The 57,671-nt window shown below is 35.1% G+C and carries 60 protein-coding genes (1 of these 60 cut by a window edge); 33 read left to right on the top strand and 27 right to left on the bottom strand.

Annotation, left to right across the window (positions count from 1 at the left end; all coding sequences use genetic code 11):
• From M2265_RS21310 to M2265_RS21290, 5 genes are all read left to right on the top strand, one after another.
• Window positions 1-1,356: the 3' portion of a SusD/RagB family nutrient-binding outer membrane lipoprotein gene (locus M2265_RS21310; RefSeq protein ID WP_132770852.1), read on the top strand. It extends 192 nt beyond the left edge of the window; only the last 1,356 of its 1,548 coding nucleotides appear in the window; its start codon lies off the left edge, out of view; the stop codon is at window positions 1,354-1,356.
• Window positions 1,357-1,650: 294 nt separating this feature from the next.
• Window positions 1,651-2,250, top strand: coding sequence for a TetR/AcrR family transcriptional regulator (locus M2265_RS21305; RefSeq protein WP_132771065.1), 600 nt, complete (start codon window positions 1,651-1,653; stop codon window positions 2,248-2,250).
• A gap of 78 nt (window positions 2,251-2,328) precedes the next feature.
• Entirely contained in the window at window positions 2,329-3,525 is a 1,197-nt protein-coding gene (locus M2265_RS21300; RefSeq protein WP_132770853.1) for an efflux RND transporter periplasmic adaptor subunit, read from the top strand.
• A gap of 20 nt (window positions 3,526-3,545) precedes the next feature.
• The gene (locus tag M2265_RS21295; RefSeq protein ID WP_132770854.1) at window positions 3,546-6,734 is read left to right on the top strand and encodes an efflux RND transporter permease subunit; all 3,189 of its coding nucleotides are present in this window, start codon (window positions 3,546-3,548) and stop codon (window positions 6,732-6,734) included.
• A gap of 25 nt (window positions 6,735-6,759) precedes the next feature.
• Window positions 6,760-8,184, top strand: coding sequence for an efflux transporter outer membrane subunit (locus M2265_RS21290; RefSeq protein ID WP_132770855.1), 1,425 nt, complete (start codon window positions 6,760-6,762; stop codon window positions 8,182-8,184).
• 95 nt (window positions 8,185-8,279) lie between these two features.
• Here the strand turns inward: M2265_RS21290 and M2265_RS21285 are convergent, their stop codons facing one another.
• On the bottom strand, window positions 8,280-8,858 hold the full coding sequence (locus M2265_RS21285) for an NAD(P)H-dependent oxidoreductase (protein ID WP_132770856.1): 579 nt from the start codon (window positions 8,856-8,858) through the stop codon (window positions 8,280-8,282).
• Window positions 8,859-8,901: 43 nt separating this feature from the next.
• Window positions 8,902-9,927, bottom strand: coding sequence for a saccharopine dehydrogenase (locus M2265_RS21280; RefSeq protein ID WP_132770857.1), 1,026 nt, complete (start codon window positions 9,925-9,927; stop codon window positions 8,902-8,904).
• 283 nt (window positions 9,928-10,210) lie between these two features.
• On the opposite strand from M2265_RS21280, the gene M2265_RS21275 reads away from it, so the two are divergent.
• Both M2265_RS21275 and M2265_RS21270 read left to right on the top strand, forming a co-directional pair.
• Window positions 10,211-10,960 (top strand): lysophospholipid acyltransferase family protein, encoded by a 750-nt coding sequence (locus M2265_RS21275; protein WP_132770858.1) that lies wholly within the window; start codon window positions 10,211-10,213, stop codon window positions 10,958-10,960.
• Between the two features lie 53 nt (window positions 10,961-11,013).
• Window positions 11,014-11,943 (top strand): DUF6268 family outer membrane beta-barrel protein, encoded by a 930-nt coding sequence (locus M2265_RS21270; protein ID WP_410528503.1) that lies wholly within the window; start codon window positions 11,014-11,016, stop codon window positions 11,941-11,943.
• 196 nt (window positions 11,944-12,139) lie between these two features.
• Here the strand turns inward: M2265_RS21270 and M2265_RS21265 are convergent, their stop codons facing one another.
• Window positions 12,140-12,706 (bottom strand): Crp/Fnr family transcriptional regulator, encoded by a 567-nt coding sequence (locus M2265_RS21265; protein WP_132770859.1) that lies wholly within the window; start codon window positions 12,704-12,706, stop codon window positions 12,140-12,142.
• A gap of 180 nt (window positions 12,707-12,886) precedes the next feature.
• On the opposite strand from M2265_RS21265, the gene M2265_RS21260 reads away from it, so the two are divergent.
• On the top strand, window positions 12,887-13,666 hold the full coding sequence (locus M2265_RS21260) for an alpha/beta fold hydrolase (RefSeq protein ID WP_132770860.1): 780 nt from the start codon (window positions 12,887-12,889) through the stop codon (window positions 13,664-13,666).
• Window positions 13,667-14,076: 410 nt separating this feature from the next.
• Here the strand turns inward: M2265_RS21260 and M2265_RS21255 are convergent, their stop codons facing one another.
• From M2265_RS21255 to M2265_RS21240, 4 genes are all read right to left on the bottom strand, one after another.
• Window positions 14,077-15,039 carry a helix-turn-helix transcriptional regulator gene (locus M2265_RS21255; RefSeq protein ID WP_132770861.1) on the bottom strand — a complete coding sequence of 321 codons (963 nt, stop codon included), beginning with the start codon at window positions 15,037-15,039 and terminating at the stop codon, window positions 14,077-14,079.
• A 66-nt stretch (window positions 15,040-15,105) separates the two neighbouring features.
• Window positions 15,106-15,915: a heme ABC transporter ATP-binding protein gene (locus tag M2265_RS21250; protein ID WP_132770862.1), complete on the bottom strand. Its 810-nt coding sequence runs from the start codon at window positions 15,913-15,915 to the stop codon at window positions 15,106-15,108.
• A gap of 23 nt (window positions 15,916-15,938) precedes the next feature.
• A complete protein-coding gene (locus M2265_RS21245) occupies window positions 15,939-16,916 on the bottom strand; it encodes a FecCD family ABC transporter permease (RefSeq protein WP_264599377.1) in 978 nt (325 codons plus the stop codon).
• A 59-nt stretch (window positions 16,917-16,975) separates the two neighbouring features.
• Window positions 16,976-17,797: a heme/hemin ABC transporter substrate-binding protein gene (locus M2265_RS21240; protein WP_237682782.1), complete on the bottom strand. Its 822-nt coding sequence runs from the start codon at window positions 17,795-17,797 to the stop codon at window positions 16,976-16,978.
• Window positions 17,798-18,134: 337 nt separating this feature from the next.
• Here M2265_RS21240 and M2265_RS21235 point away from each other — a divergent pair, with 337 nt between their 5' ends.
• The 10 genes from M2265_RS21235 to M2265_RS21190 all read left to right on the top strand — a co-directional run bounded on the left by M2265_RS21235 (window position 18,135) and on the right by M2265_RS21190 (window position 29,255).
• A complete protein-coding gene (locus tag M2265_RS21235) occupies window positions 18,135-20,513 on the top strand; it encodes a TonB-dependent receptor (RefSeq protein ID WP_243655432.1) in 2,379 nt (792 codons plus the stop codon).
• A gap of 105 nt (window positions 20,514-20,618) precedes the next feature.
• Window positions 20,619-21,374 carry an HmuY family protein gene (locus M2265_RS21230; protein WP_132770865.1) on the top strand — a complete coding sequence of 252 codons (756 nt, stop codon included), beginning with the start codon at window positions 20,619-20,621 and terminating at the stop codon, window positions 21,372-21,374.
• 449 nt (window positions 21,375-21,823) lie between these two features.
• Entirely contained in the window at window positions 21,824-22,561 is a 738-nt protein-coding gene (locus tag M2265_RS21225) for an HmuY family protein (RefSeq protein ID WP_132770866.1), read from the top strand.
• A 43-nt stretch (window positions 22,562-22,604) separates the two neighbouring features.
• Window positions 22,605-23,591 (top strand): hypothetical protein, encoded by a 987-nt coding sequence (locus M2265_RS21220; RefSeq protein ID WP_206368412.1) that lies wholly within the window; start codon window positions 22,605-22,607, stop codon window positions 23,589-23,591.
• 99 nt (window positions 23,592-23,690) lie between these two features.
• Entirely contained in the window at window positions 23,691-24,224 is a 534-nt protein-coding gene (locus M2265_RS21215) for a hypothetical protein (RefSeq protein WP_132770868.1), read from the top strand.
• 117 nt (window positions 24,225-24,341) lie between these two features.
• Entirely contained in the window at window positions 24,342-24,911 is a 570-nt protein-coding gene (locus M2265_RS21210; RefSeq protein WP_132770869.1) for a hypothetical protein, read from the top strand.
• A 70-nt stretch (window positions 24,912-24,981) separates the two neighbouring features.
• Window positions 24,982-25,950, top strand: coding sequence for a hypothetical protein (locus M2265_RS21205; RefSeq protein WP_132770870.1), 969 nt, complete (start codon window positions 24,982-24,984; stop codon window positions 25,948-25,950).
• Between the two features lie 32 nt (window positions 25,951-25,982).
• On the top strand, window positions 25,983-27,101 hold the full coding sequence (locus tag M2265_RS21200; protein WP_132770871.1) for a cytochrome-c peroxidase: 1,119 nt from the start codon (window positions 25,983-25,985) through the stop codon (window positions 27,099-27,101).
• A gap of 272 nt (window positions 27,102-27,373) precedes the next feature.
• Window positions 27,374-28,570, top strand: a complete 1,197-nt coding sequence (locus tag M2265_RS21195; protein ID WP_165905921.1) for a S41 family peptidase — start codon at window positions 27,374-27,376, stop codon at window positions 28,568-28,570.
• Between the two features lie 121 nt (window positions 28,571-28,691).
• The gene (locus M2265_RS21190) at window positions 28,692-29,255 is read left to right on the top strand and encodes a biliverdin-producing heme oxygenase (RefSeq protein ID WP_132770873.1); all 564 of its coding nucleotides are present in this window, start codon (window positions 28,692-28,694) and stop codon (window positions 29,253-29,255) included.
• A 272-nt stretch (window positions 29,256-29,527) separates the two neighbouring features.
• On the opposite strand, the gene M2265_RS21185 is transcribed toward M2265_RS21190, so the two are convergent.
• The 6 genes from M2265_RS21185 to M2265_RS21160 form a co-directional block, all read right to left on the bottom strand.
• On the bottom strand, window positions 29,528-31,051 hold the full coding sequence (locus M2265_RS21185) for a polysaccharide biosynthesis C-terminal domain-containing protein (RefSeq protein WP_206368410.1): 1,524 nt from the start codon (window positions 31,049-31,051) through the stop codon (window positions 29,528-29,530).
• 138 nt (window positions 31,052-31,189) lie between these two features.
• A complete protein-coding gene (locus M2265_RS21180; protein ID WP_132770874.1) occupies window positions 31,190-31,630 on the bottom strand; it encodes a hypothetical protein in 441 nt (146 codons plus the stop codon).
• Window positions 31,631-31,716: 86 nt separating this feature from the next.
• Window positions 31,717-32,625 carry an NAD(P)/FAD-dependent oxidoreductase gene (locus M2265_RS21175; RefSeq protein WP_132770875.1) on the bottom strand — a complete coding sequence of 303 codons (909 nt, stop codon included), beginning with the start codon at window positions 32,623-32,625 and terminating at the stop codon, window positions 31,717-31,719.
• Between the two features lie 291 nt (window positions 32,626-32,916).
• Entirely contained in the window at window positions 32,917-33,318 is a 402-nt protein-coding gene (locus M2265_RS21170; RefSeq protein WP_132770876.1) for a glyoxalase, read from the bottom strand.
• Between the two features lie 11 nt (window positions 33,319-33,329).
• Entirely contained in the window at window positions 33,330-33,779 is a 450-nt protein-coding gene (locus M2265_RS21165; protein WP_021187851.1) for an SRPBCC family protein, read from the bottom strand.
• Between the two features lie 18 nt (window positions 33,780-33,797).
• Entirely contained in the window at window positions 33,798-34,223 is a 426-nt protein-coding gene (locus M2265_RS21160; protein WP_132770877.1) for an SRPBCC domain-containing protein, read from the bottom strand.
• Window positions 34,224-34,360: 137 nt separating this feature from the next.
• Here M2265_RS21160 and M2265_RS21155 point away from each other — a divergent pair, with 137 nt between their 5' ends.
• Entirely contained in the window at window positions 34,361-35,338 is a 978-nt protein-coding gene (locus M2265_RS21155) for a GlxA family transcriptional regulator (protein ID WP_132770878.1), read from the top strand.
• Window positions 35,339-35,396: 58 nt separating this feature from the next.
• Here the strand turns inward: M2265_RS21155 and M2265_RS21150 are convergent, their stop codons facing one another.
• On the bottom strand, window positions 35,397-35,903 hold the full coding sequence (locus M2265_RS21150; RefSeq protein ID WP_132770879.1) for a GNAT family N-acetyltransferase: 507 nt from the start codon (window positions 35,901-35,903) through the stop codon (window positions 35,397-35,399).
• 353 nt (window positions 35,904-36,256) lie between these two features.
• Here M2265_RS21150 and M2265_RS21145 point away from each other — a divergent pair, with 353 nt between their 5' ends.
• Both M2265_RS21145 and M2265_RS21140 read left to right on the top strand, forming a co-directional pair.
• Window positions 36,257-36,664 (top strand): helix-turn-helix domain-containing protein, encoded by a 408-nt coding sequence (locus tag M2265_RS21145; RefSeq protein WP_132770880.1) that lies wholly within the window; start codon window positions 36,257-36,259, stop codon window positions 36,662-36,664.
• Between the two features lie 67 nt (window positions 36,665-36,731).
• Complete coding sequence (locus M2265_RS21140; protein WP_132770881.1) at window positions 36,732-37,496, top strand: SDR family NAD(P)-dependent oxidoreductase; 765 nt, start codon at window positions 36,732-36,734, stop codon at window positions 37,494-37,496.
• 117 nt (window positions 37,497-37,613) lie between these two features.
• Here the strand turns inward: M2265_RS21140 and M2265_RS21135 are convergent, their stop codons facing one another.
• The 3 genes from M2265_RS21135 to M2265_RS21125 form a co-directional block, all read right to left on the bottom strand.
• Window positions 37,614-37,877 carry a hypothetical protein gene (locus M2265_RS21135; RefSeq protein WP_021187855.1) on the bottom strand — a complete coding sequence of 88 codons (264 nt, stop codon included), beginning with the start codon at window positions 37,875-37,877 and terminating at the stop codon, window positions 37,614-37,616.
• A gap of 461 nt (window positions 37,878-38,338) precedes the next feature.
• Window positions 38,339-39,172, bottom strand: a complete 834-nt coding sequence (locus M2265_RS21130) for a ferritin-like domain-containing protein (protein ID WP_132770882.1) — start codon at window positions 39,170-39,172, stop codon at window positions 38,339-38,341.
• Between the two features lie 19 nt (window positions 39,173-39,191).
• The gene (locus M2265_RS21125; protein ID WP_021187857.1) at window positions 39,192-39,911 is read right to left on the bottom strand and encodes a ferritin-like domain-containing protein; all 720 of its coding nucleotides are present in this window, start codon (window positions 39,909-39,911) and stop codon (window positions 39,192-39,194) included.
• 436 nt (window positions 39,912-40,347) lie between these two features.
• On the opposite strand from M2265_RS21125, the gene M2265_RS21120 reads away from it, so the two are divergent.
• Both M2265_RS21120 and M2265_RS21115 read left to right on the top strand, forming a co-directional pair.
• Window positions 40,348-40,566, top strand: a complete 219-nt coding sequence (locus tag M2265_RS21120) for a DUF4287 domain-containing protein (RefSeq protein WP_021187858.1) — start codon at window positions 40,348-40,350, stop codon at window positions 40,564-40,566.
• A 47-nt stretch (window positions 40,567-40,613) separates the two neighbouring features.
• Complete coding sequence (locus tag M2265_RS21115) at window positions 40,614-41,339, top strand: AAA family ATPase (RefSeq protein WP_132770883.1); 726 nt, start codon at window positions 40,614-40,616, stop codon at window positions 41,337-41,339.
• Between the two features lie 43 nt (window positions 41,340-41,382).
• Here the strand turns inward: M2265_RS21115 and M2265_RS21110 are convergent, their stop codons facing one another.
• The 3 genes from M2265_RS21110 to M2265_RS21100 form a co-directional block, all read right to left on the bottom strand.
• The gene (locus M2265_RS21110) at window positions 41,383-41,880 is read right to left on the bottom strand and encodes a YdcF family protein (protein WP_132770884.1); all 498 of its coding nucleotides are present in this window, start codon (window positions 41,878-41,880) and stop codon (window positions 41,383-41,385) included.
• A 116-nt stretch (window positions 41,881-41,996) separates the two neighbouring features.
• Window positions 41,997-42,602 carry a hypothetical protein gene (locus M2265_RS21105; protein WP_021187861.1) on the bottom strand — a complete coding sequence of 202 codons (606 nt, stop codon included), beginning with the start codon at window positions 42,600-42,602 and terminating at the stop codon, window positions 41,997-41,999.
• Window positions 42,583-43,404, bottom strand: coding sequence for a metallophosphoesterase family protein (locus M2265_RS21100; protein ID WP_132770885.1), 822 nt, complete (start codon window positions 43,402-43,404; stop codon window positions 42,583-42,585). The genes M2265_RS21105 and M2265_RS21100 overlap by 20 nt, the downstream gene beginning before the upstream one ends.
• Window positions 43,405-44,220: 816 nt before the next feature.
• On the opposite strand from M2265_RS21100, the gene M2265_RS21095 reads away from it, so the two are divergent.
• Together M2265_RS21095 and M2265_RS21090 are read left to right on the top strand one after the other, a co-directional pair.
• Window positions 44,221-44,505 carry a hypothetical protein gene (locus M2265_RS21095; protein ID WP_243655433.1) on the top strand — a complete coding sequence of 95 codons (285 nt, stop codon included), beginning with the start codon at window positions 44,221-44,223 and terminating at the stop codon, window positions 44,503-44,505.
• Window positions 44,502-45,095 carry an SIR2 family protein gene (locus M2265_RS21090; RefSeq protein WP_243655434.1) on the top strand — a complete coding sequence of 198 codons (594 nt, stop codon included), beginning with the start codon at window positions 44,502-44,504 and terminating at the stop codon, window positions 45,093-45,095. Before M2265_RS21095 ends, M2265_RS21090 begins: the two co-directional genes overlap by 4 nt.
• A 72-nt stretch (window positions 45,096-45,167) precedes the next feature.
• Here the strand turns inward: M2265_RS21090 and M2265_RS21085 are convergent, their stop codons facing one another.
• Together M2265_RS21085 and M2265_RS21080 are read right to left on the bottom strand one after the other, a co-directional pair.
• Entirely contained in the window at window positions 45,168-47,225 is a 2,058-nt protein-coding gene (locus M2265_RS21085) for a heavy metal translocating P-type ATPase (RefSeq protein ID WP_132770886.1), read from the bottom strand.
• Window positions 47,226-47,285: 60 nt separating this feature from the next.
• Complete coding sequence (locus M2265_RS21080) at window positions 47,286-47,708, bottom strand: Fur family transcriptional regulator (protein ID WP_132770887.1); 423 nt, start codon at window positions 47,706-47,708, stop codon at window positions 47,286-47,288.
• Between the two features lie 509 nt (window positions 47,709-48,217).
• On the opposite strand from M2265_RS21080, the gene M2265_RS21075 reads away from it, so the two are divergent.
• On the top strand, window positions 48,218-49,564 hold the full coding sequence (locus M2265_RS21075) for a MutS-related protein (RefSeq protein ID WP_132770888.1): 1,347 nt from the start codon (window positions 48,218-48,220) through the stop codon (window positions 49,562-49,564).
• A gap of 82 nt (window positions 49,565-49,646) precedes the next feature.
• Here the strand turns inward: M2265_RS21075 and M2265_RS21070 are convergent, their stop codons facing one another.
• A complete protein-coding gene (locus M2265_RS21070) occupies window positions 49,647-50,039 on the bottom strand; it encodes a group III truncated hemoglobin (RefSeq protein WP_132770889.1) in 393 nt (130 codons plus the stop codon).
• A gap of 129 nt (window positions 50,040-50,168) precedes the next feature.
• On the opposite strand from M2265_RS21070, the gene M2265_RS21065 reads away from it, so the two are divergent.
• Complete coding sequence (locus tag M2265_RS21065) at window positions 50,169-50,525, top strand: hypothetical protein (protein ID WP_037524391.1); 357 nt, start codon at window positions 50,169-50,171, stop codon at window positions 50,523-50,525.
• Window positions 50,526-50,577: 52 nt separating this feature from the next.
• On the top strand, window positions 50,578-51,015 hold the full coding sequence (locus M2265_RS21060; RefSeq protein WP_021187868.1) for an RrF2 family transcriptional regulator: 438 nt from the start codon (window positions 50,578-50,580) through the stop codon (window positions 51,013-51,015).
• Between the two features lie 139 nt (window positions 51,016-51,154).
• Here the strand turns inward: M2265_RS21060 and M2265_RS21055 are convergent, their stop codons facing one another.
• Window positions 51,155-51,586 carry a nuclear transport factor 2 family protein gene (locus tag M2265_RS21055; protein ID WP_132770890.1) on the bottom strand — a complete coding sequence of 144 codons (432 nt, stop codon included), beginning with the start codon at window positions 51,584-51,586 and terminating at the stop codon, window positions 51,155-51,157.
• A gap of 185 nt (window positions 51,587-51,771) precedes the next feature.
• Window positions 51,772-52,194 (bottom strand): NUDIX hydrolase, encoded by a 423-nt coding sequence (locus M2265_RS21050; RefSeq protein WP_021187871.1) that lies wholly within the window; start codon window positions 52,192-52,194, stop codon window positions 51,772-51,774.
• A 147-nt stretch (window positions 52,195-52,341) separates the two neighbouring features.
• On the opposite strand from M2265_RS21050, the gene M2265_RS21045 reads away from it, so the two are divergent.
• Window positions 52,342-52,716 carry a winged helix-turn-helix transcriptional regulator gene (locus M2265_RS21045; protein ID WP_206368408.1) on the top strand — a complete coding sequence of 125 codons (375 nt, stop codon included), beginning with the start codon at window positions 52,342-52,344 and terminating at the stop codon, window positions 52,714-52,716.
• On the opposite strand, the gene M2265_RS21040 is transcribed toward M2265_RS21045, so the two are convergent.
• Window positions 52,713-53,168 (bottom strand): VOC family protein, encoded by a 456-nt coding sequence (locus tag M2265_RS21040; protein WP_021187873.1) that lies wholly within the window; start codon window positions 53,166-53,168, stop codon window positions 52,713-52,715. The two genes, M2265_RS21045 and M2265_RS21040, sit on opposite strands and share 4 nt — an antisense overlap.
• Window positions 53,169-53,348: 180 nt before the next feature.
• Here M2265_RS21040 and M2265_RS21035 point away from each other — a divergent pair, with 180 nt between their 5' ends.
• Window positions 53,349-54,689 carry a DUF389 domain-containing protein gene (locus M2265_RS21035; RefSeq protein WP_132770891.1) on the top strand — a complete coding sequence of 447 codons (1,341 nt, stop codon included), beginning with the start codon at window positions 53,349-53,351 and terminating at the stop codon, window positions 54,687-54,689.
• 99 nt (window positions 54,690-54,788) lie between these two features.
• Here the strand turns inward: M2265_RS21035 and M2265_RS21030 are convergent, their stop codons facing one another.
• Window positions 54,789-55,133, bottom strand: a complete 345-nt coding sequence (locus M2265_RS21030) for a winged helix-turn-helix transcriptional regulator (RefSeq protein ID WP_132770892.1) — start codon at window positions 55,131-55,133, stop codon at window positions 54,789-54,791.
• Between the two features lie 92 nt (window positions 55,134-55,225).
• On the opposite strand from M2265_RS21030, the gene M2265_RS21025 reads away from it, so the two are divergent.
• The 3 genes from M2265_RS21025 (at window position 55,226) to M2265_RS21015 (ending at window position 57,171) form a co-directional block, all read left to right on the top strand.
• Window positions 55,226-55,864: a peroxiredoxin-like family protein gene (locus M2265_RS21025; protein WP_132770893.1), complete on the top strand. Its 639-nt coding sequence runs from the start codon at window positions 55,226-55,228 to the stop codon at window positions 55,862-55,864.
• Window positions 55,861-56,664: a DNA alkylation repair protein gene (locus M2265_RS21020; RefSeq protein WP_132770894.1), complete on the top strand. Its 804-nt coding sequence runs from the start codon at window positions 55,861-55,863 to the stop codon at window positions 56,662-56,664. Before M2265_RS21025 ends, M2265_RS21020 begins: the two co-directional genes overlap by 4 nt.
• A 114-nt stretch (window positions 56,665-56,778) precedes the next feature.
• Complete coding sequence (locus M2265_RS21015) at window positions 56,779-57,171, top strand: DUF1801 domain-containing protein (RefSeq protein WP_132770895.1); 393 nt, start codon at window positions 56,779-56,781, stop codon at window positions 57,169-57,171.
• Window positions 57,172-57,671: the final 500 nt, after the last annotated feature.

Here is a 57,671-nt window from a genome sequence, read left to right as displayed (position 1 = left end):
GGGGCACAATTATTTTCGCAATACTTTGCACAAAATATTTACACCGATCAGTCTCGCTATCAAATACCAACAAATTACTCAGATAATTATTGGACAGCAACTTATAAATCACTAAATAACCTGAATGAAATTATTAACCTCAATTCAGATGAAAAAACGAAAGCAACTGCTTCAGCAGGAACAGCAGGTAGCAATGTCAATCAAATTGCCATTGCGCGCATTTTAAAATCTTATGCTTTCCACTCATTAACTGATGTGTTTGGTAATATTCCGTATCAATCCTTTGGTAACGCTGATCCAGATTTTCAGGCTTTGCAACAGAATCCGGATAACTTGACTCCAAAATATGCTAGTCAAGAAAAGATTTACAAGGATATCCTCACTGAATTGCAACAGGCTGCAGATACTTTAATCAAATACCAAGGGGATAAAACTTTTGGTACGTCTGATGTTATTTATAAAGGTGATAATGGAAAATGGGCTAAATTTGCGAATTCTCTTCGTTTACGTTTAGCGACACGCATCAAAACAAAAGATGCCAACTTAGCAAGCATTCATATTAATGATGCTATAAAAAAAGGCGTATTCACTTCCAATAGTGACAATGCGACATTTAAGTATTCAAAAACTTCACCAAATGAAGCACCATTATACCGCGCCACAGTTACGGCAAATAGAAAAGATTTTGCGCTTTCTAATGTCATCGTAGAAGCTTTACAAGGGAAAAGAGGTCCATTTACAATCGTAGATCCTAGACTAACTAAATATGCAAAACCAACGACTGAAAATGGTAGCTATTTTGGCCAGCCATATGGATTACCTTTAGCTGCCGGCAATTTATTTCCCCTAGACAAGATTTCTTTACCTGGAGATATTATCAATGCAGCAGATTATGCTGAGGTATTATTGGAGTATGCAGAAGTTGCCTTCTTATTATCCGAGAACAACAATTGGGATCAAACTCAATATATCAATGGTACACGTGCATCCTTAGAGAAATGGGGGGTGGCTGCATCCGACATTACTGCTTACTTAGACAAGCTGCCTGCAGCTAATAAAGAACGCGTACTATCACAAAAATATTTAGCTTTATTCAATCAAAGCGTTGAATCATGGTCTGAAGTAAGACGTACCGGTTATCCTTTATTCTTAATTAAAAAGGGAGATGTGGTATGGAGTGGTACTGTAGATGGAAAGCCTGTTATCTACACTTTCAATCCTGAAATCGGAGATGCTATCCCTAGTCGTTTGGTTTACCCGATTAAAGAGCAAAGCACCAATAAAGTCAACTATCAGGCTTCGCTTGCACAACAGGGCGATGATGTGATTACGAAGAAATTATGGTGGAACAAATAAGTGATTCCTAATTTTCTTAAAACAAAGCCAATCTGAAAAGGTATGGCTTTGTTTTATTTAAGCATATTTTCTAAACATCTATCTATCAGATCTATGAATTTTAAAAAATATATTTTTCACTAGTTTATATGATCTTTCTCATAAAATCAATAAAAATGATAACAAAAGCAGGTTTATCTTAAATGAACAATGGTTTATTACTCTTTTTTATTTAATGACTTTGATATGTCACAAATAAAAAGTAAAAATCAGAATTTTGTCTTAACACTGTTAAATCATTTATGCTTATCAGGCATGGCTAGTAAAGATCGCATACAACGTCTTAAAGACGAAAATAGAAGCAATATTCTTGACGCCTCTCTTCAGATTGTAAAAGAAGAGGGATGGCAAGCATTGAGCATGCGTAAGATCGCCGATATCATCGAATATACGGCACCCATGATTTATGAATATTTTGCAAACAAAGATGCTATCTTAACAGAACTTGCTAACCAAGGTTACAGGCTCCTTGCCCAAAAAGTAAAAGAAGCAAAATCTACAGAAACAAATCTGGAAAAACAATTGGAAACTATGTGGTTTAGCTATTGGGATTTTGCCTTCGAGGAACGTGAACTTTATCAATTAATGTTTGGTGTCGGAACTGCCTGCTGTGGTTTTGAAAAAACATATAAATGTGCTGAATCACACGGGAAGATGATCAGTGATGTTATCCGAGAAATTATGAAAGAAAAAAATCCTTCGGAAGAACTGATCTGCAGAAAGTACTTTACATACTGGTCTATTATACATGGATTAATATCGATCAATCTGGTGAATCAAGGTAATGGAGATATTACCAACCAACAAGTTTTAAAAGACGCGATTTACGGAATTACACGTTCGCTTACTGATTAGTTTTTTTTACCTTAAATAATACAACGTTAAAGGATTTAACAGCGTTAAATATACCATACCTCAATTTTTTAATATAACATGAAAACACATCTATTACTGGATTTTAAGAGAATTTACGTCTTATCACTTAACAGTGTTAAACAACTTAATGTAGTAAAGGCGCTTTATTTTTTACCTGCAATTTTCCTGTACAGCTGTACCACAGGAACAAGCAAACCAGCACCTCCTCCCCCTGCTAACTTACCGGTAATGACCATATCAAACGGTGAGGAAACAGTCTATCAGGAATATCCTGCTAGCATCGAAGCATCGGCCAACATTGAAATCAGACCTCAGGTAGAAGGTATTTTGGACCGTATTTTTGTCGATGAAGGAGCAAAAGTTAAGAAAGGTCAGGCACTCTTCAAAATTAATGATCGTCCTTATCAAGAGCAACTTAATCAAGCGAAAGCTAATTTACTATCTGCCCGTGCAGCATTAGAAAATGCGTCTTTAGAAGTAGAGAAAAAGACACGGTTAGTCAATAATAAGGTATTGACAGATTTCCAACTCAAAACAGCAATCAGCGCCCGAAATGCAGCAGAAGCAAATGTTCAACTTGCGATTTCAGCAATTGAATCCGCTAAAATAAATGTTGGATATACGTTGATCCGTGCCACATCTGATGGCTTTATCGGAAGATTGCAAAAAAAGCAAGGAAGTTTGGTTAGCCCATCTGATGCACAACCATTAACGGCTCTGTCTGATGTACAGGATCTACATGTATATTTTTCTCTAGGCGAGAATGATTTCATTGCATTCAAAAACAACACAGCAGGAAGCAATTTACAACAAAAATTAAACAATCTTCCTCCGATTAACTTAGTGCTATCTGATCAAAGTATATATGATCAAACTGGTAAGATCGATATGGTGGACGGTCAATTTGACAAAAACACCGGAGCCATTACTTTACGTGCTACTTTCAAGAATCCCGAAGGTGTTTTAAGAAATGGAAATACGGGACGTGTACGATTGCAGAAAAAATATGACAATACGCTATTGGTACCACAAATGGCAACCCTCGAGATGCAGGATAAAATTTTCGTTTATACTGTTAACAAAGAAAACAAAGTAGTGCAACAGCCTATCACAGTCATCGGCAAAAGCGGATCCAATTACCTCGTTAGTAACGGCCTTAAAGAAGGAGACCGTATCGTATATAAGGGAATTGATTTGCTTCAAGATGGTCAAGTGATCACCCCACAAGCACTACCTAAAGACAGCATCAACTAAAACATAATACGATAAACAAAATGTTTAAAAAATTTATAGAAAGACCCGTACTTGCTACAGTTATCTCCATTCTGCTCGTCATATTGGGGATCATCGGGATCCTAAAACTTCCTTTGCAACAGTTTCCCGATATTGCTCCACCAGCGGTGCAAGTTACGGCACTTTATCCCGGAGCAAATGCCGAAACGGTACTCCGTGCTGTAGCCCCCTCTCTTGAAGAGTCCATCAATGGAGTGGAAAATATGAGTTACATGAGTTCCACAGCCAGTAATGATGGTTCTCTCATGATTACCGTTTATTTCAAATTAGGAACTGATCCGGACCAGGCTGCAGTCAATGTCCAAAATCGTGTTTCACAAGCCACCAGCCAACTTCCAAGCGAAGTTGTACAGGCGGGGATCACAACCGCCAAGCAGCAAAACAGTCTGATCATGGTATTAGATCTTTATACGGAAGATGAAAGCAAATATGATCAAACTTTTATTACCAACTATGCGCAGATCAATATTATTCCTGAACTTAAACGTATCCCCGGAGTAGGACAAGCTTTGCCCTTTGGCGGAAGTAAAGATTATTCGATGCGTGTATGGCTCAAGCCTAATCAGATGGCGACTTACAAACTGACACCAGAGGAAGTCATGGCGGCCATTCAGGATAAAAACGTTGAAGCAGCTCCCGGAAAATTCGGAGAAAGCAGTAAAGAGGCTTTCGAATTTGTTATCAAATACAAAGGAAAACTTAACCAGCCAAGCGATTACGAAAACATTATTATTCGCTCTAATACAGATGGTTCGGTTTTAAGACTTAAGGATGTTGCCCGTGTTGAATTGGGTTCTTATACCTATGCCAGCCACACTCGAATCAATGGTAAACCTGGACTTAATATCGGTGTAATGCAATTGGCAGGTTCCAATGCCAATGAAATTCAGATTGCGATCCAGGAGTTTATGGAAAAAGCATCATTAAGTTTTCCAAAAGGGGTCAAATACTTAGTGCTTTATAATACGAAAGATGCTTTGGATCAATCCATAGACCAAGTTAAACATACTTTAATAGAAGCTTTTATACTGGTATTTTTAGTCGTATTCCTATTCTTACAAGATTTTAGATCAACACTGATTCCTGCCATCGCAGTTCCTGTAGCGATCGTCGGAACCTTCTTCTTCATGCAGTTATTCGGCTTCTCGATCAACTTGCTGACACTATTTGCACTTGTCCTCGCCATCGGTATTGTGGTCGATGATGCTATTGTCGTCGTCGAAGCTGTACATGCTAAGATGGAGAATGAACATCTGTCTCCAAAACTGGCCACAACATCGGCCATGAGTGAAATCACAGGAGCCATTATTTCCATTACATTAGTTATGTCGGCGGTATTCCTTCCAATCGGATTTATGGAGGGATCAACAGGCGTATTTTATCGGCAGTTTGCTTTTACTTTGGCCATTGCTATTGTTATTTCAGCTATCAATGCGTTGACTTTGAGCCCGGCACTCTGTGCACTTTTTTTAAAGCCTACGCATCATAACCAATCTGATAAAAAGCAACTCAACTTTAAAGAACGCTTTTTTGCTGGATTTAATGTCGGTTTTGATCGATTAACTAAAAACTATATCGGTAGTCTGCGTTTCTTAATTCGTTACAAATGGATTGCATTTAGTGCTTTGGGCGTGATATTACTGCTTACTGTTGTCATGATTCGCAAGACTCCAACTGGTTTTATTCCTTCGGAAGACCAGGGTTTTATTGCAATATCTCTTTCAATGCCAGCAGGAGCATCTTTAGACCGTACATCAAGCGCATTAGCCGAAGCAGAACAACAGTTGCAACATGCCGATTTTACAAAAACATTGAATGTTTTAGCCGGCTTCAATATTTTGACACAGTCAACTAGCCCATCTGCTGGTGTGGCTTTTATCTTACTTAAATCACATAAAGAACGGGGAGCTATAAAAGATATCAATGCTATTATGGCTGATGTTAACCAGAAATTATCTAAAATTAAAGGTGCTAATTTTTTCGTCTTTACTTTCCCAACTGTTCCTGGATTTAGTAATGTTGATGGACTTGATATGGTTTTACAAGATCGAACTGGTGGCCAACTGGGTAAATTTAGTACTGTAGGACAACAGTTTATTGGAGAACTGATGCAACGTCCTGAAATTATGATGGCCTTTACCACATTCAAAGCCGACTATCCGCAGTTCGAACTGCAGGTTGATGACATAAAGGCTGAACAGCTCGGTGTAAGTACCAAAAGTATTTTGCAGACCATGCAGGCATACTTCGGAAGCTCGCAGGCTTCAGACTTTAACCGATTCGGTAAGTATTACCGCGTCATGGTTCAGGCTGACGTACAAGACCGTACCGAGCCCTCTTCTATGGACGGGATTTTCGTTAAAAATCGTCAGGGAGATATGGTTCCTATCAATACGCTGGTTACCATGACACGTGTATATGGTCCGGAGACAGCATCACGCTATAACCTATTCAATTCTATTGGTATCAATGCGATTCCAAAACCTGGATACAGTTCAGGAGATGCTATTCGTGCGGTAGAAGAGGTAGCAAAACAGCACCTCCCTACAGGATATACTTATGAATTCTCGGGTATGACAAAAGAGGAAATTGTTTCGGGTGGACAGTCTACTCTTATTTTCATCTTGTGTTTGATATTTGTTTACTTCCTGCTTGCTGCACAATATGAAAGTTATATCATTCCATTAGCAGTTATCCTATCTATTCCAACAGGAATCTTCGGCGTATTTGCTGCGATTAGTCTAACAGATATATCCAATAATATTTATGTTCAGGTTGCCTTGGTTATGCTGATCGGCTTATTAGCCAAAAACGCCATTCTTATCGTTGAATTTGCTATTCAGGGACGTAAACGAGGACTTTCGATTGCAAGTGCTGCTCTAAAAGCTGCAAAACTACGTCTGAGGCCTATCATTATGACCTCTCTCGCTTTTATCGTAGGAATGATCCCAATGATGACGGCAGTTGGTCCTTCAGCGCAAGGAAATCACTCTATTAGTATTGCCGCTGCAGGCGGTATGCTCAGTGGAGTTGTACTTGGCCTATTTATCATTCCGGTACTTTTTATTTTCTTCCAATATATACAAGAGAAAGTAAGTCCAAATCCTACGGAAAAACAAGAATTGGACCAACCAGAAGTGGTTAGGGTACCCGCACATACTAATGTTTAGTGAAACAATGACAAAATTGAAATACATGAATATAAAAGTAAACATACTGATGGCTTTCATATTACCCCTTGTTGTATGGTCTTGTAAAACCGATAAACTGATCAGCAACAAGGATCTTGCTCCTGCCCTTCCTACACAGTTTCGTGATCAAGAAGAAGGAGTAAAAGAAACGAGCATCGGTTCCATTCCATGGAGAGACTTCTTTCAAGACCCTATTTTACAAGTTCTGATTGATAGTGCCATCCATCAAAATGTAGACATGCAACTCGCCATCAAAAACATCGAGTCATCGCAGCTGATGTTAAAACAAGCTAAGGCTAACTATTTGCCAAATTTGCAATTGCAGATAAAAGCAAACAGTACTAATCCATCCAATAATAGTATGAATGGGTTGAGTCTAGGACAATTTCTAGGTCAAAATCATGTTGAAGATTATACAGCATCGTTAGGACTATCGTGGGAAGCCGATCTATGGGGAAAGATCAAGAGTCAAAATACCGTAGCATTAGCTTCTTATTTACAGACCGAAGAAGCAAAAAAAGCTGTACAGACACAACTGATTTCTCAAGTAGCACAGGGATATTACCAGTTGCTTATGCTTTATCAGCTACATGAGATTGCACAGCAAAATCTACGTCTTAGCGACAGTACCTTACGCATTGTCCAACAACAATACGAAGTTGGTGACATCAGTATGTTGGCTGTAGAGCAAGTGGATGCGCAACGTCTTGCTGCGGCCAGTCTTATTCCAGATTTTGAGCAGCAGATCCATTTACAGGAGAATGCCATTCAAACGTTGAGTGGTCGACTACCGCAGGAGATTAAAATCAAAGAAAAACTGGCAAATATTCAACTTCCTGACAATTGGTCTGCGGGTGTACCTGCCGATTTATTGAGCCGTAGACCTGATGTTAAGCAAGCAGAACTTGCTGTTACCAGTTCCAAAGCCTATCAACAATATGCTAAAGCTAGGATGTATCCTTCCTTAGTTATCAGTGCCGAAGCTGGAATCAATGCTTTCAAAAGCAGCAATTGGTTCAACATACCAGCTTCCCTATTTGGTGCCGTCGCAGGAAGTATTACCCAGCCTATATTTCAACGTCGTGAACTAAAAACACAATACGAAATCGCACAAATTGATCAAGAAAAAAATGTTATCCGATTTAAACAAACAGTGATCACAGCAGTTGGTGAAGTATCTGATGCTTTAATTTCAATACAGAAATTAAAAGAAAAGCAACGCATCACTTTAGAAAGAACCAATCGATTGAAGAAAGCTATTCAACATGCCGATGTGCTTTTCGAAACCGGAATGGCAACTTACTTGGAAGTCATCACAGCTCAAAGCAATATGCTACAAAGTGAATTGGAACTTGCACAAGTTAAGAAGGCAGAACTTGCTGCTGTTGTCGATTTATACCGATCACTAGGTGGTGGCTGGAATCAATAATTAACATATACAAGTATAACAAAGGAGCAAGTTTAATAGACCTGCTTCTTTGTTATTTTTAAAACTTATATAGCCCTTTTTAAAAATTATTAATTCTACAGATTATCTTTTCCCCACCTCTTAACCTTTTCGATCCACTTTTTCCGCAAATTTTCATCAGCTGTTTTTACAATACCGATGTAGCTTACCTTTATTGGAGTAACACCACAAAACTGTAGTGTTGATTTTTTCAATTGATTGATACTTGGTCTTCCATAGATAAGACGGTAATACCAGCCCGGCTGATCCAATGTCGTAATGATATGCCCAGTCTTACCTTTCAGCAGTCGATCCCAAAATATTGAATTAGGTCGATACTTAAAAGCCATACCTGGTAAAAACAAACGGTCTATAAATCCCTTCATTAAGGCTGGCAATCCGCCCCACCATACCGGATGTACCCATACAAGATGATCTGCCCACAAAATCATTTCCCAAGCTTTGATTAAATCTGGTTCTAGGTCCATACGTTTGTGATAACCATATTGGAGATTAGGATTAAACTCCATATCTGCAATTGTAATCTCTTTTATTTCGGCTCCTGATTGTTCGGCTCCTTCAATATAGGCTTTTACAAGAGCAAAGTTTAGCGCATCTTTATTAGGATGTCCATTGATAATTACTATATTTTTCATTAGCGTAATTAAATTTGTAAACACTACATTTTAGCCACATCCATTAATATATTTTTACATTAATGGTTTTATATTCCATTAATTGTTGCTGCAAATCCTGTTTTTTATGCAATTCATGCGCAAAATAGACACGATTATTAAAAACATTTTTGCAAAGAGATTCAATATGTATAACTGTTGATAAGGCAGTCAATTCAGCCTGCCCTTTCTCACTGAGTACACTAATTTTCTTAAATTTTCCATCAGTATTTGCTACCGTAATTTCGAAGACTGCTAAATCTCCATTTCCACTCGATCCGAAAACTTTCTTCCTAGTATTAAGAGACAGCTTATTAAAAATTCCGAATTGTTGCATCGTCCCTAATAACCAGGTTATAAATTTAGAATTATAGGTCATCTTGACAGAGACATCTGAGATTTTTTCAACTTTATTAAGGATATACAAATCCGGTACGTCGAAATTATAAACTTGCCGACGGCCGATTCCAAACCCAAAATTAAAATAATCGGTATCCAAAAAATGTTTAATCTGTACGGGCTCATTGTTCTGGTATCGGACAAAAGGTTTGGCAACATTTTCTGCCATAAAATGAGCTGAACTTTCTCCTGCAAGATCTTTAACAGAATAGTAAACGGCTACATCAACTTTTTCAATATCAGTCATGCTGTTTACATTCGCCTTGATCAAACCAGCAATTATTCCTCCCATCCAACCCGATGCAAATACAATCCGGCTATTGATATCATGACCTACGAGCGAGTGGTAGGCTTTCATCAATGCTGGAGTTGGTTTTGTAATATCAATATAATCCAAATGGTGTTTAACCGCAAAATGTAAAACATTGTCTTCGTTATCATTTACACTCAACACAATAATATCTATTTTTTTATCTAAAATAGACTGAAAAGTATCTGGTTGGTTGACATCAATCGTTAGTTCATTATTTTCCACAGTAGCTTTCCGACTTCCCACGAAGAGGTCAGCATCAGGATTTCTGGATTTAAGTATCCGATAAATAGTCTTCCCTACCAATCCTTTACCTCCAATAATTAAGATATTCTTTTGCATATTTTTTTTATACAAAAATATCGCTGAAAACTTAACCTCTACAGGACATATGTCTAAAAGGTAATTGTGACATAAGAACAGTTCTGACTATAAAGATTAATTTCTGGTTAGTATTAAATTAATCTCAGAACTCTTCTTTTTCAAAAATTAATAAGGGTAAGGGAGCATCCGGTTGTCAGATATAAAAAGGGATACTTGTTGAAGTACTGAAATAATAGGATTTAGTTTTTCTACAAATTACGGCATAGTATTAAAATTTCTCGGAACATTAAAAACAATCAATATGTTAGGTTATTTCATTGGACAAGTTTGTAAATATCGGCTAAGCGTATGCGTACAAAATCTCGCTCGCGCCTTCCCTCACTTGTCCTATCAGGAAATTAACATACATCGTCATAATTTCTACCAAAATCTTGCCCGTATTATATGGGAAAATTTTCATCCTCGTCAGGTAAAATTACATTTATCAGAATCAGCCCTTGAAACGATCAATAGGCTCCAAAAACAACGAAGTCAAGCTATACTGTTATTAGGTCATTACGGAAATTGGGAGCTGATAACGAAAATACCACAATTTACAAACATACCTACACAAGCTCTATATAAACCTTTAAAAAACAGATTTTTAAATTATTTAAGTTATAAAAAAAGGACCAAACATGGTATGCGCCTGTTGCCTGCTCAACATGCATTAAGGATACTTTTACGGGAAAAACAAACTCCTTCCATTACATTATTTATTGCAGATCAATTTCCTGGACATGACAATGGAATTGCTGTTGAGTTTTTACAACAAACTACCTTCATGTTTTCTGGTGCCGAAAAGCTAGCAAGGCAACTAAATACATCTGTAGGATATGTTTCCTTACACCCCTTAAATAAACAAGTGTGGGAACTTGATATTACACCTATATGTGATCATGCGGCATCAACTTCTGAAGGATTCATAACTAGGCAATTTGCGTCCATGCTGGAAAAAAGCATACAAAAAGACCCTAGTTGGTGGTTGTGGACACATCGCCGTTGGAAATAAAAATAAAGGGTAGAGTGCCTACCAATTGTCTTAATAAAATTTAGATACTTCATATGATCAGAAATTTTGAAATTAAAAAAACAGTGCTTTGCGTATTTATAATGGTTATTTACTGCCAATTTGTGGAGGCACAAGTACAAATAGAAATGAAAACCGAATATATTGGAAAATCGGACTACCGAAAATCAGAGAACGAAAAAAGCGAAAAAGTAGGTGATAGTCAAGGTGCTGCTATGGTTCACCAGGCTAACATGACGATTCCTCTATCTTTAAAATTGAACGAAAATAAACGTCCCACACTCTGGGCTATAAGTGCAAATGGTGTTTATGCAAAGCTGGCCAATAAAAACTTTACAGCGCCCTTAGTGGTAGATGAAATATTAAATATTGGGATGAATCTAACTCATTTAAGACCTTTGAACGACCGGTGGTCTATACTGGCGACTATCGGTGGAGGTATTTTTATGTCTAATACTGATTTTTCAAAAGCAGGATTCAAAAATGTACTTGGCAATGTCGGAACTGTTTTCATTCGTCACTTAAAACCAAATTTGGATTTAGGCGGTGGTATTATGGTCAACAATTCTTTTGGTTTCCCAATGGTCTTTCCTGCCCTTTATCTCAACTGGAAAACTGAGGGGAAATATGCTGTAAAGATAGCTCTTATGCAGGGCTTAGAGTTATCCGTAGGATATGATTTGACGAAAAATTTCCGGTTAAATCTTATCGCAGAAATGAATGGCCAGACAGCTCTTCTACAACAAGAAGGAAAAGATAAAATGTTTTCACATTTATATATGATTGCGGGTTTTCGCCCAGAAATAAAAATAGGAAAAAAGATATCAATACCGCTAACCGTTGGTATGAATCTGTGGCGACCAGCTCAGATCACAGATAGAACATTGAAAAGTATGTTTCAAGATAAAGAGTATTATTTCAGAGCATCTCCCTATGCATCGGCAGGTTTAAAGATGAATTTATAATAAAGCAAAAGGAGTCAGATATTATTACTATAAATCTGACCCTTCAACATATTTTAAGAAGCAATCTATATTCAAAGATACAAGACAAAAAATAGTTATAACATGCCTCTAAAAATTATTATTATACCCATCTAAACCTTATTGATTGCTTTTTATTCGTTAAGGTCACATTGATAAATCAATATCACATTAGTGACTAAGAAGTAATCTCTTTTCGTATACGACTCAGATGTCTTTGCGTAATACCAAGGTAGGAAGCGAGATAATGTAATGGGATTTGCAAGATAAATTCTGGTTGATTTTTGAGCAACGATGCATAACGTTGGGCGGCAGTTTCCTTCTGCAATTGAAAAACCCTTTTTTCCAATTCTAGATATTGCTGTTCTGCTATAATCTTAAGAAACATAGTCCATATCGGCTTCTCAAGAACCAATTGATCAAGTTTATTTTTCTGAATCACATATAATTCTGTCGGCACAATAGCCTGTATGGCTTCCACACTAGGACCACCAGTTATAAAAGAAGAATAGGCCGCCATAAGATCATTTGGAAATCGAAAACAATAAGTAATATCGTCACCATTGGGAGTTGTATAAAAGGAGCGAAAGATTCCAGATCGAATAAATGCCACTTCATTACTTTTTTCATGCTCACGAGCAAAATAATCTCCTTTACTCAACTTTCTGATCGTAAAAAGTTGAAGAACTTGTGCAATCTCCTCTTCCGAAAAAATTCCAAAATCACGAAAAAATGCTGCTATCATTTATGCTCTATATCTAATTTCAGTACGTTCTAACAAAATTATTATTACAAAGCTACATTTTATCTTTTGCAGATAGATCTATTCATGCGCTATAGTTATTCGTTTTACATTTAAGCCTATAAAATTTATTTTTTGTAATTTTGAATCAATAACAGAAGACTCATTAAAACAGAATATACATTGGAAGAACTACAGTACAGCAAGATATATGGAGCAGAAAACGCGGGTATTCCGTTAGTAGTTATACACGGCTTATTTGGCATGTCCGATAATTGGGGAACATTTGGCCGCAATTTTGGAGAAAAAAGACAAGTGCATCTTTTGGACCTTCGTAATCATGGGCGCAGTTTTCATAGTGAAGAGATGTCTATCGAAGTTATGGTTGATGATCTATCTGCCTATATCGCATCTATTGGAGCGGATCAAATTGATCTTATTGGACATTCATTAGGTGGTAAAGTTGCCATGCAATTTGCTATAGATCATCCTGAAAAAGTAGCTAAATTGATTGTAGCTGATATTGCCCCCAAATCCTACCCTCCGCATCATGAAGATATATTCAATGCACTAAGTGCCGTTAATATTGAAACTGTCGAAAATCGTAAAGACGTACAGATAGCACTTGAGCACTATATTAAAGAACCAGGAGTTGTCCAGTTTTTATTGAAGAACGTGTATATCAAAGAAGACCGAAGTCTAGGGTGGCGTTTCAATCTAGACGTTCTGAAAGGTAAATACACTTCGTTTATCACAGTAGGTGTCAAATCAGGTATATTTAAAGGACCTACTTTATTTTTGGCTGGTGAAAAGTCACAATACATCCTGCCCGAAGACAAAGCAACTATCGAAAAGCAGTTTCCAAAAGCCATAATAAAAACAATCCCTAATGCAGGACATTGGGTGCAGGCAGAAAACCCACAAGCATTTGATGCTTTTGTTGCCGAGTTTTTAAATCAATAAAAAGAAGTTTCTTATAACTTTCTTTTCTAAAAAAGGTTTCCAAAACAGGAAATTCTAGTAAAATATAAAGCCTCTTGAAAAAATCAAGAGGCTTTATAGTATTATTCTTCATCTCTTCATCAAGTATACACCTAAAAATTTAGTCTCTTATCAAAAGTACTCCTTCTTGAATACCAAAATCATTCTTCTGGTTCTGATTTTAATATTGTTAGACACGCATTAAGATATACTCCTATTTAACTAAGACTAGTGAAGTAATTATACAGATATTACATAGAGATAAAATAGAGGATATATAGAGCTTTACCTCTACGAACCCTCTAGAAACCCTCTATTATGACTCAATAAAATCTTTATAAGATATAGATCAGCTCATCACATGTGTACAAGAAAGTCTAGCTGAAAAGTGCTTACATTTTTAATTCTCCGGGAGAAATACCGTAATATTTTTTAAATGCGCTACTGAAGTTATTTTGATGTCCATACCCCGTCAACAATGCTACTTCATATACTGTCTTTTTATCCGCTAACAAATAATTTTTAGCTTTTTCCATACGTACACGTGTTAGATAATCGTGAATAGTAACTGAGAAATATTCTTTAAAATCTTTACGCAGTTTACTTTCACTGGTTAACACTTCTGCAGCCAGTTCTTTTTGGGTCGGTGGATTTGCGATACGTTGCTCCAGGATGTGTCGTGCCATTTCAAGCCGTTGAATATCTTCCTCATGAAATAAAGAATCCGTATTTCCTTTTTGTTCGTTGTACTGTTCAAATTGGTACATCAGCAATTCAACAATCCGAGACTCGGTATGTAATCTTCTTATTTCTCCTTTTTTCTTTGATTCAATTAATTCAGAAATGGTATGTTGCATTTCGTAAGTAGCAACAAGATCTTCTTCAGAAAATGAAGCATATTGCCCTTTTTCGATCTCATGCACAAACTGCTGATGGAGCAATGAATCTCTCTTAATTAAATTGAGGTAATATTCTTTAGATATAACTGCTATAAAATAAATATATTCAATACCAGGTTCTACTTGATGGGTTGTTCGCACAGAAGGAATGTAACGAATATTATGTCTACTCATGCCATAGGGCATTTTTGCATCTTTTGGTTTAAAAAATATAAATTGACTTGTAATCGTTTCACCTTCTATTTCAGTGAGGATCTGTACAGGTCTATCGAAGTTCATTTTAGAATGTAATATAAAAAGACCAGAAGTTGAAAGTTGAAAATTCTCCATATGCACAGGCCCCATTTCAATAATGGTTTTGTTTTCAACCAGTGGTTTGTCTGGCACATAACTGTCCGGGATTTCTTCCTCAAAAAGCCAATCTTCCAACTCTACTATTTTACTTTTCACTAACATGATTACAGTTTAAAATAAGCTTTGCGCAGTTAAAATTAATGAAATAAGCTGGAATATTAAAATTATTTATAATCTTTCTAAATAACTATCAAATTCAACATGCATTTCTTCAAGTTGAACATAAGGTTTCAATGTTCTTGGATTCATCGTCACATTTGATTCGACTGAAAAAATAGTATAGATTTCTTTCTTATTCAAAACCTCCACTGGCGTACCATCAAATAGCTTTCTGCCATTTTTGAGCATCATAATGCGATTGGCATATGTAGCTGCAAAATTAACATCATGTACGATCAAAATAACCATGAGTCCTTTGCGCGCCAATGCTTTGGCAATACCTAAAACTTTCTGCTGATAATGTAAATCCAATGCTGAAATAGGCTCATCTAAGAGCAAGAGTGCATCTGGATTATCCCATATCTGCGCTAAGACCCGAGCTAAATGGACACGTTGCTGTTCACCACCTGATAAACTTAGAAAATCACGGTCTGCAAATGATGCTACACCACAAAGTTTCATTGTTTCGGCTACAACTTCGAGATCATGCGATTGAGGTACATTTTTATAATGTGGATAACGACCCATTAATACAATTTCATCGACTTTAAAACTTAAAGTCATTTGCTGTTGCTGACTCAATAAAGCTCTACATTGTGACAAAATATATGGAGTATAATCCGACAGTAGCTTTCCATTTAAGTGAATGCTCCCTGAGCAGGGTTTCTTTTCTCCGCAGAGTAATCCCATCAAAGTAGATTTTCCTGCGCCATTGGCACCTAACACAGCCAATACCTCTCCCTTCCGTACTTGAAAAGTAACATCTTTCAGGAGTTTTCTTCCCTTGATTTCGTAATTAAGTTTCTCTACACGTAACATAACAGACCCTATATTTGAACTAATTATTTTTCCTTTATCAAAATATATAAAAACAAAGGAGTTCCCAATAGGGCGGTGATCACGCCAATTGGAAGCTCTATTGGAGCAACCGAAACCCGAGCTATAACATCTGCTAGCGTCAGCACCAAAGCGCCAAACAGCAACGATCCAGGTAAAACAAATCGATGATCTGCCCCACCTATAAGACGAATAATATGAGGAACAATCAATCCCACAAAACCGATAATGCCTGAAACTGCTACAGAAGCTCCTACAGCTAAAGTTGAAAGGACTACAACCCATCTTTTGATACGGTCGGTTTGTACACCTAATAAATCGGCCTGCATTTCACCGAGAGCGAATGCATTTAATGATTTTCCAAAAAAAGGTAAACAGATTAAGGGAATAATTATAAACGGAGCAACTGCCAATAGATTTTCCCATGTAGCTCCACCCAGACTACCAAGCAACCAAAATGTAATGGTCCGTAATTGCTGCTCGGTCGAGACATAGGTCATCAAGCCCGTCAGTGCACCAGCAAAAGCATTGATAGCAATTCCAGCCAATAACATCGTTGTTACGGATGGCTTACCATTTTTACTAGCTATACGATAAACCAAAAATGCTGTTAAACCTGCACCTGCAAACGCTCCAAAAGCTAACACATAATAACCGATCCAAGCTGAAAGTGAGGTGAAAACCAATGTTTCAAAAGCAATGATCATCACAGCAAATAACGATGCGCCAGAAGATATACCGATGAGTCCAGGTTCTGCTAATGGATTACGAAATATTCCCTGGATAGCTGCTCCAGAGATACCTAATGCTGCACCTACAAGTATTCCCAGCAATAAGCGTGGTAATCGAATCTCAAAAATGACATCCTCATGCATACTGTTGATGGGTGTTGCTGATGCTAAATGCGTTTTTTGCATCAACAAGGAAAAAATATCTCTGGGAGGAATAAAATAAGCCCCTAATCCCAAGGAAATTATACACACGACAATTAAAATTGATACAAGTGCCAGTAAAATTAGCTTCTGTCTTTTATACACATCGATTACTTTGAATCCATTATTCTTACAAAACCTCTGTGCAATTCCAGAATTGCGTCAGGTAGCCGATTACTAAAATTGACTAATAAAGAAGCATTCATCGCGAGAATACGTTTATTTTTTCCTGCATTGGTAATTCTCATACCGGGTAATTTTAAAATTGCATCCTCACCCCCCAAACTACTAGCCCCAAAATCGAATAGCAATATTATATCTGGATTGGCCTGTACCAGCGCTTCTGTCGTATAAGGTTTAAAATCAGAAAACTCTTGAATAGCATTCTTTCCTCCAGCTAAATTGATGATTGCATCTAAACTACTCCCCTTACCGGCGACACTCATAGTGCCCGTACCACGTGCATAAATAAAAAGAACTTTTGGAGGAACTTTACCTTTATTTTCACTTTTAACCAATTCAGTAATACGGTTCAAACTTAACTTTGTTTGGGATACCACTCCTTTTCCGAGCTCAGGTTGACTAATGGCATCCGCCACTTGCTGTATATAATTTAAAGCGCCTGGAATTGTATAGTTGGGTTTTAAGGCTATATATTTTACACCAGCTGCGCGTACTTGTCGAATGATTGCTGCAGGAACTTCACCTTCATTTGCTAAGATGATATTCGGTTCAAACGAAAGTAATCCCTCTGCTGAAACTGAACGATTTTTACTTACACGGGGCAAAGCTGCGGCGGCCATAGGTGAGACACTGGTCACATCGGTAGCAACAACACGATTCCCCACACCTAATCCAAATATCGTCTCAGTAATGGAACTGTTCAATGTAATAATCCGTTGCTGTGCATGAACACCAAAAGCAATATACATACAACAATGGATTATTATAATAAAGCAAAATCTACTCATTCTTTTTTCTTTTATTCAAGTTAAAAGCTTCACGACAGGAAAACTATCTAACGCTTTTCAACACAAAACAAATCAATAATCAGTCTAAATACAAATTAATTTAAATTTACCTTTTGCTTGCACTTTAGATAAAAATAAGTCAAACACCCCTATAAATCAATCAAATACATCAATTTAAAAGTTATAAAAGGATATATTCAAATCGAATTAAATAGAATTAATGTCAGTTTTCATATAGAAAAGTTCAATTCAATTGCCTTTTTTTGTAATATTATTTAGATTGATTAAAAATAACCTAGTGTTTACAAAAAGCTCCTTAATACGAACTAGTTCTCTCCTGATATTTTGTGCATGCAACTTAATAGTAACTCATGCCCAAGATAAATTACAGATTAGTGGCATCGTAAAAAACAAATCTAACAAAGCGATCCCAAACGTTACGGTTTATTTATATCCTGATAAAAAGGCTATAAAGACAGATACTTCTGGCCATTTCTATTTTAATCAGCTTTATGCAGGTAGCTATGATTTAGAAGTCCAAGCTCTCGGTTATAAGAAATTTCAACAGACCATTGATCTAGAAGATAAAAAACAGCAGCTGAATATTATACTAGAGATTGATAACCGTCATATTGATGAAGTACAGGTAAATCGTAAACTGGAAACGGTAGACAATCTTGTTAAAGCCGAAAATGCAGCTATGCCTGTTAAGATTATTACCAAACGTGAAATCGAATTGATGGGGAGTCGCCGACTGGATGAAGTATTGAAAGAACAAACAGGTATTGCCATAGTCAATGACATTGCCGGAGGATCAAGAGCTGTCGGGGTACAGATCCAAGGTTTTAGTAGCAACTATGTGATGGTATTAGTAGATGGACAACCCATGTTGGGGAGAAACAGTGGGAATTTTGATTTATCAAGAATTTCAGTTACAAATATAGAACGTATAGAAATTATAAAAGGAGCTTCATCGTGTCTTTATGGCAGTGATGCTTTAGGAGGTGCTATTAATATCATTACGCGACATGGTGCAGTGACGCCACAGCTACACACTTCATTTCTATATGGCACATTAAACACGGTAGATGCAACTTTAGAAGCTGAAACACCTTTTGACAATCAACGTGGAAGTATTGTTTTATCCGGAAACTACTACCGCACTGATGGATTTAATACTGACAAAAACTATCTGGAGTCAAATAGTACCACTTATCCCCCATATACCAATTACAGTTTTCAAGGACGCACACGTTATCGTATCAGCAAAAATGGAACAATCGGTATTACGGCGAGGTATGCAGGCCGAGTATCAAAGATGATCAATGCCTGGTCTGAACAGACCATATTGAAAGATACCCAGAAAGATCAAGATGTCAACATATCCGCGAGTTATGACCATAACTTTGAATCAGGGATTAGGAGTATGTCTCGCTACTATTATTCAAGATTTCACTCAGAAATGGCTACAGAGTGGCTGCGACAAGGAGTATTCGCCGGCGCTGAAGAATTTGGTCAAGATGTACATCGCATAGAACAACAGTTTGCTTATAGTCCTATTACAAAACTAAAATTTACGGCTGGTATCGGTGGAAGTCTAGAGGTAATGGATAATCAAAAACTGGATGCAAAAAGATCGTTAAATACAGGTTTTGTATACTTACAGACCGAATGGAAACCTGTTGATAGGATACTGACCACTTTGGGATTACGCTATGACCAAACAAATGTCTATAATGGTCATCTCAGCCCAAGTCTTGGCTTACAATATCATATTAATTCAACTCTTATTGCCAAAGCAGGGTTTGGTGCAGGATTTAAAGCTCCTGATTATAAAATGCGGTATCAGGTATTCTACAATCCAGCAGCAAACTATATGGTAGTTGGTACAGAACGCGTGGCAGATGTTATAGCGGCAATGGATGCATCTGGTGAATTGAGCTATAAAAATAGCTATATGTTAAATTTAGTTGCGGGAAATTTGGAAGCGGAAACTAGCCTATCTAATAATATTGGTTTAACATGGAATGCTAGTCAAAAAATTCAAGCTGATATTTCGGTATTTTATCATCGCATTAATAATCAAATTAATACGGTCAGTGTTGGTAATGGAACTAATGTGGCTCAAATATACAGTTACCGTAATCTACCAAAAGCCATGAACAAAGGCTTCGAAACTTCAATTACTTATCAGGCAAACAAAGTTTTACAGTTTTCTGTAGGCTATCAATATTTGATTGCAAAAGATTTAAGTGTCTTAGACAGTATAGCAAGCGGAAACTTTCCTTACAATCAAATCAATAATCCGCAAACAGGAGAATATCGCCAAAGTAAAAAATCAGATTATTGGGGTATTGAAGATAGATCAAGACACATGATCAATTTTAAAACACAATATGAATATAAACCCTGGGATATGAATATCAATGCAAGAATTAATTTCAGAGGAGATACGCCATTTCAAGAATATAATGGAAACCAATTCATAGACAAGAATGATATCTTCATTCCATACCACACTCTTTTAAATATGACTGTTGAAAAAAGTCTTATGAAAGGAAAACTTACTTTTCGTCTCATTGGAGACAACCTGTTTAATTTTACTAGCCGGTATTTATTGGGACAACCAGGTCGCATAATTATGGGTGGACTAAGTTATCGTTGGATCAAAGAATAAGTTTTCACCGATCACATTCCATGTAGGCATAGAATAACAGAACCTAATTTTTTAATAGTAGATAATCCTCATTTCAAGATGAATTATAATTAAAATTGCTACAAAATGAATACAATAAAACTAATAATAGCTGAATGCAGCATATTGATTTCTTTTAGTAAAATAGGTCGCTGTATTTTCTATACAGTTATCGTACTCCTTATTGCTTCTTGTGGCAAGGATAAGGAGTATAATATTGTACTTGAAGATGGCAAGAGTATCGTCATTAAAGATCTTCCAGGTGATACCGATGCTTCTATGGGAGATGGAACAGAAGGTAAAGAAAAACGCAACTTTTATACTTTCTTATTTCGTTTCAAGGATCAGAAACAAATTTGGATTAAGACAAAAGCAGATTCGGCGCAATGGTTAAAAACCAAAGATTGGGACTTAGCTTTTACTGGCCCTTATAATTCCGAAGTTTTTGTCAACAATTCGCAATATCAATATAACCCAGGATATCAAGGAGAGGCTAACAATACCGCAGTCATTTTACTCAAACAACCCTATCAAAGTATCGCCCTCGCTCCTTCGGATGACGAGTTTAATAAAAGTGAAGTTAACAAAATCGGATGGGCATCATCAGAAGGTTCAGATGGGTGGTTTCGTTATAGCCTGAACAATCACATTATGCAAGCGCTACCTAACAGAACATATGTCATTCGACTTCCTGATGGAAAATATGCTAAGTTACAACTTATCAATGCCTACAAAGGCAATCCATCTGCCGTTACAAATATGAACTGGCCAGCTCCCTATTATACATTCAAATACTATGTACAAGAGGATGGTAGTAAGGCGTTAAACACAAACACGCTCTAAAAAATGAAAATTAATTATCCGTTAATAGTATATTCTGCCATAAATTTTATCAAATAATATTTATGGTAAAGTAATTTTCATAGATGCTGATCATATCATAAAAATAAAAACGCAATTATACCATAGTGTATTAATGAGTAAATGATTCCAAATCTCTTAATAATCCACAGGCTAGTGATTATCCTTAAAAAAATATTAAACTTCTAATTAACAGCTATTTAACAAGAAATATTTGTTGATTATTACAACTAACAAATAAGCTTAAAAGCTAAACTCTAAAAAGCAAAAAGCATAGATTAAATATCATTTTTAATATACAATGGATAAGCTAAACTCATTACCTTTACTATTATTTAGAATTAATATAAATAAAGATAGCAATCAAATAACCTGATCATATAACCACGGGAATAATTGAAATTATAGTATTACAATATATAGCACTAAAAATGAAAATAACAAAAACTAATACCCTTTTAAAATTCGTTGCAATCTTTGTTTTTTTAACATTGCTAGGCGCCTGCAGTAAAAGCGATCCTAAAATAGAACCAGAACCTAATCCAGAAATTTCAGAAGGAATGTTCAATCGCTTAATTTCAGTAAAGAACTTTGGAGAGGACTTACCAACGGGAACTTTACCCACAACGAAGCAATCGCCTATATATTATAGTTTAGAACAGAATAAGGCTATTACGCCAGATTATAGGCTGACAACACGTTGGGATATTTCTTTCGCAGAGATATACAGGAGTTTTGTCAATTGCAATAATAGTTCAAATGGATACGGAGTAGGTGGACCTGGTAAAGGTGGAATTTATCTAGTCAAGAAAAAATTTGAAGATGTTATAGATATTCCCTCCGATGCTGAATTCCGTAGAGGAGAAAAGGCCTATGGAACAGATGACTCTGGAACTTTTGGAGAAGGTCTGGGATGGTATCTATATGATTTTGGTGGAGACATCAAAGGTGGTGGAGCCGAAAACAAAAAGCATGTTTGTTATCCAATTGAAGGGCATACCTTGGTAGTACGCACAGCTAATGGCAATTATGCAAAAATCAAAATTCAGAGCATCTACAAAGACTTATTAGATCCAAAAGATTGGTATAAAACTTCACCCACACCATTCTTTACTTTCCAATATGTATTAGCGAAATCCGGGAGTACCAAATTTGAAATCAAGAATTAAATAATAATATCCATAAAATACGATAGTTCAATATTTAGATAAAATGAAAAGAATATACACTTTTATAAGCATACTATTCCTAGGGTTACTGTTTAGTAACTGTACTAAAACGGAGGATCTGCCTTTACTTCCCAGCGACAAAATACTGGAATATAAGGTGACCAACCTCCCGAATGACGATGTTATCTATGGTGCTATAGATAATGGGGAAAATACCATAACGGTTTACTTACCCTATTATTATGGATTATTAGTAATTGATCCTACAATCCAGGTATCATCTGGAGCCAAAATCGTGGAAGAGATTCTGCCCGTTAAAACGGATGAAAAGGATAAAACATATACTGTAAAATCCGCAACAGGAACAGCACGTACTTACAAATTAAAGATTGAATTACAAAGTACACCTTCTTTTGAAGCGGCTTTTGCATCAACATCTTCCATTGCGCTGACACAAGGACCAGGAACCGCTTTCCCTGCAATAAACGGAACTTTCATGCATACAAACTCTACTCTAGTCAGTATAGTACTCATCAACCAAGAGACGAAGCAACGTGTTCAGATGCCAACGCCGAATAGTTTAAAAGTTTCTCCTTTAGGATATCAACTATCTTATTCTGGCACAGAACGGGAAAATCGTATTCCTTCGGATATCCTAGCGGGCATATACGATGTCGAAGTGACCAATCTTAATCATACCATTAAATTAGCCAATCCGATCAAGATTACCTATCGACAACCAGATGTGGCTTTAACATTATCAGGTTTAAAACTAGCTAAAAACACGGATTGGACAATCAAAGCCTATTTAAGCAAAGTAATACTTGATCCTACAGCAGTTATTATGACACTTAATGGCAAAGATTATCCGCTTACAATCAAATCCCATACCCGTAGCGAAATGCAGGTTTCGTTACCGGCAAACCTTCCAACAGGGAATTTCGAAAATGTTCAGATCAAATTCCAGTTCAAAGACTGGGCTGATATCGTGAAAACACAACAAAATTCAAGTACGATAACAGAATCATAAATATGCATTCACAGTATGCCAAGGTGGCATCAACATTAAAAAAATAAAAAACAGGAGGTCAACGTGAAATTAAACATTAAAACAATCTTACAATCAGCAATGGCTGTAACAGTGCTTTCGGCAACAGTGTGGGCAACAACTCCAAAAACAGAACAGGCTACAGCTGCTTTGCCTCTTACTCAAACAAAAGCAAATACCAACTTCACCGTAATAGGTCAATGGTGGACTCCTTCAGATGTTGCAAACTGGCCTGTTATTTATTTAGATCTTACTACAGGTAACCAAAGCTTAAGTAATGGTGGACAAATCACATTATCCCGTTTTGTCAATGCAACTATTCGTGCCAATGCAGGTTTCGAAATTAGAACAGTAATGGCAGACATGTCGGCTGTTTCGGCATCTGATTGGTCTGCTGCTAATGTAGTAACATCACTAGAAAAAAACGAGTGGTATGAATTTGATTTATCAACAATTAGCATCCTACCAATTCAACCAATTACTGTAATGGTTGGCAACAGTTCTGGAGCGTTGTATGCATTAACTCTAAATAGCTTCAATGATATACAACAAAAAATAGTTAATGGCCAAATTCAAATGAAAACTGATCTAAACATTGAATATAAAGTTTTATAAAAAACTTTATATTATTAAAATGTATTTTTCAAACATATGGTTTAAATAGTAATAACATGCATTCACAGTATGCCAAGGTGGCATCAATATTAAATAAATAAAAAACAGGAGGTCAACATGAAATTAAACATTAAAACAATCTTACAATCGGCAATGGCCGTAACAGTGCTATCGGCAGCGGTATGGGCAGCAGCGCCAACAACAGAACAAGTAACAGCGCCTTTGGCACTTACTCAGACAAAAGCGAATACGAGCTTGACGATCAATGGTCAATGGTGGAGTCCAAGAAATGCAGCAAACTGGCCTGCTGTTTATGTAGATTTTACAACAGGTTCTCAAAGTCTAGGTAACAGTGGACAGGTTGCATTCTTTAGCCATGTCAACGGATCGATCAAAGCCAATGCTGGTTATGAAATCAGAACAGTAGCTGCGGACATCTCGGCTGTTTCTGCATCCAATTGGAGTACCGCTACACCAGTAACATCACTAGGAAGTGGTACTTGGTATGATTACGATTTATCAACCAATGCAAATGAGGCAATTCAACCATTAACTGTTTTGGTAGGTAATTCTTCAGGTGCCTTATATGCCGTAAAACTCAATAACTTCAGCAATGTAGGTCAACAAACAGTTGCTGGTCAATTGCAGGTAAAGGCCGATGCTAATATCGAATATAAAGCGCTTTAAACAACAATAATTTCTTAAAAGATGTCGCAACCGGTGAATGGGTTGCGATATCTTTTTATAAAAAAAAATCATGCTACTTTCAATATCTAAAAAACAAATACGTACATTCCAATTGTTGGCTATTTTCATGCTGACTATGGTATCTTGGTCTTGCAAAAAAGAAACCCCCAATCTACCATATAACGAAATCGAATCGTTTAGCATCAAAGATGCCTCGGGCAAGACCTTGTCGGCAAGTATTGTGGAAGACCGTATTATCCTATACTGGCCACCGCTGGTGGACCAACCAGAAAGCATCACACCGACCGTAAAGATTTCTGACCTAGCCACTGTGACTCCTGCTTCGGGTACGCCAATACAATTAAAGTCTGACAAACCCATTATCTATACCGTAAGAGCACAGGATGGTTCCAGCAAAAACTATACATTATCTTTTCAAGTCAACCAACCCTTATTACAGGTGAAAATTAACTTCCTTTCGCCTTATCGTCTCTATTTACCAGGAACAAACCCATTTGTTTTAGTTGGAGAAAACATTATACCAAACGAAGCTCAAACTAAAGGGTATATCGTAGATAATGATGGTAAAGAAACCTTACTTTCTTTTAACCAGCCCCCAAGCACTTTCGCAGTTAATTTTACTCGTCCAGATGATCTTAAGCCTGGCACATATCGCCTGAAATTGGTATCGGGTCGTTATACTGTATTAACTGATCCCTTCGATGTATTGTTACCCGAGTTCTACAACTTAATCAAATTGGGCAACTACACCGTAAAAAAAGGAGAAAATCTGGTGATGCCGATTGCAAATAAATCAATTTATGAATTATTCTTCAAAGCAGATTTTGATCATTTTATTGCTATTGATAACCTCAACAACACCTACAAATTAAACAATGCAATATTTGACGTAGCAAAAATGACTGTTACAATACCGATACCAACAACTATACAAGGTAACCAGTTAACAAGATTGAAAATAATAGATAAATCTGACAAAGTAATGACTGAATACGAACAGTCCATTACATTAAATTAACATCTTATAATAAAGCTTTTTTGATGTTGTTAATGAACTTATACTTGCCAAAACAGGTAATCCTTGCAACTTTACTAACCACTTTTTTATACAGCTGTAGTAAGGGTAAGTCATCGCCGGAGGAGCCGACAATTACACCTACCCCAGAAGAAACGCTACGAGAAAAATACAGTAAAAGTAGCGCACAGTGGCCAGTCGCAGAATGGTATAAAAATATTGAGATACGAGAACTAGCAGCATTGCCCAAAAATCCTTCAAATGATAAGGTTGAGCTTATTGCTTTGGGAAAAGCGCTTTTTTTTGATCCCCGTACAGGTAATGGCTTGAAGACCTGTGCTTCGTGCCATAATCCGGACACCTACTGGATCGATCAGAAAACAACAGCTGATGGTATAGCTTTACATCACCGTAACACACCATCCATGGAAAATGTCTGGTACTTGGAAGGGAATCTCTTTCACGATGGGCGTGCGAAAACCTATCGTGAACAAATTGCAGAAGCTATCAATTCGCCAATTGAAATGGGCGGAAATACGAGTTCTTTATCTTCCAAACTAATGTCCATACCTGGTTATGTAGATCTGTATGAATCGGCTTATAATAATAAGAATATGACAATAGAGGGTTTGCTAGATGCAATAGCTGCTTATTCCAAATCCATTAGCAGTGGAGAAACTGCATTTGATAGGTTTGTCCAAGGTGATTATCAGGCGCTAAATGACCAACAGCTCGAGGGATTACATTTGTTCCGCACGAAAGGAAAGTGTATCAATTGTCACAACGGTCCGTATTTTACGGACTTAGATTTTCATAATCTCGGCTATGCAGTAACGAACAAAGGTGCATTGGACAACGGACGATTTGAGTCTTCTAAATTAGAAAGTGACAAAGGTAAATTTCGTACGCCTGGATTAAGAAACGTCACAAATACTGCACCATATATGCACAATGGTAGTATTGCTACTTTGAGTGAATTAGTCAACTTACTAAGCCAAGGAATGCCTCAAAAGACTGGTCAGCAGATTAATGGCATATTATCACCACATATACAGAATTTAAGACTCAGCAGTAAAGAGCAGGAAAATATCATTATCTTTCTATCAAGCTTATCAAGTGAACCGATAAAAACTGAAAGACCAATATTGCCGTAACAAAAAAATCCCAAAGGAGGTCGCCTTTGGGATCTTTGAGCATCCAAAGATATGGAAGCATCAATATTAAATAAATTGGGACAAAATTAGGCTTTTAACTCGAATAAAAAAGTTTAAATGAATTAATTTTAAACTATCTGCTCAAATGTCGCTCAGTAGCCACAAATATAAAGGACAAATTTTAATTGAATATGGCTCAATCATTTAAAAGTATTTCGATGCTTTTTTTGCTATTGTTTAGCTCAGCCTGTCAGAACAGGAATAAAAAAACAATGCAAACAGATGAAATAATAAATCCTATAGAGGGAACAAAAAAAGAACTGATTCTCGATTCAATTTTTTTGTATGCTCAACAATTATACCGATGGCAGGAATCACTTCCCTCCTATACAGATTTTACTCCTCGTAAGAAGTTTGGAAGCATTAGTCCCGAACAGACTGCTTATGAACGTGAGCTTTTCGCAATAAGTCAATACTCATTGGCCCATAATGGCAAACCATATGAATGGTCTCCAATTGAAGGAAAACCCAAATACTCTTATCTGGAGCGCAGTAGAAACACAAAAAAAAGTAGCGGGCATCTTGCAAGCATGGAGCACCAATATAAATATGCTACACACCTGTCCTATTGGACTTCAGGTAAAAAATACATAGCCTACCTTTACATTGCTTCATTTCCCGAATTAGCTATCGTTAAGACAGAACTCGATAGACTTTTTAAAGAGCTTTCGAATAAACAAGTAACTCATCTGATTTTAGATCTTCGTCACAATGGCGGCGGATATGTTGAGACAGCGGAATATTTGGCCAATTTGATTGTACCTCAAAAACTGGATGGGAAAATCATGTTCAGTGAACAATTTCATCCGAATGTCCAAAATGGCAAGGCTACTCTTTTAGGTAAACAACCCTATTTAGATGCAAATGGAAATCCTGTACAATATAAAGGCCGTTCCGCAACTTTGGCCGATGTAGACTATAGTGAAAAAGCCAATACACATTATTTCGTCAAGAAAGGAGTATTCAACACATTACAACACTTATCATTTATTGTATCCGGACGTACCGCATCAGCTAGTGAACTTCTTATTAGTAGTTTTAAACCTTACTTTCCGGTGAGACTTATTGGTCAGAAAACTTTTGGAAAGCCAGTAGGATTTTTCTCTCTTAAAATTGATGCTTTCGACATTTATTTTGCATCATTCCTGATTCGTAATGCTAATGGTTGGTCGGACTATTTTGATGGAATGTCTGTCGATATTTCCCTAGCCTCCCCAAAAACAGACCTACATATAGGTAATCCGAAGGAGCCTTGGCTAGCATCTACACTGCAAGACATTGTTTCTATTACAGACTCTAAGCTGGAAAAAGGTGTTGATAATATTAAAGATAATCCTCCTTTCGTCTTTTGGCCAGAAACAATAGGTGAGAACCTGCTGTTTAAAACAAATTTTCAATTAAAGAACTAAAAAAATTATGTACAATTTAATTCAGATCGTTTTTCATAGATGATAAATCATTATACAGCATAAAGGTTTTAAAATAAATACGAATATTTGTATAGAATAATTATAACTAAATACTAGAAAAATGCTTAGTCAACATATTAAAGAGCAAACACATGCTGCTCACCAAAACGTAGAAGGTAAAATCGTACGTCAATTAAAAAGTATTCGTTCAGATGCAGATTACACAAAGGTTCTAAAAGGTTTTTATGCCTATTTCCGTGCCGTTGAAGATCGTATTGCACCTTTTGTAACTTCGGATATTTTGCCCGATCTAGCAGATCGTCGTAATTCTTCTTATATAAAAAAGGATATCGAAGCATTGGGCGGAAGTGTAGAAAATCTTCCAGAAGCTAATGCTCCTCTAGTTAACAATGTGTTAGAAGCCCTAAGCTCACTTTATGTTCTTGAGGGATCAATTATGGGTGGGCCATACATTGTGCAGATGCTGAACAAATATGGAATTACTAAAGGCACTTCGTTTTTTGAAGGGTATGGTGAAAACAGTCGCGAAATGTGGGCAGGATTCACGACTGTCTTAAATAAACATGCCGAAGATCCTGAGAGCTATACACTTGCGACAGAGAAGGCAAATCAAACTTTCTACAATTTTGGAAACGTATTTTCCCCTATTGTAAATGTAAACTAAAACACAGCATTATTGTTTATATTTACGAATGGAGCAAAAAAATGATAAAACAAAATGGGTAAAACGCTTAGGCGTAGGTGCTTTTCTCTTTTTCCTTTTTAAAGGTTTAGTTTGGTTAGCCGTATTTTTCTTTGCCGCAAAATCTTGTAATTGGTCGTTCTAAACAAAACCTGATCATATCATTTAATAAGTACATGTTAGTCTCGATTTTTTATTGGGACTAACAAATTATAAATTTTTGTAAATAGTGAGTCTGGCTAATAATTACCAGATTAAATATACTTGCCTATTAATGGTATATTTTTTAATTCCTTCCTCTCCATTTTTACTATAAAAAAAACATAAAGTATCATCAGAATAAAAGCAACAGGAATACGTAATAAAAGTTGCATATCTTGAGTCCAAGAATCGGAATATACATCAATACTCCTTTTCATAAAGAAACATAGCAACATTGCCAATAGATATATTCCTATTTTTTTTACAGGATAGGGTATATAGTAATAATTTTGACCAATGAAATAAGTCACTAACATCATACTCGCATAACAGATCAAGGTAGTCCATGCGGCTGCATACATGCCCCAATAGGGAATAAAAAAATAATTACCAACGAGCGTAATAACAGAACCAAATATCGTGATATACAAACCCATACGCATCCGATCAGTCAGTTTATACCATACTGAAAGATTATAATATATTCCCAAGCATATGTTAGCACATAAAAGTATCGGTACGATGCCCAAACCGGAACGATAGGAAGCCCCGACCATATATTTCCAGGCGTCAAGATATAAAGCAGAAAAAAGAAAAGCTAAAGAAAGTGTGATTACAAACCATTTCATCACAGTTGCATACAGAGCCGGTGCATTTTTGTCTTTGGATTTATTGAAGAAAAATGGTTCTGCAGCCATTTTAAATGCTTGTATAAATAACGTAATAAAGATCGCTAATTTATAGTTTGCTGAATAAATCCCAACGACACTTTGCGCATCGACATCCTGTGACAGCAATTTCGCCAGCATTTGCCGATCCATTACTTCGTTTATCATGCCCGCTAACCCAATAAAAATCATAGGGGCACTATATTTAAAAAGCTGTTTCCAAAGATTGAAATTTATCTTAAACCTAAAACTCTTCCATTCTGAAAATAATAATAAGAATACAAAGAGATTTTGAAACACATTTGCTAAGATTAAAAACCCTATCCGGTTATTAGTAGTGAACCAATGTACAATAGCATCGTCCGGATGATGCACCGCATATTTAGGCAACCATATTAAGAAAAATAAAGTAAACAGTATATTGATAATAATACCGGATAATTTTACAAAAGCGTATCTTTTGGGACGGTTTTCCTGTCGTAATTTAGCAAATGGAATAGCAGTTATTGCATCTAATCCAATCAGATAAAGACACCACAAAATGTATTCTGGATGTCCATCAAGGTTCATAAAATTGTTGATTGGAACAGTAAAAAAAGAAATAAACGTAATGAGTAATGCGGTACTGAGCCATATTGAACCAAACGCTGTTTGAAAAAGTGAGTGTCGGTCTACACCTTGTGTATTTGAAAAACGAAAATACCCCGTTTCAAAACCATAGGTAAATATAATATTTGCTACAGCAATCCAAGAATACAATAAACTGTAACCACCATAATCTCGTACACCTGAAGAATCTATCATCAGGTAAGTAAGAATAGGTGTCAGTAAATAGTTTAGAAATTTTGCTCCAATGTTACTTACACCATACCACAGGGTTTGTCCTGCCAATTGTTTTATAGCCGTCAATAAATTATAGATTTTGACACAATATTAGTGAAACTTTCTTAATTGCTATAATACAAAACGAAAGCATATGGTAAGATAAAAAGCTGGACTAATACTAATAATAATCAACTATTGGCCACGCCATTTAAAGTAAAGATCTTATTTTGACAGACCATTTATAATTCGCACCTGATAAGCTCCGTTATAATGATCACCAACCATAAGATTCTCACTAACCGTAATATAATATTGGCCTGTGTCTGTAAATCGATATTCGAGGACTTTTCCGAATGGACCATCAGCACTCCCGTTTGGAGAAAAAAGCTGACCAATACGGATATTTGCCGTATTGGTTGGACTTTCAAGTATAATATGAGCGGAATCCGGTTTATGGACAGATATAAAAATAGTGTCTGTAATACCTGATTTTTTCTCCATTTTATGAGTAAGACCTCCCTCTAAAAAAGTAATTCCGGACTGCCGATGCAATTCGGTATCCTGAGACTTGTCTTTCACAGCTAGCCTCTGATGAGAGGTATTTGGTTGGCATGCAACAAAAGTGAGAAATATAAAAGAAGTAATGACGAACAATCTAGACATAGTTTTATTATTATAAACAAATAATAGAATCAAATAGTTTACACCCAATTATTTGGTTAAAGCAAATCGTCCTTTAAGATTCATCATCAAAACTCTTCCTGTGTTAATTCCATATTAACCATCGCTCCAGCTGTATTTCCAGTACTAACAGCACTTGCTACGGAGCGCATCATTGTGGTGGAGTCACCACAGGCAAAAACACCTGGAATATTGGTTTTCTGAAAACTATCAACTTTAATATGCCCAGCCTCAGTAAGCTCACATCCCAAATTCACCGGCAGGTCTAAATGCTGTACAAAGGGAACTGGAGCATACACCGCATCAAAACTTTCTGTTCGACCATCATCAAACACCAATTGCTTAACATATCCGTCTTTGTGGACAATTTCTACAATTTCAGTTTCAATTATACCAATTTGATTTTTAGCTAATTTATCTTTTTGTTCTTCTTCAAAATTTGCTTCACCTCTTGTCAAAACCTGTAATTGATCAGTGAGATTATGAACTAATGAAGATAGATGGATTGCCTTATCCCCTTTTCCAATAATACCGGTTTTTTGATGTTTAAATTCATAACCGTGACAGTAAGGGCAATGAATAACTGAAATCCCCCAGCATGCAGAAAAACCCTTTATATCAGGAAAAATATCCTTAACTCCAGTTGCAAAAATAAGTTTCCTACCGATATAAATATTCCCTTCTTCAGTACAGATCTCAAAACCTTCTGACGCAAACCTACCATCTGTCACGACACCATTTTCAAAAATAATGCTTTCATATTGCTCAACCTGTTGCTTTGCTATGGTAGCAATCTCCAAGGGTGTCTTACCATCTTGTGTCAAGAAATTATGAGAGTGTGGCGTCTGTCGATTGCACGGAATTCCACTATCAATTACCAACACATCTCGCAAAGAACGCCCTAATGCCATGGCAGCAGAAAGACCAGCATAGCTACCTCCAATAATGATGACATCATAAATTCTATTTTCTTTCATAATAAACCTTTAATACACCATCCAACAATTACTTTTGTGGGATGGTGTATTAAAGGTAATAACTATCGCAACTTAATTGCAATAACATTGATAGATATTATTATTTCTTACTCTTTCATGACAGATGCATTTCTATCAAAATTTGTATGAATAAATTAACATGCCTACAAACCATATAATTTCAATTATTTTCCAAAATTATTGAAAACACTACTCAATAAAAAAGGCTATCTTAAAGTTTAAGTTAGCCTTTTTTCATTTTTATAATACGAATAAATTAGAAGCTATCTTCTAAATAGCCAATATCCAACGTACATCAAATGCATCCGTTATTTCAATCAAGCTTTGTTTGATTTCATCTGGAGTATAAGTAATCTTTCTATTAACTTTCAATTTATGAATTAATAATTTGCGATCTCCCGCATCATTACAATGCAGAAATATAGATAAATAATTTCCGACCTGACGACCTTCATTATGTACCAAATCTGAACCATGAATTACAATCATATCAGAAATTAATGAGCCAATAATTATAGGTGACTCCGAATAGTTATTCATCTCATTTTTAAATGCTTCAAAATACAACTTACCACCAAAACAATTTTGGTAAAATTGAAGTGCTTTCTTACAATTTCCTGAAAATGTAATAAAAACACCATTCATCATTTTATCGGTTCTCTGAAATAACATATTGCTATAAATTATGCATCAGGTATTTCAGGTTCAACCAATCTCTTCATTTTATCTAATGATTCCTGCCAACCTAAATAGCACATTTCAACAGGTATTACATCTGGAATATTTTCTTGTACAATTTGAAGTTCAGTACCACAGGACACCTTATTCAGTGAAACTGTCGTTATCATTTCTCCCGGAAGATTAGGATCATCAAAACGATCACTATATTTAATTGATTCATTCGGTAAAATCTCTAAATATTCTCCACCAAAAGAGTGCCCATTGCCAGTGCTGAAATTTATAAAAGTCATTTTAAAGTTACCACCTACTTTAAAGTCCATTTGTTGCACTGTACATATAAAACCATAAGGAGGTAACCAGGTGGCATGTGCTATTGGATCAGCAAAAGCACGAAACACTTTTTCAGGACTGGCCTGAATAATGCGATGTAAGGAAACTGTATTCTTTTTCATGACATTAAATTTTAGGAATTAATAATTTTTAGATTCTACATATTTTACAAAACTATTCAAAATGGCTTGCCATCCTTGTTTTTGAACTTCAAACTCATTTTCGCTCTCCGCATCAAAAACTGTCGAAAGAGTTGTTTTACCATCCTTTTCCGTAAATACGGTACGTACCTTTCTTCCATCATTCATGCTGTAAGCCAACTCCTTAAACAATTCGACCTTATCATAAATACCTTCAAAATCAAAGCCAAAACTACCATCTTTAGCTTCCATTCTATTTTTAAATTTTCCATTTACCCAGACATCATTTTCACTTGCAGGACAGTGCCAATTTGGATCTGCACTATTCCATTGCATGATATCACTAGGTGTATTCCAAGCGTCCCATACGATCTCGATGGGAGCATCTACTATTGCTGTAACGTTAATTTTTGTTGATTGTATCATTCCTCTTTTCTTTATGTTTATAATGCTTATACAAAGATGGAGATCATTTCAAAATGTCACATGTTGTAAAAACGACAACTATAGGGGTGGATAACGACAAAAACTATTTGTACATTTATATAACTAAATTAAGAGATATGCAAATTTCCATTTTCGTTCCACAACATGGTACAATAGAAGGCATTACACCCGCATTTCGTACTTTTCAAACCGCTAATGAATTTCTTACCTTCTTTGGCAAGAGACCCATTTTCAATGTCGAATATGTTGGCTTAAATGAATATATCACCGCAAATAACGGAGAGTATACCATAAAAACAAATCGCTTATTATCTGAAGTTACTAAAACAGACCTCCTCATTATCCCTCCAACATTTGGAGATATGGATAAAGGGATAAAAGCAAATGAAGAGGCCATATCCTATTTCAGAAAACTTCATTTAAAAGGAACAAGCCTTGCAAGCTTATGTGTAGGAGCTTTTTTACTAGCAGAAACAGGATTATTAGATGGAAAAAAGTGTTCCACCCATTGGGCATACATAAACGAGTTTAAACAAAGATACCCTGCAGTCGAGATCGAAGATGGAGCTGTGATCACCGAACACGAGAATATCTATAGTAGTGGCGGTGCAAACAGTTTATGGAATTTAATACTGTATCTGGTCGAAAAATATTCAGATCGAGAAACTGCTGTCATGATATCAAAATATTTTGCATTGGATATCGGAAGAGATAACCAGTCTCAATTTGCAATTTTTAGAGGTCAAAGAAACCATAACCACACTGATATCCAAAAAGTACAGGATTATATAGAAAAAAATTACGAAGAAAAGATTACTGTAGAAGATTTAGCGAAACTCATCAATATTGGTCGTAGAACGTTTGAAAGAAGATTTAAAGATGCTACAAACAATACACCTATCGAATATATGCAACGCGTACGCATAGAAGCTGCAAAAAATCATTTTGAAGCCTCACGAAAGAATGTCTCCGAAGTCATGTTTAACGTAGGTTATACGGATACAAAAGCGTTTAGAGATATTTTCAAAAAAATAACAGGCTTAACCCCAATAGAGTACAGAAACAAATTTTCAAAACTTGGAGATGAAATATAAACCTAAAAATCATAAACCAATCCAAAGATCACAAATCACTATTATCGATCATTTACATTTATAGCGACAAGCAATACATTAATTCCTCAGCCAATAAACCATCCGGCCATAGTGATTCTTTTGAATAATTATACACAAAACCACATCGCTGATTCGCAGCTTTTGAAGCTTCATTACCCGCCCGATGTGATACAATAACCTGAGCACACTCCTTTTGCCTAGCCCATTCAATTCGGGCTTGAAAGAATAATTGAGAAAGTTCCCTCCCACGATAAGCCTCTTTGATGAACGAAGAAATTAAAATGGCCTCAGATTGATTATCTCTATTCAGCACTACACCACTTAAACCAATCAATAAATCTAAATGATATAAAGCAAAAATTGCCCGTGCATCATTTTCCAGTAAAGCAATCCAATCATCCTGACTATACAATACTTCTTTTGCATATGAACTACCAAATAATTCGGGATTTGTCTTTAAAGCCTCAAGTCTGATTAACTTATAATCTTGCCATTGAGGTGGGGCTATACGCTCTAGCTTATAATCACTTAAATTAATATTCATTTTTCATTAACTAGTTTAATTTTTCATTTTTCGAGAGAAACAAGTTACTGATGGAAATTTTAAGTTTGATATGCAAGCCTATAGTCCACCTTAGTAAGCAGATCAATATAATAATTTTCTAATTATTTTTACTTTTCACAACTCATTTAAAACCATTAACAACAACGTGAAAAGTCAATAAATTTGACGCTATCTTAAAAAGATCTAAGTAATTACAAACATACAGCAATAAAAAAAAAATTTTTATTGCTACATTTAGATTAGCAAAATTTACATTCGAGCTCAACAGTACTTTTATTATTTTAAAACAGAAAATAAGGGATACTTATTATTAAAATTACATTTTCGAAGACATGAAAATTCCAAAAAAGTTTTTAAGCCGTCAACATGAAATAACTGCTGATTTTTTACGAGAAGTAGATAACCATCTGACAGATATATTATCGGGCAAAAAGGATCAAATGTTTGAGATTAGAGATTTTGCAGCTTTGCTTTACATTCACCCTATTCACCTCAGCAATACAATCAAATCCGCAACAGGGTATTCACCTTGCTATTTCATGGAAAATAGATTAACAGAAATATCAAAATCACTCTTACAAAATAGCGATATGTCAATTGCCGAAATTGCGCGCACATTAACCTATGACCCCTCCAACTTCACCAAATTCTTTAAGCGTTTTTCAGGAAAAACTCCAAAGCAATATCGGGTAGATTATTTCCAATCATTATCATCCGAAGTTAATAAGATAGCGATATAATACTTAAACTGTCACCATTTTAATCAACATTTGTCATTTAACTTTGTTTTCAATAAAAAAAGAACAAATGGAAACAAAAAATAAAATTGCACTTGTAACCGGTGGTAGCCGTGGACTAGGAAAAAATACCGCACTCAAAATCGCATCAAAAGGAATTGATATCATCTTAACCTATCAGTCACAAAAAATTGAGGCAGAAAACACCGTTCTAGAACTTAAAAACTTAGGTGTAAATGCTGTGGCTTTACAACTTAACGTTGCGGACAGCAAAACCTTTGACAACTTTTTCACTGATCTCAAATCGACACTTGTATCGGTATTTAATACCGATAAGTTCGACTTTCTAATCAATAACGCAGGTATCGGTATCCATGCTTCTTTTGCAGAAACGACTGAAGAACAATTTGACAACTTGGTAAACATTCATTTTAAGGGAGCCTTCTTTCTAACGCAAAAAGCTTTGCCACTGCTACGTGACGGCGGTGCTATTATCAATGTATCGTCAGGCTTAGCTCGTTTCGCTACCCCCGGCTATGCGGCATATGCGGCAATGAAGGGAGCAATGGAAACTTTAACTAAATATCAGGCAAAAGAATTAGGAGTAAGAGGTATTAGATCCAATATAATTGCACCAGGAGCAATTGAAACTGATTTCGGAAATGGTTTAGTACGAGACAACGAACAAATTAACGAAGCAATTGCTTCACAAACAGCACTAGGAAGAGTAGGACTTCCAGACGACATCGGAGGTGTAGTTGCTTTCATGTGTACAGATGACGCAAGATGGATCAATGCACAGCGGATCGAAATTTCAGGTGGCATGTTCTTATAGAAGAATAAAAAAATTCAGCTACTAAAACCTGCGTATTCAAATATCACTTTGAAACATGCAGTATTTGAAATCATTAATTTAATACCATTTTAAATTAATGATTTCTTTTTTCTTAGTCTAGTCAACTTCAAAATCAACAAAAACAGCTCCATCAAAATGTTGCTCTTTGATATTCCTAAGGGCATCTTCGATAACAATTAGTGCTGGTTCCCCAATTCCAGAAGTATAGTCCAGGCGAACGAGATAGTCCCATACATCAGAAACTTGGATTGGATAGTAACTTGGATTTTCATGATCAATACCTTGCGCAGAGGCTAATATATTGTAACCTCTAATTTGCAATTGGAGTAATAGGTTCTGATTAACAGGTAAAAATTGCATAGTCATTTAATAAAACAAAATGTATTAAGCTTAATCAAATCAAAAACACATCTTTTAAAAGAATTCTTACAAATACTTATTGAGTGAACCTATGAAATAAACTATTTAAAGACACATCCTTCTAGCTTAACTAAGTTTTTATCAGATATTTTTTGTTAAATATCCTAACTGGTTCGAGAGCTACATAATAAGCAATATCCAGTACAAAATAGCATTTATCTGATTTGTAATGTTTTTATAGTTAAACAAATAATTAGAATAAAATGTTTTAAGAATCAAATTTAAAAATACAATTTTTATTAATTTATACAAGACAAAAAAAGCGGCACCAGAAAAAACCATAACCGATACACTAAACCTCATATCTGTTAAGTTTCTCACTGCAGAGCACTGAAAAATAGTATCAAAAAAAAGCTCCCTGTTCATAACAAACAAGGAGCCTCACTTCAAAGCATTATACACTAATTTTTAATAAACAGACTTGCAATATTAAGAACAGCCTCAGCTCCTAAAGGCTCATCAAAAGATTGAGTAGCCGCAGCCAAAGATAAATTACCTGTAACACCTTTCAAGGTTGTAATATCAACATTTGCTTGAACTTTATTATCTTCCCCCATATAAACTGGATCTACAACAGCACCAATTCCACTATCATTTGCACCTGTAATCCAAGGTTTTTGGTTTGCAGCAGCACCCCCTCTTGCTCTACGCATCTGACGTATATGCGAAGCATGACGAGCCTCTACCGAATGTATCTGTAAAGCGGCGGTTAATACAACTTTATTTCCGAGCAAAATACCTGCCTGTCCCTTATATGCACGGACACCAGTATCTTCAAAAGCTTGAGCAAGAGCTAAGAATGTATCATAATCACTAAAAACATTTCCAAAGGTACCTCCAGCTGTAAAATCAAAAGTAGGTTTAGAAACTGCCTTATCTCCTAATACCTGCTTAAGAAATTTAACATGCGCATTTTCATGATCACGAATGGTTGTAATAGCTCCCAAGGGTCTACCTGAAGGAATTAGATTGGGGGCAGCAACCCCTTTAGTATAATATTCCGCTTCAAGATATTCCAACGTTAACGCATAATTCAATACACCATTAACATCTGTAGGAGCTGTCGCGCCATAAGCTTTTTTAAAAAGATCACTTATAAGGAAGGGTAATGCGGCCAAAGTAACCTTTTTTCCAAAAGAAGTCATATTTCGAATAACTTCTCTGCGTGGACTAATGCGATCAGTAAATTCTGGATCAACATTATTTATTTCGTCAAAAACATTTAATAGATTCATAACAATAAGATTTAGAAGGTTAATAAGTAGGTAAATCCTTTACATCAATTTTAGATTTGATAAATGGGGAAGCCGCCTGAAGTACCATTGTGGGGCTTTTAGCGACATCTAAACCATTTGAATCAATAACTTCCATATTCGCAAAACTTCCGTTATCGATCAAATCTCTGATCAATGCAGCATGCCTAGCTTCAACAGATACAATTTTACCTGCTAAGGCAAGGTAGTTGACATCTTTGATCAGCCATCCAGCACCATTATAGGCAGAGACACCCAGATCTTCAAACGTTTTGGCAGTGCTAAGCACACTTTCCCTACTTGAAAAGTTAATACCGGAAAGATTAAATTCTAAATTTGAAATAGCTTTCCCACCTAAAGCTTTTTTAAAGAATTCGCGATGAGCAACCTCATGATCCCTGATATCTGTTAAGTAAGTCTTTTCCAAATCTGATATACCAGAGTATGGACTATTTACAACCTGAATATAAAAAGCCGCTTCAAGTTGCTCAAGTGCGTAGGCATAATTTAAAATAGCGATGTCACCACTGCCAAAATAAAAACCATCGGCCCCCATATCTTCATCATGGCGGTCTTTTTTACAACCAGTTACCCCAAGTAGGGCAAGACTTGCCACGCCTGCACCGGTAAATTTTAAGAAATCCCTTCTCCGAAGGTCTTTTTTATCGAGATGTTCGTTTTCTTCTACTAAACACTCTTTTTGAGATGACATTTTTTCCATAACATATTCGTTTTTAGTGTATAATTTTTTAGTTTATGAATTTATATACGACAACTTTTTATGAGTGGATTGGAAGATTTTCTTTTTTTTCAATATTTTCTCAAAACAAGTATATACCACATATTACAAGCGTATTAATTCACCCTGCTTTATTTTATGTAAGCTTTAGAAAATATATTATACTATTTCGATTCATAAAAGAGGATACTACTCCTAGATTCTCATCCCCTATTAGTACACCTGTGCAAACGATACTTCCTGCATAAAAAAATAAAGTATCGTTAATCTCCGATAGAAAATCAATGCTTATTTTTAAAAAAAAGGCAAAATTGTGGTATAATTTTAGCTACGATATAATGCAGACCAACAGCAAAATATAAAAAAGCTAGTTGATAAATGTACCAGTAATTAGAAACCGAAAATTAAATTTAATAGCATGTCTTTTCACACATACCTAAAGAATATTGAAGAAAAAACCGGAGTAAGTCCCGAAGCATTTATAGACTTAGCAACCCAAAAAGGATTTATAGAAAACAATAAAATTAAAGCTGAAATAAAAGCTAATCAAATTATCAATTGGTTAAAAGAAGATTATCAGCTCGGACATGGTCATGCACAAGCAGTGTATGCTTATATCAAAGGGAAAAGAGATTAAGTCGCATTAGCACTAACTTAATATTTGTTTTTATATGATTGATTAATATGTTATACCTAAAAAGTGTTGAAAATACTAAGCCACATGTGGATCGTATATCTTACCCATACAACATTCCATCCATCCATAGTTTAGATAAGCTTACTTTCCATAGCCCAGTTACTTTTATCGTAGGAGACAACGGATCAGGAAAATCTACTTTTATCGAATCAATTGCGATTAAGTCAGGATTTAATGCCGAAGGTGGAAGCTTAAATTTTAACTTTTCAACGAAAGAATCACATTCGAACCTTTATGAGGATATCAAACTGATCAGAGGTCCATACCGCTTTAGAGACGGTTATTTCTTAAGAGCGGAGAGTTTTTTTAATGTTGCCAGTGAAATAGATAACCTTTACGAAGGCGATCAAGCGAAATTAGAAGAAGCATATGGTCAATCATTACATCAATGTTCACATGGAGAAAGCTTCTTAGCACTGATGCATAATAGATTATCAGGAAAAGGATTTTATATTTTTGACGAACCAGAATCAGCACTTTCATTTGACAGTCAACTCAATATGATGATTCGGATAAAAGAATTGGTCGATCAAAACTCTCAATTTATTATTGCAACACATTCCCCTATTTTATTATCCTATCCCGATTCAGAAATATATAAAGTAACAGATAGCGGACTTGAATTAACGCATTATGAAGAAACAGAACAGTTTAAATTGACCAAGCTTTTTATTAATAATTATCGACAAATATTAAATGAACTGGGACTATAAATTTCCCATAAAAATAGAGATGGCTTAATCCCTTAATTTTAGACTAATATATTTTAAAATTATTTTTCTCTAAAGCCTTAATAGCGTTCCTTTCATGTTCTTCAAGCATCACTAATTGCTGTGTATCCAAGCTTGAAACTGCAGGGATAAAAATAATCGGAAATCGCTTAGGTGCTATAATATCCCATAAAATTTTTATACGCTCCATGTGAAAATCTGAGGTGACTAACATCACCAGGTCTGGTCTTTCTTCCTCCAATATTGGTAAAGCCTTCCTAATATCATCAACTGAATGCGCCGAAAGGGCAAAAGGTAAAAAAAAATGATTTGGGATTCCTTTTGAAACGAGATATGCTTTGCTGTATGTTGCATGTGGAAGATCTGTAGGATTAAAACCTCCAAATCCGCCTGAACATAAAATCTGGTAGGAATCATTATACCTGCAGAGTTCAAATACACAATTAAGTCTGTCAGTTGCAATTTGACTCAGATTTCCCCTTTCATCATTTGGCGCACCCAAAACCAAAATTACTTTCTTCATGATTTAAACTTAAAAAAAGTATCTGAGATTTTATAATCTAATAGCGACACCAACATAAAAACGACTGAAAACACCTACTAAAATATTCAGAAACAATCCTTTTTTAGTTTAAAAGATTAAAACTTAAATCGTATACCTACCCCAAGCTGAAAAACATCAGCAAGAGAAAGTGCTTTTATATTCTGAAAATAATTAATAATATAATAGTCATTTGAATTGAATTCAGTATAAATTCCAATCTTTTCTATTCCGATTTCCTTCCATATTTTATTCATATTGAGTTCAATTTCATTAGATAATGAGATGTGAGGTCTCAAAGCAGGAGACCAATAATAATAACCAGATGGATATTCCGATGAATTAAATTTAAATGATAAATCATCATGAAAAGTATAACTGAGAAATACACCTGGATTAAGTGGATACAATTTCCCCCAATTATTTAACTTTATTTCAAAAGGCTTGTAAGCAAATTTTGCGGTTATCGAATGTAGCTCTCCTCCCTTAGAAACAGGTACATAACCATAATTAAAATCAATGTTACCTCTCTTATTTTTAAAAATATCATATCCTGCGCCAACACTTATATAACCAATGCTTCCAGCATATTGAATAATTGCCGCATCTGGGATTAAAAAGTTCTTTTTCTGTGCATTACTCGGATTGACTGTGCCAATTAAAAAAAGGACTAGTATGCTTAATTTAAAAAGATATTTGTTCAAAGCTCAGTTTATTATTTACAATTTCGACTAATAAAAATTCATTTTTTCCAATTGCACTCGTGACCACAAAAGGTGTTTCAAAGTTTCCAACAGTAAACTCCTCAAAAACATGATTATGAGCATGAAAGGATGTGAGAAAACCTCCGGCGTTGCTAAATGTTGAAGCATAATCGTATTCCAGATTTTGATCAAAATCTGGAGAGGTAGGTGGAACATGAGAAATAGCCACATAACTCTCTACATGAGGCTGTGGCTCTAGCTCCTTTTTAAGCCAGGGTATATTAGGTACCTGACCATTAAAATTATACTCCCTACTGTTCGTATCATGACAGATAAATTTAACTCCCCCATATACAAAAGAATAATTGAGCTTTCCATACATATGCTGAAATGCATCTCTGCCACGTGAAGTAAGATCATGGTTGCCAATAACCGCAAGAAATGGTCTATTCAGCTTAGTAAGGTTTTCGGCAACCCATTGCATTTCTTTAAGGTTACCAAACTCAGTTATATCGCCAGCCACAATCACAAAATCAATCCCTGTCATCGTATTTACTTTCTTATAAAAATTTACTGTTTCATTATGTGACCGCTGCGTATCTCCTGTTATTATAAACCGGACAGTATCATCTTGCTGACCATCCCCCAACTTATTTAAATTGATTGCGTTGAGATCGCGATATGAATTTTTACTAAAAATCTGATTTGGACTATATTCAAAATCACTACAACCGGAAAAAACCGAAATGAATACTATAAAAGTGACCTGAATTGCCAACCTGATTGCTTTTTCTCTAATCATTGAAAAATAATTGAAAGATTAAATAAGAAATAAAAGCACATTAACACCATTTGTGAAAACGATGAATCACTATGCAGTTTCGAATATTATAAGATATTGAAGGCATTTACATGCCGCTATAATATTTATTACGTTTCGAAGTAGTACAAATATTAAAATATAAATTGACCTTTTGACCTTAAAAATCAGAAATAGTTTTATTGAGACTTTTAAATGACAAAAATGGCCTTTAAAAGGAACAAACAGAGATAGTTCTTCAGAATTTTATTAAGTAGCTTTTTGATATGAGTAAAATTGAAATAAATGAAACATTAGAATACTAAACAACTAATAAATCGAACTTAATATTAATACATAAAACTATAAAATTGATTTAAAAATCATAAATTAAATAAATTACACCAGCTACTTTACGAAATAGTTGTTAATAGAAAATAGTATTTAAAGATTAAAATTTCTTATAATTCGATCATCAATAAGTTTTAAAAACGCACTAATGGTTATATAAAAATTTGAACGATTTAAAATCTAAAATTAAACTGACCATATTGGACATATATAGGAAATATAAAATTTGAGATTAAATTATTGCTACATTAAATACAATAAAAACGCCATAATCAACCCATCTTACATTCCTCACATGGCTCAAATTAAAAAAATTAGAACACGCTAAATGCATAGGCAAATACCATCTTGGATGAAAATCTTACAGTGCAATAAAATATGCGTCGCTGAATATAGATTAGAAGAAAATAACGATATTAGATTTAATAAAATGCAGTAACCAAGCGATTATCAAGACCCTTAAAAACTATGACTCATATAGCACTGCTTATTGGCAATGACATCAACAATATCAACAAGGGAACAAGTTGGAATGATCTGTTAATGAGCATTAAAAAAAAATACCATGTTCAATCCTTAGAAAATGGTCAAAAACCATTCCCTATGCTTTACGAAGAGATATTCCTGAATGCCATAAAACAAAAGCATGTGGATGAAAAAGAGCTTAAAACTTTCATTGCAGATGCCGTTTCTGCTATACAACAAAATGAAATCCATGAACTAATTAGAGCATACCCGTTCAAAATATCATGACAACCAATTATGATTTCAGTCTAGAAGGCATACATCCGAAAATAAAAACAAGTTTAGTGAATGAAACGACCTATAGTGTATTTAGACAATATCAATCTTTAAACAAAAACTACTGGCATATTCACGGAGATTGCAATAATCCGTTTTCTATTAACCTTGGCTATGAACATTATTGTGGACAACTACAAAAAATGCGTGAGTATGTTGTCAATGGACCAAATTATGCCCCGAGCACCAAAGTATATAAAACATCCCTTATTAGAAGATTACAAACAGGCAGACAAATGGTTTTACAATCATGGGTTGATCTGTTCTTCACAAATGATCTACATATTTTCGGTCTCTCCTTGGATTTTGTCGAGATCGACCTATGGTGGCTTTTAACCTATCGAGCAAGAAACAAGTTTTACAAGAAGAATACCTTTATCAAAAATCAGATTTATTACTATATTCCTAAGAAATATGTAAAAGATTCGGCAGACAAAACACAGCTTTTAGCCGCCAATGACGTTAAAGTAAAGATCGTTGATGATGAAAACAAAATCAAGTATTACAAAGCCGTTGTAAAAAGTATTAAGGATAAATTGTAGGATAACAGTCTAAAAACTAAAGTACACAAAAAGTGCTCGCTTTACATCAAATTACGAGCACTTTCAATAAATTTAAAACTTCATTTTCTGAATTCTTACAGCATTCAGTATAGCTATCAAAGATACACCGACGTCAGCAAAAACTGCTTCCCACATTGTTGCTATCCCCCCTGCACCCAAAATCAATACAACTCCCTTGACCACAAAAGCTAAGGTAATATTTTGCCATACGACGCGCTTAGTTTGCTTTCCGATCCGAATTGCAACTGGTATCTTGGACGGTTTATCGTCCTGTATAACCACATCAGCAGTTTCGATGGTCGCATCGCTACCTAGACCTCCCATTGCAATACCTACATCACTTAGAGCTACAACAGGAGCATCATTTACACCATCACCAACAAAGGCAACGCGTTGATTTTGTGCTTTGATTTCTTTAAGTTTATTGACTTTATCTTCCGGCAATAAATCTCCATATGCCTGATCAATTCCCAATTGATCAGCCACATATCGAACCACTGTACTTTTATCACCACTTAGCATAGTTGCTTTTACATTCAGTTTGTGTAATTGCTGAATGGTTTCTAATGCATCAGTCTTAATGCTATCCGCAATAGTAATATATCCGACAAACTTACCGCCATATGCAACAGCGATCAAAGTATACACAATCGTAGCGGGATCAACATCATAACGGATATTAAACTTATCCATTAACTTAAAGTTGCCGACCAATAATTGCTTTCCGTCCACGGTAGCCTGCAATCCATGCCCGCCTATTTCTTCCACTTGATCTAAACGAATATTATGATCAACCTCACCGACATATTGATGAATAGCTGTAGCTACAGGATGAGTACTGTTACTCTCCAAAGCATTCACCATCTTTAATATTTCAGCTTGATCAAAATTAGTATCAAAATTAACCTCTTGCACCTGAAAGACACCTTCAGTCATCGTTCCAGTTTTATCCATGACCACATGCTGAATATTCGCTAGTGTATCCAAGAAATTACTTCCTTTAAACAAAATTCCATTGTGGCTTGCAGCGCCAATTCCTCCAAAATAACCCAAAGGAATAGAGATTACCAGAGCACAAGGACAAGATATAACTAAAAATACCAATGCCCGATACAGCCAATCGCTAAATACATAATCTTGCACAAACAGCGCAGGCAATAAACAAATACCGATCGCCAGAAAAACTACTATTGGCGTGTATACTTTAGCAAATTTACGGATGAATAATTCAGTTGGTGCTTTTTGAGCAGTTGCATTCTGTACCAGCTCTAGGATCTTACTTAATTTACTATCTGTATAAGCAGTTGTTACTTTAATCAAACTAACCGTATTCAAATTAATCATTCCAGCAAGAACGGTCTCTCCTTTAGATTTACTATCCGGTTTACTCTCTCCAGTTAAAGCGGCCGTATTGAAAGATGCGACATCAGATAACAATTCACCGTCCAAACCCAGTTTTTCACCTGGTTTTAGCTGAATGATTGAGCCGATTTCTACATTTTCAGCTTTTATGATCTGGGGTTGATTATTGATTAGAACAGTCACCTCATCTGGACGTTGATCCAAAAGTGCTTTGATATTCCCTTTAGCCCTTGATACGGCTAAAGTTTGAAAAACTTCCCCAACAGCATAAAATAGCATGACCGCCACACCCTCAGGATATTCTCCAATAGCGAACGCACCGATAGTAGCTATAGCCATTAAAAAGAATTCGGAAAAAACATCACCTTTCCGTATACTGACTATTGCATCCTTAATGACCGGAAAACCTACCGGAATGTATGCTATTACATACCATATAGACCTTACCCACCCTTGAAACCAACTCTGTATTACCCAGTTATCCAAAGCAATAGCAAGCATCAAAAGAACAAAAGATATAATCGCAGGAGTAAACAGCTTCAAAGGGCTACCTTCTACATGAGAGTGATCGTGTCCATCATCATCAGTATGTTGAACTTGACCATCTCCATTATGATTATGTCCTTCACATTTACCCTGATGACCGATGAGTTCCTGAGCACCAGCCTGATTATATATTTTTGTTGTCTGTGTGCAGCAAAGCTGCGTACCAGCTTCGTCGTACTTGTGTTTATGTTGTACAGTCATTGTATAAGATTCTTTAACTTAATTAATACTATCAAAGATAAGCGCTCATGCTGTGCAATACTATTGCATAGTTTCATTCATACAATTTTCGCAAATACCTTTAGCAAAAAGTCGGACCTCATCAATTCGAACCGAATTATTATTGGGCGCAGAAAAATTAATATCTGTCCGGCAAGTGGTATGCTTACAGATCTTACAGTAAAAATGAAGATGCCAGTCTTTATGTGTTTCCTCATTACAATCATCATGACAGAGGATATATTTGCTCGTATTATTTTCCTGTATACTATGCACAATACCTTTTTCTTCAAAAGTTTTGAGTGTACGGTATAGGGTTATACGGTCTGCTGGATAGAAGTGGGCCTCCATTTCAGATAAGGATAAAGCAATATGTTGAGAGGCTAAAAAATCGTATACTAATATCCGCATACTTGTTGGCTTTGTATTTTTATCCCGAAGTTTATTCTCTATTTCATTATTCATGCACTTGTAATTTAAGCGAATATTCTATTTGTTCTCATTAAAATAACAATTAGAAATCCTTAACAGCACTTAATATCTTGTATTTTTATCATTGATTTCAGCACAAATAAGTATTAAAAACTTCTATTATCATACCAAAATATACACATAAATATATGAAATTTAACTCCAAAATAAGTTTAATTTCTCTCGAAATAAGATTAATGAGGTATCAAGAACAATAAAGAGTCAACTTCTACAACTACAATACTGACCATAATTTTACATTTTACTAACTATTTTTAAGTGGCAAGGATAACGGACTGCATAATGTAATTCATCATTTTGGGAATACAGGCCCACTTCTATAAAAAATAACTATTGTACTACTCAAACTTATTTTATCCTGCGTAACTTATTAAATTTTAGCACACAAACTGATTCTATTAACCACATTTTGTATCTTAGTTTAGATTCAGCAGTAAAAAAGAAACAATTCGACAAACCATTAATAAACAATTTCTAAAGATATGTTCACAATTGATAAGCAAACCCTCAGTGATTTAAACGCTATTGATCATAGAGATTTTAGTTTATGTAATTTCTTTGACAATACCAGCACTTTAGGCGGAAGGTCCCTATTATACAGCTACTTCATTAATCCATTAAAAGATATAAAAGAAATCCAAGACCGAAACGAAGCAATCGAATACTTATCAAACGTAATGGATAATCATCCATTCGATAAATATATGTTCCAAGATTTAGAAAAATATTTAAGTCTTGGAGTAGAAACTGATTCAGCAAATCTATTTCGTTACTACTCAGAAAAATTATCTTTCAATTTCTGGTCCGCAGAAAATCAAATGGAACGCGTATTAATCAAACGCTCTATTGCCGAAATCGCCATGTTAATCACATACTTGACAGAATTATTAAATAAAGCAGTAGAACAGGAAAAACCTGTAGGACGACTCAGGGAGATGTTTAAATCTTTAAACAAATTAACATCAGATTTTGATCTATCCGAATTAAAAGTAATAGCCAGTAAAAAAATATCGCCCGCTTTAATTCTCAAATATGATTATAAATTCAGAAATTTAAATAATCACAATATTAAAAAGATTTTTACTATTATCTACGAACTAGATATTTATCAAGGAATTGCAAAATCCATGATGCAAAATCATCTTATTTTTCCCACATTTCACAATAAAACCGATGTAGATCATATGTTAGAGATAAAAGGAGCCTATAATCTATTTTTAAAAAAGCCTATAAAAAACGATATCATCATATCACAAGAGAAAAACATCTGGTTTTTAACTGGAGCAAACATGACTGGTAAATCGACCTTGTTAAAAACCCTAGGAGCATGCATTTATTTAGCTCACTTGGGCTTACCTGTTCCCGCAGAAAAAATGGATACACTTTTTTTTGATGGCCTTTTAACGACAATCAATCTTGGTGATGACCTTAGCTCTGGCCGCAGCCATTTCTACAATGAGGTACTTAGAGTAAAAAAAGCAGCTGAACTAATTGCTTCAAAGAAGAGAATGATTATTTTGCTGGATGAATTATTTAAAGGAACAAATTATGACGATGCTTATCACGCTACTTTAACATTAGTAGAAAGATGTGAAGAATTAAACAATTCTATTTTTCTGATATCCTCTCATATAACTGAACTAAGTGCGAAATTAAACAAAAATCATGTTGAGCTAAAACATTTAGAAACATTAATTAATGAAGAATCACATATTACCTTCACTTATCGATTAATTCCAGGTGTCTCCACAGAAAAGCTGGGTATGCGTTTACTCGAGAGAGAAAAAGTATTTGAATTATTTAAATCAATTCCATCTCAAAGATCTTAATTTTAACAATACCAAACTAGGGTTCAAATATTTTAACAAAATCCGATTGATCAGTACTAACACATCTTTATAGTATTAAGGTTCATATTAATGGTTTGGTATTTAAATTATTAAAATAAGTGATTTTAGATAAAAACATAGTTGCCATTTTATCTCCTCTATGAATAGCTTCATCAGCTTTCTCTCCTTCAAAAAATTCCTGAACCGTACTATACCAGAGCTTTAGCCAAGCATCAAAATGCACATTAGTAAGAGCCATAGCAGCATGTGGCGGAAATGGACTTCCAAAGTAAGTATGCTTTTCCAACAAGATAGTTTGCCAAAAACTATACATTTTTTTCAAATGATCCTCCCAGCGGCCAGCCAGTAGATTATTGAAGATGGGACCAATGAGAGCATCCTCACGTACCCTGCCGTAAAACGTATCAACAAGTAATTGAATATCTGCTAATGAAGTTATATCTTTCTTTTCCATATTCCTAATACACAAATTGATAAAGGGTTATTTTTAAAATTGTATCGACAAACAAATATAGCCATAATTAAAAGAGTTAAACATCTTTTATAACTATATTTGTACTAATCAAAAAAAACTGACATGGAAATGAACAAACAAAACACTCCGGTATCACTCTATAAAGAAGTGTCATATAAAGGAGAAAAACCATCAGTAACAGTCTTACTCGAAACATCATCGACTAAAGAGATTCGGATATGTCTAGCAGAAGGAGTAATTATGACCGATCACAAAAGCCCATTTCCCATTGTCATACACATCCAGGAAGGTTCCATAATTTTAAATGTAGCAGGAGTTATACATAACATGGAAAAAGGAGATCTCATTGGCTTAGAAGGTGCCATCATGCATAATCTTACAGCAAATAAAAACAGTATCATAAGACTTTCTATACACAAGCAGGATCATGTCCAACGCGTCCAAAATGTTATAAATATCAATTAGAACAGTATCTTTGCACATAAGATTACAATTAAAGAAAATATAATTTAAAAAAATGGGTGTTTTTTCTAAAACCTGTGAATATGCCATGCGTGCAGTCTTTTATATCGCTCAAAGTTCTCATGAGGGTAGAAAAGTAGGCATTAAAGAGATTGCTGAAAAAGTAAAGCTACCAGAACCCTTTCTAGGTAAGATTCTTCAGAATCTCAGCAGAGTAGGTGTAATACAATCTTCGAAAGGACCTAATGGCGGATTTTACATTGATCCTGCAGGGTTAAAAAAACCAATTGCCGACATAGTCTTAGCTGTAGACGGCGAGCAGATCTTTATCGGATGTGGCATGGGATTAGATTATTGTTCCGAGAAAAACCCATGTCCTCTGCACAACGATTTCAAAAAAGTAAGAAATCACCTTAGTGCCATGCTTAAAAATACAACAATTGGTCAATTTAATCTAGAACTCATAAAAGGTAGCTTAACATTATCTAAATAATAATTAACCTGAATTCTTAATAACAAGAAAACAAATTCCTTCATAATATCAGTAAAAGAATCAACTATTATCGGAAAACAAAAAAGTCCTATCTTTCGACAGGACTAACATAAACATATGATACTTAATTAAACATTTTCTATTGATAACAATTAATAGATTTTGAAACTTTCCAGGCTCCGCCGTCATTAACTAAAGTAACCAAATCTGTTTTAGTAAAATTTTCAAATTGCATAGTAACTTTCGCTACCATATAATGTGAAGACTGTTCTAAGATCAAAGTTGTCGTTTTACAATTTAACTTTTCTCCTTTTTGTTTTTTCAAAAAACTGATAACGTCCGAACGGCTATTTGTTCTTGCAATTTTACCCTGGACTTTCTGATTATAATCAGCAGTAAATAACTGCTCTAAACCTAGCGACTGCCCTTCAGTCATTACGTCTATATAATGATCGATTGCAAAATTTGCAGTTGACAAATTGATTGTCTTTTCAGGATTTCCCGAAGCCATTGTAAGTGTACTGATTGCAACCAATACTGCTACAGTGAATGTTTTTACTAGCGTTTTCATAATGTCTTTATTTTATAAATTTAGTTTTCTTGAGTTATCAGTTAGTCAGTTAAATACCCCATTCTTAAAAAGTATTTCTTTTAACTTTCTGACTCAAAATTAAGACAAGGAACACGCTCTTTTTATTACATTTAGATCAACAATATAAAAAACTCGGTGAATAGCAGGAAAATAAAGGTAAAGTATCAGACCTTTATTAGCCGGTCTGCTTCCAGTTTATCAAAAACCATTAAAACACCAATCACTTGAAACTGCTCTTTCATATATGATGCTCTCGAAAAATACTGGACCGCCCCGATTTCATTGCTAGGATTAATCTCTTCTCTAAGATCATATATAAAACAATCCTGCTCCATAATAACCACAGGATTTTCGCCATATGCAGGAGCAGTTATGTGACAATAAAAATCCAATCTATCATCGTTCAGGTCAATCATCAATTCTTCTCTAATCTCCCGCTTTAAAGACGTTAATGAACTCTCTCCACGATCCACCTTACCGCCAGGCAAATACCATGCTTTTTTATTATTACTATAGGCCAACAAGAGTTTATTATCTTTTAAAGTGATTAAACCTGCTGTAAGAAGACTTGAATTAAGCGTATCCATATCAAAAATTTTAAACTTATATAACGCGTAATCTAATAATTTTTAAAGAAAAATCAATAGTCAGATTTACTTATTAAAATGTGCATAAAGGAAAAACATCTTTTTCTATGGGCATAAAGGCATCAAAAGAATTTCCGTTAAGGAGAAATGAATAATTTATCCATAACTTGTCCTTCTCATGAATCAATATCAAATATGCGTAAAGAAAATTCAACAAATTCTATAAATGAAAAATCGCTATTAGAGTTTTGCAAAGCCCATAAAGCACTCGCTCAAATCAGTGGTAGATGGAAATTATCTTTACTATTTGCTCTCCATGAAGAAGATTTATATTACGCAAGTTTTAAATCCATACTTCCAGATATTTCCGACCGGATACTCACCAAGCAACTGAAAGAATTGGTCGAAGATCAAATTATAGATAACAAAAAAGATAAAGTCAAATCGCTTTACATCCTAACCGAAAAAGGAAGGAAAATTTTAGCCTTATTAACCGCCTTAGGGGCTATCGGTGAAAACTAGAAACTTACCTGTTCTAAAAATTCTATAACCTCACCATTTGGACTATAAACCAAACTATTATGAACACCGACAGATTTAGATTTATTTTTCAACTGAATAGCAAGCACTCCATTGCTCAGGTCTATAGCTCCAGCTTTTAATGCTTCCACCCTTGCTTTAGCCGCGTCCTTGACAACAAAGCAGATATGAAGAATAGAATTTTCGACCATTTCCTCCCCTAACCTTCGCTTTCTACCCTGAGCAGGCATATCGGCATCACCATCGCATATTTCAACATATACATTAATCTGTTCATGATACATCATGACACATTTTTCGAGATTAAAATCAGGTAATGACCAAGAGTGCACAATTACAAATCCCAATTGTTCGTAGAACTTTACTGTTTCATCAAATTGAGGAGCCTTTAACGAATAATGATGAAAACCGACAATATTTTCTGACAACTTCATATTACATATTTTAGACAAACCTATGAAAGCTTATCGCTGAATAAAAGAACTTACAAAATTGTTCGTTGGCCGCATCATAATATTTAAAGAAAAAAACTCATCCAGCATATCATAAGAATATCCTAACATTTATCAAACGATTTTTAACAAATACTGTTATTGAGTAATAATAGAGAAATTATGGCAAACTCCAAATTCATACGATTTTTCAATTTACATACTGGCGAAGACAAAAAGGAAAATGTCTTAGAAAATGTCGTAAATAATATTTCATTTCGAGGAGCTAATCTTTGGATACTAGCTTGCGCTATAGTCATTGCCTCGGTAGGTTTGAACGTGAACTCTACAGCAGTCATTATAGGAGCTATGCTTATTTCACCTTTAATGAGTCCAATAGTAGGAGCCGGATTCGCATTAGGAGTTTATGACTTTCCGCTGTTAAAAAAATCATTAAAAAATCTTCTTATTGCAACCTTTGTAAGTTTATTGGTTTCTTTCTTATATTTCACTCTAAGTCCTTTCAAAGATGCACAATCCGAACTCTTGGCACGCACCTCACCTAATATATACGATGTACTTATTGCCTTCTTCGGTGGACTTGTTGGTGTTATTGCCATCACCCGTGTCGAAAAAGGAAATCCAATACCTGGAGTTGCTATAGCAACAGCATTAATGCCTCCTTTATGTACTGCAGGCTATGGGCTAGCAATTGGCAATCTTTCTTATTTCGCGGGAGCATTGTATCTCTATATGATCAACTGTTTTTTCATATGCCTTTCTACTTTTATCATTGTCAAATACCTCAACTATCCAAAGGTTAACTTTGTAGATGCAAACCGTGAAAAGAAAATAACACGTGTCATTTCACTGATTATTCTCGTACTTATTATTCCTAGTGTCTACTTCGCATATACATTGTTAGAACAAAAACAATATTCACAAAAAGTCAATAAATTTATTCAGACAGCGTTTACAGACAAAGGATATACAGTCGTTTTTGAAAGAACGAACTATAATTCTAATCCTAAAAAATTAGAATTAGCATTCTTAATCAAAAAATTCAGCAAAGAAGAGGTCGATAGAATAAAAAGAGAAATGGAAGATTATGGAATTAAAAATACAGAACTAGTCATCCGTCAAGACAACAATGATCTTAAAGCAGATATTTTAAACGAAATCAACAAAAAAGAACAGAATCTTTCTGAAAAAGATATTAGAATAAAACAATTAAATGCCGAATTGAACAAATACCAGATCAATACGCCAAATTTACAAGAGAATATCAAAATCTTATTTCCGCAGATAACGAGCTACAGCATAGGTGTACAGAATAAAATAATCACTGCGGATAGCGCTATCAATACCATTTCTTTAATTTATATAGCAGATAAAAAACTAAGCGAAGAAGAATTTATCAAGCTCCAGAATTGGATGAAGATCCAATTTCCGGAAAGAGAAGTAGCTGTTATTGCAAACCAGAACAGTGATTTTGCACTGCCACGAAAGGAATCGACAAAGTAAGCTTTCCATTTCCCTACAGGGAAATGGCTTAAATCATGGTTAAAATTGTTCCTTTATATCGTGAAGCGATGCTTCATCAGTTCATTACTAGTGAACCTATCACTTAAAATCCGATTTTTCCTGCAACAGTAATTCTCCCCAAGCATTTAATTTCCATAGTACCTCCACCAGTTTTTCACCTAGAGGTGTAAGCGTATATTCAACACGTGGAGGTAACTCATTAAAGCTTTTTTTACTTAAAACACCATCTTCTTCAAGCTCCTTTAATTGTTGATTTAACACGCGGCGATCCACCTTAACTATTCCCCTCAACATTTCACTAGGACGCTTTTCACCTTCATTGATCCGCCAGATAATCGGAATTTTCCATTTACCACTTATCGTATTCACCGCAAATTCCAATGGACATATTTTTTCAGATATAGCTTGCACCTTTGATTTCATAAAATTGACTTTTTTATCCCATAGGGATAATAATATGCGGTATTGTCATTATGAATTTACTTTTAAATATTTGCAAAAACAAATCATATCGCATGACAAACTTAGCAAAGAAAATAGATGAAATTAATAAAAACTTAGCCGCACAATTGCCGGCTGACATTATCGAAGTTTTTAGTCAATCTATTCAAGAATTAAAGAGCAGTAAAATTGAAGAAAATAGCACACAGGTCGGTAATAAATTCCCCAATTTCAGCCTAAAGAATACCAGTAATCAAATCATCCACTTAAATGAATTACTAAAAAAAGGCAAAGTAATTGTAGCTTTTTTTCGTGGTAGCTGGTGTCCCTATTGCAATGTAGAACTAAAGGCATTACAGGACCACATGGAATTTTTTAAAGAAAAAAACATTTCGTTAGTCGCTATAGCTCCACAATCGGAAAGTTATAACAAAGAATTAGAAGTGAACCACATGCTCCGTTATGATATTTTGACGGATCAGGATAATACACTAGCCAAACAACTCGGCATTTCATTTGAGCTACCAAACTACGCCCTCACCACCTATGAAAAGTTAGGGATTAAACTGTCAAAATATAATAAAAATGATCATAAAGAATTACCAATACCAGCAGTATACATCATTGATACAAATTATAACATAACCTATCAATTTGTTGATAGCAATTATATGAACAGAGTAAATATTCAAGACCTTATCGACCAATTATGATCGAAGTAAAAAGAACAGGAGCAAGATCAACTAAAGATCTATCTCCAGCTATTTTAAAGCAATTAAATTGTGGAGAAGTCGAAACAGCAAATCTGATTGAGTGGTTAGCGATTGATCAACGATCTTTACTGATGCATATATTAAAGCAACATAAACGCATAGCGTATCTAAAACCAGTTTTAGTAGCTATTGATCAGCTAAAAAAACAAACAGTCAATACGATCAATGAAGCTATCGGAACAGCGCTCTTTGAGCAATCATTCAAAAATGGAGATCAGCAATTTCTAAAAATATTATCCCAACATCAGGCCGATATGGCTCGCTGTTGGGCAACATACACAATTGGCAGAAATCATGAATTGAGCATTGAGCAGACACTAGAGCAAATTAAGCCATTTGCTGCAGACACACATTTCGGAGTGAGAGAGATCAGCTGCATGGCGGTAAGACATAAAATTAAAGATAATTTATTTTCCAGCATCAGCATCCTTTCCAACTGGACTTCGCATGAAAACAAAAATGTAAGAAGATTTAGCAGCGAGGCTACAAGACCACGCGGTGTATGGTGCCAGCATATTGATCTACTCAAAAACAAACCTGAGCTAGCATTAGAAATTTTGGAACCACTTCGATCCGATCCAGATCGTTATGTACAGGACAGTGTTGGCAACTGGCTCAACGATGCCAGTAAGACAAAAGCAGATTTCGTGCGCTCACTTTGTGAGCGCTGGGAAAAAGAAAGTGGTACAAAAGAAACAAAATATATCATCAAAAAAGCATTAAGAACAATTAGATCATAAATAACCAAATACTATTTTTCTTGTCATTTGCAAAGTAGAAACCAGTGAAAATTATTGTAAATTCAGTCCGAAAGACCAAGAATTATCAAACACATATAATTATTCATATAAAATATGGATCCCTATATTAGAATCTACAATAGTCAACTGAATCAAGAAGACCAAGCCATATGTGATATGCTAGCTGAGGAAATTTCCCAACATTTACCAGATGCTGAAAATAAAATATGGCATGCACATCCCGTATGGTTTATAGAAAAAAATCCCATTGTAGGATACAGCAGACAAAAAGCTGGAATAAGACTGATATTTTGGAGTGGTTCAGATTTTGAAGAAGAAAAATTAAAGTTTATCGGTGCTAAATTTAAAGATGCATCGATTTACTATAATTCCATTTCTCAAATTGATAAAAACGATTTAAAACGCTGGCTAGAAAAATCAATAAAAATACAATGGGACTACAAGAATATTATAAAACGAAAAGGAATATTGATCCGATTGAAGTAAATCTATGATTTCAAAAATCCAGAAATAAAAATCTGTGCAAAACCATTTTACATCAAAAATCTTAACACAACCAAATCGTTAAATAAAGAGAATCAAATAATGGCATGAGCCCCTTACAACCATTAATCTTACCTGATAAATAGTTCATTGCTAGCCTAAGTATTCTTCAAAAAAAATACTTTTTATTGCAAATTATTTCACTTAATAAAGTGAAAATTAGGATAAAATTCTACTTTTAGATTTAACACTCTCCAAATATTACTAAAATAGTATGAATAAAAGCTTTTATATCGATTAAAAAGTATTAATAAGCCAATAAAACATAATTATAATCAAATTATATATTTTTAGTTAATCATAATCAAGTAATTAATACTTTTTTGTTAAAAAATCATTATCAAATTAGCTTTATTATTAAAAATGTAACAAAAAATAATTACTTTTAATCAGCTATAGCAGCCTATTCCGCCGAAAAGGTTTTCGCGTTTTGTTATGGAATC

The sequence above is a fragment of the Sphingobacterium kitahiroshimense genome (assembly GCF_025961315.1).
GTDB classification, from domain to species: domain Bacteria; phylum Bacteroidota; class Bacteroidia; order Sphingobacteriales; family Sphingobacteriaceae; genus Sphingobacterium; species Sphingobacterium anhuiense.
This window is presented reverse-complemented; position numbering and strand designations above follow the sequence as displayed.

Bases quoted from the DNA above. Each gene is read 5' to 3' on its own strand.
- M2265_RS21305 (WP_132771065.1), top strand. From the start codon at position 1,651: ATGGCTAGTAAAGATCGCATACAACGTCTTAAAGACGAAAATAGAAGC.
- M2265_RS21300 (WP_132770853.1), top strand. From the start codon at position 2,329: ATGAAAACACATCTATTACTGGATTTTAAGAGAATTTACGTCTTATCA.
- M2265_RS21295 (WP_132770854.1), top strand. From the start codon at position 3,546: ATGTTTAAAAAATTTATAGAAAGACCCGTACTTGCTACAGTTATCTCC.
- M2265_RS21290 (WP_132770855.1), top strand. From the start codon at position 6,760: ATGAATATAAAAGTAAACATACTGATGGCTTTCATATTACCCCTTGTT.
- M2265_RS21285 (WP_132770856.1), bottom strand. From the start codon at position 8,858: ATGAAAAATATAGTAATTATCAATGGACATCCTAATAAAGATGCGCTA.
- M2265_RS21280 (WP_132770857.1), bottom strand. From the start codon at position 9,927: ATGCAAAAGAATATCTTAATTATTGGAGGTAAAGGATTGGTAGGGAAG.
- M2265_RS21275 (WP_132770858.1), top strand. From the start codon at position 10,211: ATGTTAGGTTATTTCATTGGACAAGTTTGTAAATATCGGCTAAGCGTA.
- M2265_RS21270 (WP_410528503.1), top strand. From the start codon at position 11,014: ATGATCAGAAATTTTGAAATTAAAAAAACAGTGCTTTGCGTATTTATA.
- M2265_RS21265 (WP_132770859.1), bottom strand. From the start codon at position 12,706: ATGATAGCAGCATTTTTTCGTGATTTTGGAATTTTTTCGGAAGAGGAG.
- M2265_RS21255 (WP_132770861.1), bottom strand. From the start codon at position 15,039: ATGTTAGTGAAAAGTAAAATAGTAGAGTTGGAAGATTGGCTTTTTGAG.
- M2265_RS21250 (WP_132770862.1), bottom strand. From the start codon at position 15,915: ATGTTACGTGTAGAGAAACTTAATTACGAAATCAAGGGAAGAAAACTC.
- M2265_RS21240 (WP_237682782.1), bottom strand. From the start codon at position 17,797: ATGTATATTGCTTTTGGTGTTCATGCACAGCAACGGATTATTACATTG.
- M2265_RS21230 (WP_132770865.1), top strand. From the start codon at position 20,619: ATGAATACAATAAAACTAATAATAGCTGAATGCAGCATATTGATTTCT.
- M2265_RS21225 (WP_132770866.1), top strand. From the start codon at position 21,824: ATGAAAATAACAAAAACTAATACCCTTTTAAAATTCGTTGCAATCTTT.
- M2265_RS21220 (WP_206368412.1), top strand. From the start codon at position 22,605: ATGAAAAGAATATACACTTTTATAAGCATACTATTCCTAGGGTTACTG.
- M2265_RS21215 (WP_132770868.1), top strand. From the start codon at position 23,691: ATGGCTGTAACAGTGCTTTCGGCAACAGTGTGGGCAACAACTCCAAAA.
- M2265_RS21210 (WP_132770869.1), top strand. From the start codon at position 24,342: ATGAAATTAAACATTAAAACAATCTTACAATCGGCAATGGCCGTAACA.
- M2265_RS21205 (WP_132770870.1), top strand. From the start codon at position 24,982: ATGCTACTTTCAATATCTAAAAAACAAATACGTACATTCCAATTGTTG.
- M2265_RS21200 (WP_132770871.1), top strand. From the start codon at position 25,983: ATGAACTTATACTTGCCAAAACAGGTAATCCTTGCAACTTTACTAACC.
- M2265_RS21195 (WP_165905921.1), top strand. From the start codon at position 27,374: ATGCAAACAGATGAAATAATAAATCCTATAGAGGGAACAAAAAAAGAA.
- M2265_RS21190 (WP_132770873.1), top strand. From the start codon at position 28,692: ATGCTTAGTCAACATATTAAAGAGCAAACACATGCTGCTCACCAAAAC.
- M2265_RS21180 (WP_132770874.1), bottom strand. From the start codon at position 31,630: ATGTCTAGATTGTTCGTCATTACTTCTTTTATATTTCTCACTTTTGTT.
- M2265_RS21175 (WP_132770875.1), bottom strand. From the start codon at position 32,625: ATGAAAGAAAATAGAATTTATGATGTCATCATTATTGGAGGTAGCTAT.
- M2265_RS21170 (WP_132770876.1), bottom strand. From the start codon at position 33,318: ATGTTATTTCAGAGAACCGATAAAATGATGAATGGTGTTTTTATTACA.
- M2265_RS21165 (WP_021187851.1), bottom strand. From the start codon at position 33,779: ATGAAAAAGAATACAGTTTCCTTACATCGCATTATTCAGGCCAGTCCT.
- M2265_RS21160 (WP_132770877.1), bottom strand. From the start codon at position 34,223: ATGATACAATCAACAAAAATTAACGTTACAGCAATAGTAGATGCTCCC.
- M2265_RS21155 (WP_132770878.1), top strand. From the start codon at position 34,361: ATGCAAATTTCCATTTTCGTTCCACAACATGGTACAATAGAAGGCATT.
- M2265_RS21150 (WP_132770879.1), bottom strand. From the start codon at position 35,903: ATGAATATTAATTTAAGTGATTATAAGCTAGAGCGTATAGCCCCACCT.
- M2265_RS21145 (WP_132770880.1), top strand. From the start codon at position 36,257: ATGAAAATTCCAAAAAAGTTTTTAAGCCGTCAACATGAAATAACTGCT.
- M2265_RS21140 (WP_132770881.1), top strand. From the start codon at position 36,732: ATGGAAACAAAAAATAAAATTGCACTTGTAACCGGTGGTAGCCGTGGA.
- M2265_RS21135 (WP_021187855.1), bottom strand. From the start codon at position 37,877: ATGCAATTTTTACCTGTTAATCAGAACCTATTACTCCAATTGCAAATT.
- M2265_RS21130 (WP_132770882.1), bottom strand. From the start codon at position 39,172: ATGAATCTATTAAATGTTTTTGACGAAATAAATAATGTTGATCCAGAA.
- M2265_RS21125 (WP_021187857.1), bottom strand. From the start codon at position 39,911: ATGGAAAAAATGTCATCTCAAAAAGAGTGTTTAGTAGAAGAAAACGAA.
- M2265_RS21120 (WP_021187858.1), top strand. From the start codon at position 40,348: ATGTCTTTTCACACATACCTAAAGAATATTGAAGAAAAAACCGGAGTA.
- M2265_RS21115 (WP_132770883.1), top strand. From the start codon at position 40,614: ATGTTATACCTAAAAAGTGTTGAAAATACTAAGCCACATGTGGATCGT.
- M2265_RS21110 (WP_132770884.1), bottom strand. From the start codon at position 41,880: ATGAAGAAAGTAATTTTGGTTTTGGGTGCGCCAAATGATGAAAGGGGA.
- M2265_RS21100 (WP_132770885.1), bottom strand. From the start codon at position 43,404: ATGATTAGAGAAAAAGCAATCAGGTTGGCAATTCAGGTCACTTTTATA.
- M2265_RS21095 (WP_243655433.1), top strand. From the start codon at position 44,221: ATGACTCATATAGCACTGCTTATTGGCAATGACATCAACAATATCAAC.
- M2265_RS21090 (WP_243655434.1), top strand. From the start codon at position 44,502: ATGACAACCAATTATGATTTCAGTCTAGAAGGCATACATCCGAAAATA.
- M2265_RS21085 (WP_132770886.1), bottom strand. From the start codon at position 47,225: ATGACTGTACAACATAAACACAAGTACGACGAAGCTGGTACGCAGCTT.
- M2265_RS21080 (WP_132770887.1), bottom strand. From the start codon at position 47,708: ATGAATAATGAAATAGAGAATAAACTTCGGGATAAAAATACAAAGCCA.
- M2265_RS21075 (WP_132770888.1), top strand. From the start codon at position 48,218: ATGTTCACAATTGATAAGCAAACCCTCAGTGATTTAAACGCTATTGAT.
- M2265_RS21070 (WP_132770889.1), bottom strand. From the start codon at position 50,039: ATGGAAAAGAAAGATATAACTTCATTAGCAGATATTCAATTACTTGTT.
- M2265_RS21065 (WP_037524391.1), top strand. From the start codon at position 50,169: ATGAACAAACAAAACACTCCGGTATCACTCTATAAAGAAGTGTCATAT.
- M2265_RS21060 (WP_021187868.1), top strand. From the start codon at position 50,578: ATGGGTGTTTTTTCTAAAACCTGTGAATATGCCATGCGTGCAGTCTTT.
- M2265_RS21055 (WP_132770890.1), bottom strand. From the start codon at position 51,586: ATGAAAACGCTAGTAAAAACATTCACTGTAGCAGTATTGGTTGCAATC.
- M2265_RS21050 (WP_021187871.1), bottom strand. From the start codon at position 52,194: ATGGATACGCTTAATTCAAGTCTTCTTACAGCAGGTTTAATCACTTTA.
- M2265_RS21045 (WP_206368408.1), top strand. From the start codon at position 52,342: ATGAATAATTTATCCATAACTTGTCCTTCTCATGAATCAATATCAAAT.
- M2265_RS21040 (WP_021187873.1), bottom strand. From the start codon at position 53,168: ATGAAGTTGTCAGAAAATATTGTCGGTTTTCATCATTATTCGTTAAAG.
- M2265_RS21035 (WP_132770891.1), top strand. From the start codon at position 53,349: ATGGCAAACTCCAAATTCATACGATTTTTCAATTTACATACTGGCGAA.
- M2265_RS21030 (WP_132770892.1), bottom strand. From the start codon at position 55,133: ATGAAATCAAAGGTGCAAGCTATATCTGAAAAAATATGTCCATTGGAA.
- M2265_RS21025 (WP_132770893.1), top strand. From the start codon at position 55,226: ATGACAAACTTAGCAAAGAAAATAGATGAAATTAATAAAAACTTAGCC.
- M2265_RS21020 (WP_132770894.1), top strand. From the start codon at position 55,861: ATGATCGAAGTAAAAAGAACAGGAGCAAGATCAACTAAAGATCTATCT.
- M2265_RS21015 (WP_132770895.1), top strand. From the start codon at position 56,779: ATGGATCCCTATATTAGAATCTACAATAGTCAACTGAATCAAGAAGAC.